A 45,498-nucleotide genomic window follows, 5' to 3' on the forward strand; every position below is an offset into this window, starting at 1 on the left:
CACGTTCTGGTACTCCTCGAGCCCTTCGGCACTGCCCTCACGACCGAGACCGGACTGTTTGATGCCGCCGAAGGGAGCTGCGGCATTCGACGGAACGCCTTGATTGATTCCGACCAGGCCTGTTTCGAGACGGTCGGCGACGTTCAACGCTCGGTCCAGGTTCTCGGTGAACACGTAGCCGGCAAGGCCGAACTCCGTGTCATTGGCGCGGGCGATAGCCTCGTCTTCGGTGTCGAATCGCTGCACTGCGGCGATCGGCCCGAAGATTTCCGAGCGCGCCATGTCGGCTGACGCAGGAACGTGGTCCAGCAGGGTCGGCGCAAAGAAGCTGCCCGGGGCGTCGAATACGCCCCCGCCGGTGCGCAATTGCGCACCCTTGCTGATGGCATCTCGGGTCAGCTCGGCCATTTTCGTGGCGGCGCGATGGTCGATCAGTGGGCCGAGGGTGGTGCTGTCGCCGAGTCCGTGGCCGACCTCGAGTGCGGCAAGACGCTCGGTCAATGCGTCCACGAAGTCATCGGCGATCCCGCTTTGCACATAGATGCGGTTGGCGGCGATGCACGACTGGCCACCGTTGCGTAGCTTGGCGGCGAACACGCCGTCGACTGCGCGCTCGAGGTCGGCGTCGTCGAACACCAGTGCCGGGGCGTTGCCACCGAGCTCCATTGAGCTCCGTAGCACCCCATCGGAGGCAATGGCCATCAGCTGTCGGCCGACGCCGGTCGAGCCGGTGAACGAGACCTTCCGCACACGTTGGTCACGCAGCACCGCAATGCTGAAGTCAGCAGGCTTCTCTGTGGTGATGACCTGAATCAGGCCCTCGGGAACACCGGCCTGGCGAGCCAACTCGACGACGTACAGAGTGGTGAGAGGGGTGAGGTTGGCAGGCTTGATGACAACCGGGCAACCAGCAGCAAGTGCCGGCGCGATCTTGCGGGTCGCCATTGCGAGCGGGAAGTTCCACGGGGTGATCAGTACGGCAAGACCGACCGGGCCGCGGCGCACCAAAATGTTGGCACCGCCGTCTGGTGCCTCGCGGAAATCGCCACCCGGACGGACAGCCTGCTCGGCGTACCAGCGCACGAAGTCGCTGCCGTACTTGACCTCACCACGAGCCTCGGACAGGGGTTTGCCCATCTCGCGGGTGATGAGGTGGGCGATTTCCTCGGCGTGGGCGACGAGGGTGTCGTACCAGGCGTGCAAAACGTTGGCGCGTTCCCGCGGAGTTGTTCGCGCCCACGCGCGTCCGGCATCGTCGGCGACGCCGACCGCTTCGAGAGCACCCGTGACGTCGATTTCAGGGACGTACCCGATGTGCTCGCCTGTAGCGGGATCGTTCACCGACGTGCCACTGGTCGGCAAGCCAATCGAGTCGATGACGTTGTCCGCGTACGTGATTCGGTCCGTCGCGGCGGGGACAAGAGTACGGGTGTCGACGGTGGCGGAGGTCAACGGTTCACCCGATCCGTGATGGCGGTTTCGATGGCGTCGATATAGCCCTTCAGTTCGTCGTCACTGACGATGAAGGGCGGACTGATCTGCAGTGAGTTGCCGCGCAGTGGACGCGAGATGTAGCCGAGGTCGATCAGGTCGTCGGCGATCGATTCGGCGGAAAGGTTCTCGGACAGAGTGATGCCACCGAGTAAGCCGCCTACGCGAACATCGATGACTTCGCCCTGCCGCGCGTTCAGGCCATCCAGTGCGTTTCGAAGTACGACCTCGAGCTCCGTGACGCGCTCGACGAGCCCGTCCCGTTCGAGGATGTCGAGGTTCGCGAGGGCGACCGCCGATGCGGTGGCGTGTCCGGCGTAGGTGGCGCCGTGGCGGAAGATCGGGGTATCCGGGGAATCGACATAGAACGGTTCCCAGATGTGTGGACTGACCAGCACTCCGCCGAGTGGCGCGTAGCCGGACGTGACGCCTTTCGCAAAGGTCAACAAATCCGGTGTGACACCGTACCTTTCAGCGGCAAACATCGTTCCGGTGCGACCGAAACCGGTGATCACCTCGTCGAGAATGAGCAGGATGTCGTTGTCGCGACAAATCTTCTCGACTGCTTCCAGGTATCCGGGGGTGGGCGGGTTCACCCCACCGGTGCCTTGCACAGGTTCGGTGACGATAGCAGCGATGTTGTCGGCCCCGATCTCGGCGACCATCGCCACGATGGCGTCGGCGTCGTGCAGCGGGAAGCGGGCGGTGTCGGGCACCAGGGACTCGGTACCGTAACCGTCGCGGTTGAACTGAAGGCCCGCGATGCTGGTGCCGAAGGCGTGCAAGCCGTGGTAGGCGAACTCGCGAGACAGGATCATCTTCTTGGTGGCTCTACCTTCGCGCTGCCAGTGCCGACGAGCCAACTTGCATGCCACGTCGATGGAGTCTGCACCACCAGAGTTGAGAATGACCTTCGACCGTTGGATGGGCGATAGAGCGGCCAGCCGCTCGCCGAGAGCCAGAGCTTTGTCGTTGGTGAATCGGGCAAAGATGTGGTACGTCTCCAGCCTGCGCATCTGATCGAACGCGACCTGGGCCAACTCGGGGTGGGCGTGGCCGATGTTAGCGTGCCAGAGGCCGGCGGTCCCGTCGAAAAGCTTCTGGCCGTCGGTGGTGAAGACGTACGATCCGACGCCGCGATCGATAACGAGCTGACGTCCGAGCACCGATGGGGTGTGTGCCTGCGCAGGCCAGAGCGCTGGTCCGTCGATGATCGACCGTGCCGAATCGTCCGTGGCAATGTTGTCGGTGAGCGTCATGGGCCCCTCCTTGCAAATGGTCGACGTGGCCGTCGTACGTTCCGGTGCCACGTCGAAGACTGATGTAGCACCCACGCTAAAGCCCATCGACTGTGAGAAAAAGCGACAAGTTCTGACCATTTATTGTCAGTTATCGTTACATGTCCTGCTGGCGACGACGACGCAGCAGTCAGTGCCCGAAGACCCGCAATGCGTTCATGACGGCCACCCGAAACGCGACGGTGGCCGGGTGGCCCTCGGAACCCTCGCGCACGACCAGATGCATGCTGCGATGCTGGTCGGTCGGCAGCCAGTTGCTGGGAACGAGGCCGCTGCTGAATTCACGGACGGCCATGTCGGGCAGGAATGCTGCAGCGAGGCCACGCTCGACCATGCGGACGTGAAACAGCAGGTCCGTGGACTCGTGGGCAATCAGCGGCTCGAACCCTCGTTCGCGACACACGCGCACGGCCCACTGTGCCGAGGCAGCCGAGGACGGTTCCATCGTCCAGCGGACATCACGAACCCTCTCGATATCCCCGTCGGATGACGGGTCCGGCAGGTATCCGCGCACGGGGTCGGTGCCGAGTGTGGTGACGTGCAGACCGCCCGAAGAGAGTTGCTCGACACCCGGATACGTATCGGTGAGTACCGCGTCGACCTGCCGGGATGTGAGCAGTACCGCTGCCGCTTCCGGGGCGGCCAGTCGGAGCCGGATCTCGATGCCGGGGTGAGTCTGTGCCAGCTCGACCATTGCCGTTGGCAGCACGTTGCGACTGATGGTGGCAAATGCGGCCACTCGCAGCACGCCGCGCGGGTGCCGGTGCGAGGTGGCCAGATCGGATTCCGCCCGCTCCACCGCAGCCATGATCGCGTGGGTATTGCGGACCAGCTCCTCGCCCGCGGTGGTGAGCTGAACATTGCGGCCCACCCGCTCGAGCAGCACTACACCGGTCTCGCGCTCCAACTGCGCCAGCTGTTGAGATATTGCCGAGTGGCTGTACGACAGTTCTCGAGCCGCCGCCGTCATACTGCCCCGCAGCTTCACTTCGCGGAGGAGCATCAGACGGTGTAGATCGAGCATCCCCCCATACTATCGGCGAGCACGGACGGAGAAGCACTTGCCATGATGGGAACTCGACACGTGGTCGACAGTCTCTACGTTCGGAAACTTCTGCCGCTCAACGCATTCAAAGATCGATACCGCTCTCAGGCGTCTCGAAGCAGGACCCTGGGCGCTACTTCGATCGGACACGACCGAACGGAGCCACGACGCTGTGGGGCGGAGACCTCACCGCAGCACGCTACAGCGGATGCCCTGCGCTGAGTTGTCTGTTGTCATCGTGATCGATCAATCTACGCATTACGTTCTGCATCCAGTGCAGTCACCGTGATCAGGATGGTGGGCAGCCGTGATCGCAGCAATCACAGCCCGCACGGCGTCCCGTCGAGCGGGCTCCGCTCTGAAATGCTGATGAATGCTCCATCCTTCGATGAGTGCGTCCAGAGCCTCGGAGACTTGTTCACAGAAGTGCGCAGCCAACAGCTCCCGTGTGGTTGCCAGCCACCTCGTGCACACCTCAGCGGCCGCGAGATTGTGATTGGCATACGAGTAAAGCTCGAGAAGCGCACGTTCCTGGTCGGCGGACGGCCTGTGGCCGCCGCAGATTATGTCCGTGACCGCGTCGATAGCCTCCTCCAGGTTGCTCGCGTCGGTCAGGGCTCGCCGCGGCCCGGCCGACACCAACTCGTAAAGCGACACGAAGGCCTGTTCGATCAACTGCGTCAGACCATCGAAGTAGTAAGTGAGCGATCCGAGCGGTACGCCGGCCTGTTCGGCTATCGCTCGGTGCGTAGTTGCGTGGACGCCGCGATCGACGATCACACGCAACGCAGCGCTGATTATCAACTCGCGGCGGTCTATGGCCCGCTGCTGCTCAACCATGACCGGTAACACTTCCATTCGAGTTCCAGGTAGTCGTTTCTGCCGTGTACATTAGTACACGTTCAAGAAGGTGTACAGATGTACAGATGTGGCAACAATTCGAGAGGCTTGTGTCGATGTCCATAGCTAGGCACAAAACGGCTCTGTGCGTCGTATTTCTCATCCCGGGCGTCAGCATTTCTTCGTGGGTCACACGAACGCCCGCCATTCGGGACGGTCTCGGCGCCAGTACCAGTCAGATGGGACTGGTGTTGTTCGGGTTGTCACTCGGCGCGATGGTTGGAATCCTCGCCTCCGGGCCGTTGGTATCTCGGTTCGGGACCAAACCGGTAATCGGCACCGGCGTAGCCTTCGTAGTACTGAGCATGCTCGTAATCGGCCTCGGTTCGGCGCTTTCGGTCTTGCCGCTGGTCATGGGCGGACTGGCTGTATTCGGCTTGGGCATGGGTGCCAGTGAAGTTGCCATGAACATCGAAGGCGCGGAAATCGAGGCACGCACCGGCCGGCCATTCCTGATGGCAATGCACGGAATGTTCAGCCTCGGCACAGTGATTGGAGCGGCAGCGGGGGTTGCGTTCACCTCGGTCGACTTCTCGGTGGCGCTACACCTGTCGATTGTCTCGTCAGTGGGCTTGCTGGCGTTGCTCTCAAATCTCAGAGCCATTCCGGCTGGGACTGGTCTTTCACGAGTCCCGACTAACGAACCATCATCCATCGAAGCCGCACCGTTGTGGAGGGACACGCGTCTTCTGGGTATCGGGTTCGTCGTACTGGCGTTAGCCCTCGCGGAAGGTACTGCTAACGACTGGCTTCCGCTCATCATGGTGGACGAGCACGGATTCGACCAATCTCTGGGGTCTATGGTGTACGCCACCTTCGCGTTGTCGATGGCCATCGGTCGTTTCTGTGGCGGGTTCATAGTCGGCATTCTGGGGCGACTGAAGGTCCTTACCGCGAGTGCGATATTCGCAGCACTCGGATTGGCGCTCGTATCGGTTCTGGAAAATCAGGTTGCGGCCGGCGCGGCGGTAGTCCTTTGGGGCCTGGGCGCCTCCTTGGGGTTTCCACTCGCAATCTCACTTGCCGGCGACTCCGATACGAATTCTGCTGCACGCGTTTCTTTTGCATCCACGCTCGGGTACATCGCATTTCTCGTCGGACCTCCCGCACTCGGCTTTCTCGGGGATGCGTTCAGCCTGCGTGGAGCACTGCTCGTCCCCATGGCCGTCGCAATCGGCGCGGCATTTTTGATCCCCATCACGCAGAACCGCACACGCGAAGCGCGAGTTTCCTCTACCGACCAAGTTTCAGCGCTCATTGAAACGAACGAACACCGTCGTCCTCGCAGGAATTGAGGACGACGAGGTAGTCGTGCACCGCGCGAGCCGATGGGCCAGTCCAATGTCAGGTACATCGTCGAGGTTTTCTGACGGATGCGCCGTTGTCGGTAACTGCGCGCAGATCGATCATGGTCCCGTCACGCCACCGGGCAGTCGAGCGTGCGCAGCAGCCGCGCGCCGATAATGTCCTCGACGTCGTCGACCCTGCCCGGGACGGCATCCAGGGCCGTGCGCGCGGCACGGCGCGTCGATACCAGCGCGGTAGTACCCGGAACCGAGGTCCGGCGATGCCGGCGCTGCATTCGGCCACGACGGTCCAGACCTCATTGGCGGCCTCACTCGATCTGCTGACCGGCACCTGTTGATGAAGTTCCAGGCTCGCGAAATTTAGCTTGGGGCCGTCCGTGGCAGGGGGCTACGGAGCAGGCTCGACACAAGCATTACGCTACCGCGCGGTGCGCGATGCGATATTTCAGCGAATGTTGATGGAGATTCAATACGTAAAATTACCGATGGTGAGCAGCATCGGCCGGTGTAATGTACGAATCCGATGAGATCGGGATACAGGTTTGCCGAGCGAGCACGAAATCAATCTGTGGAAGCCGTGCCAAAACTGCCTCCTTGACTGATAGGGCGTCTTGATTCCACTAGGTACGCAGTTCCGCTTGCTCAAATTTGCCGGCTGGGGACACGTTTGCACATTTACAAGCGAGGGTCACAAGACCAGGAACAGATCTCTGGCATGTAAGCGTATAAGCGCATCTACCCCTCGCTGCTCGAATAGAGTTCACGACTGGATTAGAGACATAAAAGCGATCGCATTTCACGGCAGCGTTAGGGTTGTTCTATTGTTTCATTTTGGTCGCACTGAAGATCCCAAACACGCACCATTCGCCCGAGAAGATCAATACGTTGAAGGAAGTTAATTCTATGGCAAATGCAGGAAGAAGAGCTTTGGCCGTAAACACGTTTCGCCTGCGCGAAGGAAAGTCACCCGAGGACTTCGTCAAGTTCTCTGCGGAGATCGATCAACCCACCTTGGGCGACCAGGAAGAAGTCTTGCGCTTTCGAGCGTTCAGAGTATTGGGAGATGCGGAAGGCGGCGGTGTCGGCTTCGAGTTCATCGAACTACTTGAAATAGGTGACTGGGATGAGTGGATCGCGGTGCGTGACAACAGCCCCGCGCTGTCCGAGGTCCGATCCGGGTTCGACGAGCTGGTTGAACCCGGATCAGTTCGGTGCTCTTTCGCAGAACCCATTGGCAGGTCGAGCGCGGACTAACTCGGAGGTTCGGTAACGGAGTTCTGACTAGATGGTGGTAGACAACCACTACGCCGCGGCTTCACGCGAGACGACCCCGAAGCTTGCTCCGCCTTGCAGTTTTGGGGTCATTTCGCCCATCTCGGACGATTTCGGGTAAGCCCGGCACTCGGCGGTCTGGATACAGACGCACCCGCTCAGCCGTCAAAAAAGTATGTGCGACCGATCCCCCACCTCGTATCGTCGGGTGGATCCTGGTCCGGTTACCGGTCTCGGCATACGAGCACTGGCTGACGACAAGTCGAGCCTGATCGAGCTCCCGCGCGACGGACCCAGCACCCTCTTCTTGGGCCTCGACGATTCGGCATGAAAGCACAAATTGAAAAAGGACTTATGGTCTTGAAGCAGCTCAGGTTGAGCTGGGACATGCCTACACAAGGTCACCGAGGCGCACTACATCCAGCGAGTGACCTTGGCCCCAGACATGAACGACGCGCTGAACAAGTTTGCGCCCAAGACTTAGGCCTCCCAGGCATCAAGGTCCGGCTGAGCCGGTCGCGTGGACAGTTGGCCTTGGCCCCATCATCGGCAATTCTGGCCGGATCTCGGCAGGCGGGACCGATCGCGCTCGCCGCAACCTGGAACCGATCTGTCCTTGAACTTTCGAGACCATAAACGGACCGCAGGCGCGAAGACGACCTCCATGGGGTCGTGCGGAGCTCCTAGCAGCAACGGAGCGAGCAACTCATCACTTTGCCCTTAAAGTGATGAGTAAGTGATGAGTTGGTGCAAAACCCCGCAAAAGCAAAACACCCCGCCTCCAGCTTTACGCTGGTGACGGGGTGTTTTGGTGTGCGCCATCAGGGATTCGAACCCCGGACCCGCTGATTAAGAGTCAGCTGCTCTAACCAACTGAGCTAATGGCGCCGATCCGCACCGCGTGTTCTCTGCGGTGCGGGAGAAACATTAACAGCAGATGCCGCCAGATGTGAAATCGGCTGGTCGGAGCGCCTGTCGCGTCAGTTGAAGATCCTGCGAACCACGAGAACTGCCACCACTGCGCCCACTCCGAGGAGGGTGAACTTCACTGCCGGCTCGTTGAACTTGGCCACCACGGACTGCTTGGTGTTGGCGACGATGTTCTTGGGGCTGGCACGGACGCTCAGCTCGTCCAGGGTGCTGGCGAGCTGATTGCGAGCGGCCTCGATCTCGCGCTCGATTCGGTCGGTGTCCTTGGCCACGTGTCCTCCAACTTGTTGCAAATAGTCTCGGTCGCAGTCGAGCCTAGAGCACGCCGATATTTCGATAGTCTCGTGCGGTGACCGAATACAGCAAGCTCGAGCCGGGCGACACCGCTCCGGCGTTCACCCTGCCCGATGCCGACGGCAACGACGTCTCTCTCGCCGACTTTGCAGGCAAGAAGGTGATCGTGTACTTCTACCCCGCCGCGAGCACCCCGGGCTGCACCAAGCAGGCCTGCGACTTCCGCGACAGTCTCGCCGAGCTCAACGGTGAAGGTCTCGAAGTCGTCGGCATCTCCCCCGACAAGCCCGCCAAGCTCGCGAAGTTCCGCGACAAGGAAGAGCTGACGTTCCCGCTGCTCTCCGACGAGGAGAAGACGACGCTGCAGGCGTGGGGCGCATTCGGGGAGAAGAAGAACTACGGCAAGGTCTACGAGGGCGTCATCCGCTCCACGTTCCTCGTAGACGAGGCCGGCAAGATCGAGGTGGCGCAGTACAACGTGCGCGCCACCGGCCACGTCGCCAAGCTCCGCCGCGACCTAGCTGTCTGACCCGGCCAGCCGCTGCAGAAACAACGCCTCGGCGACGGCCATCTTCTCGATCTCCGTCGGGTCCACGCTCTCGTTGGGAGCGTGGATCCGGCACCGAGGTTCCTCGACGCCCATCAGCACGATCTCGGCGTCCGGCAGCACCTGAGCCAACGCATTGCACAGCGGAATCGACCCGCCCTGACCGGCAGTCCCCATGGGATGCCCGAATGCCTCCTCCAGCGCCTCGGACAGCGCCGCGTAGCCCGGTCCGTCGGTCCTGGCCCGAAAGGGCGATCCGACTGCCTCACGCTCGACGGTGACGCGCGCATTCCACGGCGTTCGCGCCTGAAGATGAGCCACCAGAGCATCCTGAGCCGTTTTGGGATCCATTCCCGGCGGCACGCGCAGATTGAGCCGCGCGGACGCACGCGGTGAGATCGCCGCTGCAGACCCCACGACGGGCGGGCAGTCGATCCCCAGAATGGTCAAGGCGGGGCGCGCCCACACTGCGTCGGCCACAGTGCCCGAGCCCGCCAGCCCGACGCCGTCGAGCACCCCGGCATCGGAGCGGAACTGCTCCGTCTCGTACGCGACTCCGTCCCATGTCTGCACTCCGTCGAGACCATCGACCACGGTGTCGCCTTGCTCGTTGCGCAGGGTGGAGAGCACCTGCACCAGCGCGGCGAGCGCATCGGGAGCCGGACCGCCGTACATGCCGGAATGAACCTCTCCTGCAAGTGTTTCCACGTGCAGCACCACGTTGGCGATACCGCGAAGAGTAGTCGTCACCGTCGGCGATCCCACCTTCGCGTTCCCGGTGTCGCCGATGACGACCACGTCGGCGGCGAACAATTCCGGTCGCTGCTCCACGAGCGCTTCGAGCCCGCCCGTGCCCGTCTCTTCCGAACCCTCACAGACGATCCGAACACCGACGCCGATCGACTCCCCCAGCGCCCGCAGCGCCAACAGGTGCATGATCACGTTGCCCTTGCAATCGGCCGATCCTCGCCCGTACCACCGACCGTCTCGCTCGGTCAGCTCGAAAGGCGCACTGTCCCATAGATTCTGCTCTCCCGGAGGCTGAACGTCGTAGTGCGAGTAGAGCAGAACGGTCGGCGCACCCGCGGGTGCCGGACGCGAGCCGAGAACGGCCAGTGAGCCGTCGACCGTCTCGATCAGCTGGACGTCCGGAACACCCGCATCCAAGAAAGCCTGTCGCACCCAGTGCGCCGCACCGATGCATTCCTCGACCGGAAACTGCCGGGGATCGTGTACCGATGTGAACCGAACCAGCTCTGCCAACTCCGCTTTCGCTCGGGGCATCGCTGCTTCGATGTGAGATCGAACGTCCACGGGTGGTGCGTCGGCAGGCATGGGTCCTCCAAACGAGAAAATGACAGACGGGCTCTCGCCAGTCTGTCATCACTCGTAACGCGGAGCGCCCGCTGTCAGCCCCCGGCCAACTCCTGATGAATCCACTCACCGGTCTGCTGCCAGTGTCGATCCCATGCTTCCTGCTCGAGCTGCTCCTGCGACTTTCCCGGCTCCGGCACAACGGCCGGAACGGTGAACTGCGGGGGGTCGACCTTCGTCGGAGCAGGCTGTGGAGCCACCACAGCCTGCGGCGCATCCTGCGAGGCCCACGCGTCCGTTGTCGGTGTCGGTGTGGCAACTGTTGCCGGATCCACGGTCTGGGGAATCGTCTCGAGTGTCGGTGCGGGGGCTGGGGCCTGGGCGACCAGGGCAGCCGGGTCGGTCGTCGTCATCGGGTCCACATTGCGGGTTGCCCCGACCAGGTCGGCACCGGCGTCACGCTGCTCGACGCTCTGCTCCGCGGTGGACTCCGAGTCACCCGGCAATGTCGCAGCAACCGCAACACCTGCCGACAGCACGCCCGCCAGCAGCACGGCTGCGAACACGAGCTTGCGACCGGAGCTGGCGCGGGATGGCTTCGAGTCGGCAACCGTCGGCACGGCGGGGGCAGAGACAGCGGTCGCGAAAAGTGGCGACGCGACAGTGTCCGGAGCGTCAGCCTGTTCGGGTTCGTCAGCCTGCTCCGGCTCCGATTTTGCGGACAACGGCTCCACCGGCGCGACGGCCGGCGACGCAGCTGCCTCGTCCACTGCCTCGTCCACTGGGGCGGGCCCGTCCGCGAGCGCCAGTAGCGCAGCTCCTCGTGCGGCGATCTGATCGGCATCTCCCACTCGCACCACGGGAACACCGAGTCCGAGAGCCAGGATGTCGATGAGGTCGCGATTGCTCGACGAGTCGCCGAACAGGGCGACGAACTCGGGCTTCTTGCCGGAATGATCCACTACGTCCCACGCCAGCGGGATGGTGCTGCCGATGCGTTCGGGCGACATCGAATCCAGCTCTGCGGTTCTTGTAGGAGTGAACGATGCCTCTGCTGCGTCCGCAAGAGAGATGGAGACGCCTGCCTCACCCATGTAGTACAGGAGCACCGTCTTCGCAGCGGCGAGATCTTTCGATTGGGCCAGCCAGGTCAGGAACGACTCGGACGCCGAACACAACGTCACTGGTTCGTCGCCGAGAGCACCGCTGAATTCGGCGCGTTCGGCCTCGGATCGATACACGACGCCTACTGCGTCGACGTCGGTATCGAGGGTCGCAGCCTCGGCACGCATGATCTCGATCGCTTCGGTCAGTACGGTGGCCGCGTCGGGGTGCAGTGGCGTCGTCCGATCGGCGAGTACCTCGCCTGAGGTCGGCTCGACAAGAATTGTCTGCATCGAGCCAGATTCGATCGCTATACCAATGGTTGCCATGGCAGTCTCCCTGTGCTCAGGGTGGAGGCACCCGACCATGAACGTCATCCAGCGGATCCAGACGACGATCACCCTGCACGGAAATTGATTCTGTTACCTGAACCATACCTGTTGACGGTTAAATTGGTCCAGATCAGTCTTGGAGTTTGTCACAGGAATTAGAACCGGCCGTTGTCTTCTATGCCATGTTCGTTCGAGAGTCTCGGCTGACGACCCGCAGGTAACGGACCAGGTGTGGCTACCGGGCACGTACGCCGGATAGCCTGACCGGGTGGAATCCTCTGCTCGTGCTCAGTCCTCGCGCCGTCTCGACGCCGCGCTCGAGTCGACGGCACAGACGCAGGAACTGATGCCGCGCCGCCGACCCACCCAGGAACGCAGTCAACGCAAATTCGACGCCCTGCTGCAGGCCTCCCGCGAGTTGCTCAGCGACGTGGGATTCGAGTCGTTCACCTGCGAGGAAGTCGCCTCGCGCGCCGAACTGCCGATCGGCACGCTGTACCAGTTCTTCGCCAACAAGTACGTCATCGTCTGCGAGCTCAATCGCCAGGACCTCGTCGGAGTACAGCAGGAGCTCGCCGAATTCGACGGCGAAGTCCCCTCGCTGGACTGGGTACGGTTCCTCAACAACTTCGTCGACCACATGGCGGGCATGTGGATGACCGACCCGTCACGGCGTGAGGTGTGGCTCGCCATGCAGTCGACGCCCTCGACACGTGCGACCGGAGTCATCCACGAGCGAGAATTCGCCGATCAGGTCTCGCGCATGCTCGGCCCCTTGACACCGCGCACACCGCGTCACCGTCGCAACCTCATGGCACAAGTACTGGTGCACATCGTCTACTCGATGCTGAATTTCTCGGTGCAGGACGGCCAGAGCCACGAGGACGCCGTGGCCGAACTCAAGCGCATCATGATGGCGTATCTGCTCGTCGCCGAGAAAGAGAGCAGGCGCTCCGGCGGATCGTCCATCGACAGCGACGCCTGAGACCACACGAAAAAGGCCCGCCCGATCTCGTGGATCGGACGGGCCTTTCGTCGTTCAGCGCGGAGTCACTCCTCCAGGATCGCCACCGCGGCAGCGATATCGCCGTCGTGCGTCAACGACAGGTGAATCTTGACCGTCGGCAGGAACTCCTGCGCGATGCCGTGCAGCTTGATGGACGGACGACCCCATGCATCGTTGACGACCTCGATCAACGGGTACGGGTTGTCGCCGATCTGCGGAGGACGCGCGAATCGTGATGTCGCCCAAGCCTTCAGCACTGCTTCCTTGGCCGCCCACCGTGCTGCGTAATGGCGGGTCGGATCGGAACTCTTCGTCGCGGCATGTCGACGCTCACCCGCTGTGAAGCTGTCGCGAATCATCGTCGTGCCGACCTTCTCCATCTGCTCGGCGAAGTCGGACACCGTCACCAGGTCGAAACCCACTCCCAGAATCGCCATCAGATGGCACCCGGCAGACCGGAGGAGTAGACATCGTCCTCGCCGAGGCGAGCGGACTCGTTGAGCAACACGTTTGCCTCCAGTTCGCGCGACGCCTTGGCCGGCGTCCCGTCATGTCCCAGCCGTCGATCGTCGGGCCGCTCGTACAGGGAGTCGCCTCCCACCATCGCGGAGATCAGCCTGCGCTGACCGGCGATGCGACGCTCGTTCGCCTTGGCTACGTACTCTGCGCGCCGATCCGTCGGAACGGCTTCGATGAACGCCTGCGGGTGCACCAGAGCGATGAGCCCGGACACGTGCCCGAACCCGAGCGAGGTGAGCAGACCCGCCTTGAGCGGAACCGAGTCACCGAAGCGCAGCGGCTCCCGTGCCCACACCAGATGCTCGAAGCCGGTCATCTTGTCGTCGACGCAGTCGAGGCTGCGGTTCGGCGGAATGACGCCGTTGGCCAGCACCTGGCACAGGCCGATCAGCTGCCAGGCAGCCGCTCCACCCTTCGAGTGACCGGTGAGGCTCTTCTGCGAGACGACGAACAGCGGAGCGCCGTCCGAGCGGCCGATGGCCTTGGCGAGGCGGGTGTGCAGTTCTGCCTCGTTGGGATCGTTGGCTGCGGTGGACGTGTCGTGCTTGGAGATCACGGCCACGTCGTCTGCGCTGACGCCGAGTGCGTTGAGCGAGAGCGCAAGTGCCGAATCCTTGCCTCCGCGACCGGCACTGAGCGCGCCGAGTCCCGGAGCCGGGATGGAGGTGTGCACTCCGTCGCCGTACGACTGTGCGTAGGCCACCACTCCGAGTACCGGCAGACCCATCTCGAGTGCCAGATCGCCGCGGGCGAGCAGAATCGTTCCGCCGCCGTGCGATTCGACGAATCCACCGCGCCTACGGTCGTTGGCCCGGGAGAAGCGTCGATCGCTGATTCCCTTGGCGGACATCGCTGCCGAGTCCGCGGTGGCCGACATGTCGCCGAAGCCGATGATGCCTTCGGTGCTCAGGTCGTCGAATCCGCCGGCGACGACCAGCTGAGCCTTGCCCAGTTTGATCTTGTCGACGCCTTCCTCGACGGAAACGGCAGCGGTGGCGCAGGCGGCGACGGGGTGAACCATCGCGCCGTAGCTACCGATGTACGACTGGACCACGTGCGCAGCAACGACGTTCGGCAGAGCCTCCTGCAGGATGTCGTTCGCACGAGCATCACCGAGCAGGGTGTCGATGTACAGCGAGCGCATGGACTCCATGCCGCCCATGCCGGTGCCCTGAGTGTTGGCCACCAGCGTCGGGTGCACCCAGCGCATCAGTTCCGACGGGTTGAAGCCCGAGGAGATGAACGCGTCGACCGTGGTGACGATGTTCCACAGGGCAACACGGTCCACCGAGCTCGCCATGTCTGGCGAGATGCCCCACTTGGTGGGATCGAATCCGGTCGGAATCTGTCCACCCACGGTGCGGGTGAGCTTCATCTTGCGCGGAACGCGAATCTCGGTGCCCGCCTTGCGGGTGACCTGCCAGTCGCTCGAATCGGGAACCGGTGTGATCAGCGTGTGCTCGGGATCCGCTGCTGCGAACGACCGGGCATCGATCTCGGTTCCGACCACGAACGTGAGGTCGTTGTCGAGGAAGATCGAGGTCATCAGCGGAGCGGTGTTGCCGACCATCGCGCCGTCGTCGCCGTAGGTGCGGATACCGCACTTCTCGACCACGATGTCGTGGTACTTGTCGGCGATGTCCTCCTCGGGCACCAGGTCACCGGACTCGATGTCGTACCAACCCGGCTTGGGATCGTTCTCCCAGGCGATCAGGCCGGTGTTCCATGCGAGTTCGAGAACGCCTGCGGCAGAGAGCTGCTCGTCGACCTCCATCTCGAAGCGGGTACGCGCCGAACCGTACGGTCCGAGCTCACCTGCACCGACGATGACGATCAGGTCCTTCGGATCGACATCCAGTGTCGGCCATGCCGGAGCCGTGGTCGACGTCGACAGCCGCGGCGGTGCGGGCAGTGCCGCGATCACCGAGTTGTCCACTGCCTCTTCGATCTTCTCGGCCGCGGCCGCAGCTGCGTCCCGAGCGAGCTCGACGAGGTTGAGCTTGGTGTTGGCCAAGCCGCCCGTGAGATCGGCGACGATGGGCTCCTGAGCGGACTGACGGCGAGCGGCAGGTGTGCACAGTTCGAGCAGCTCGGTCGCCATCTCCTCGGTCGACCAGGTGCGAACGCCTTCGGCTTCGACAGCCTCGACGATGGGATCGTTGCCACCCATCAGGCCGGTGCCGCGCACCCACCCGATGTGGGCGTGGGCGATGGACACCCGCTCGGCCCAGTTCTTCTCCGAGCCCCATTTGGCGACAACAGCATCGAGTGCAGCCTTCGACTCGCCGTAGGCACCGTCGCCGCCGAACATTCCGCGGTTCGGCGATCCCGGAAGCACCACGTGCAGGTGGGTGTCGATGTCGGTGTCGTAGCCGACCTTCGACAGCCCGGTGATCAGACGCTCGACCGACCAGAGCAGCACGCGCATTTCCATCTCGGCGCGAGCTCCGGCGTCGGACATCTCGCCCATGACCCGGGGTGCGGCGAACGGGAACAGCATCGTCGGTGTGGTTGCGGCCTTGACCAGAGTCTTTGCGCCACCGGCAGTGTCGATGAAGTCGCTGCCGATCCACTCGATGAGGGCATCGACGTCGGTGTACGACGCGATGTTGGCCGGAACCACCCACAGCGACGCTCCGTTGCGAGCGTTGTCGCGGTAGAGCGAGCGGTAGAAGCCCAGGCGCTCGTCGTCGAGCCTGGAAGTGGTGACGAAGACCGTCGCTCCCCCGGCCAGCAGCTTGGCGGTCACCGCTGCTGCGATGGATCCCTTGCTGCCACCGGTGACGACCGCGACCTCGTCGGCCCACTGACCCTTGTCCTCGGATGCGACCGCGATGGCCGCGATGCGTCCGAAGGTCTCGGCGAGCACTGTCTTGTTCTCGTAGTCGGCCTTGGCCTTCCACCACTGCGCTTGAGCTGCAACGGCATTGCCTGCGCCGGCAAAGGACTCGACGGCGACATCGCCTGCGGTACCGAGCCACAACCGGGCCAGATCCTCACGGGCAGTTGCCCACCGGTCGTCGATCAGCACGGCGCGCTTGGCGTCGAACGCGGGAGCGACCAGGCGAGGCCAGTCCGATCCGAGTTCGGCCGAGACCAGCTCGACCAGAGCGGCATCCGGATCCTCGGCCAGCAGCGCGTTGGGAGCATCCGCCAGTCCGAGCTGTTCGAGCACCAACCGGGCTGCGGAGGCGAGAACGCCGTCGCGGCCGGTGATGTGCTCGGTGAACTCACCCAGAGCAGCAGCGTCGACGGTTCCGCCGGCTCCACCGCCTGCTTGCGGCATCGACACTGCGACGCCGCGACGTGCGGCCACCGCAGCTACTGCCGCATCGATGACGTTGTCGACAGCATTGCCGTCGGCGAGAGCGCCGTCGGCCAAGCCGCCGAGTGCGCCGCCGCGGACCGAGGCACCGTCACGGGTGCCGAGTGCGACCTCGGCGGTGACGTGGTGCGCCCAGCCGTCGCCCAGTTCCCAGGTCTTCTTGACGCGATCGGCGATCGAGGCCGGGCGTCGACCCGACGGGCCGAAGACCTTGCGGAGGTGATCGTTGATCGAATCGCTGAGTACCGGGCCGAAGGGCTTGTAGGTACGAGCCAGCTTGTTCACCGTGCCCGAGAGCGCGCCCATGTCGGCATCGGCTGCGCCGTCGATGGCACCGAGCGAGAGCTCGGAGCCGAGGTCGACGAGCAGCTGGTTACGACGTGAGGACACGCCGTCGCACAGTGCCTCGATGGTGTCGGCGGGCCCGATCTGGTCGAGCTGCAGTTTGGTCCACAGGCCGATCAGGATCTTGGTCGCATCGGCGGCTACGAACGCGATGTCGTCGGGCCGAGGTCCGCCCGACGGTGCAGCGGCCGGAGCGGGTGCTGCAGCCGGAGCAGCCGCGGCTGCAGGAGCAGCGGTCTCGGGCGCGCGAGTTGCCTCGTCCTCGTCGGCCGGAGCCGGGTCGGTGTCGGTGCCGTAGACGATCGCGGCTTCACGTTCGAGGTTGAGCACCTCGACCGGGTGACCGAAGCGGCCGGGCAGCTTGAGGGTCTGCGACGCGAGGTTGGCCACGGTCGGCGTTGCACCGAGACCGATCTCGACGAAGCGCTCGACGCCCATGCCGCCGTCGGACTCGTCCGCGAACAACAGGTCCTGCGTCTCGATCCATCGAACAGGGCTGGCGAACTGCCATGCCAGCAGCTCGGTCAGAATCACGCGGCACAAATCGCTCGGCCGTGCGGCCCACGAATCGAAGTCCGCGAGAACGGTGTTCAGCGGCTCGGACGGCACCAGATCGGCGATCTCCTGGACGAACTCGCGGTCGAGCGAGAACGGCTTGGGCACCAGGTTCGGGATGTAGCGCCCCACCAGGATCGCCGGATCCAGCTGCTCGGGCAGCAGGGTCTGCAGGCGGTTGCGGAAGTCGTCGACTCCCCCGCGCAGCACGGTCGAGTGGAACGGCACGTCGATGCCCGGAACCATGATGTACGCGGCCTTGCCACCGAATTCTGCCCGGCGAATCGCGATCTTCTTCTCCAGCTCGCCGAGGCCGGCGACCGTTCCTGCAATGGCGTACTGCGAACCGCGCAGGTTGAGGTTGACGATTTCGAGGAACTCACCGGATTCTGCTGCAACACCGGCGACGAAGCCCTGCACGTCCTCGTCGGCCAGGCCGATCTGAGACGGGCGAATGGCTGCCATGCGGTAGTCACTACGGCCGTTCTCGTCACGGGGAACGAGTGCGTGCATGGCCGAGCCACGCTGGAAGACGACCTCGAGGACGGCTTCGAGCGGAAGCACACCGGCGACGGCGGCGAGAGCGTTGTACTCACCCACCGAGTGGCCGGCGAGGATGGAGTTCTCCACGAACGCACCGGATTCACGCAGTTCGGCAACCTGTGCGACGCCGAGAACGGCCATCGCAACCTGGGTGAACTGGGTCAGGTGCAGCACACCGTCGGGGTGCTTGTGCGTGACGCCGCGCGCCTTGAGAGTGGTCGGGTTGTCGCGCACCACAGCGAGAATCGAGAATCCGAGTGCGCTGCGGGTGTGCTTGTCGGCACGCTCCCACACCTCACGAGCGGCCTTCGACCGAGCCCGTGCGTCCAATCCCATACCCGGGCGCTGAATGCCCTGGCCGGGGAATGCGTAGACGGTCTTCGGCGCAGCGGTGCGAGCAGTGGCGACCATGACGAGTTCGCCTGCGACACGGCAGGACACCTCGACGAGCTCTGCACCCTGATCGAACCCGGTGCGGTCGACGCGAACGTCGATCTCGGCTCCGGGACGAACCATGCCGAGGAAGCGTGCAGTCCATGCGGTGAGACGACGCGGCGGAGTCTTGGTGTCCGCGTGATCGACTGCGGTGACCGTCTGCTGTGCAGCTGCGGAGAGCCACATGCCGTGCACGATCGGGCTGCCGAGACCGGCGAGCAGTGCGGCGGCATCCGAGGTGTGAATCGGATTGTGGTCACCCGAGACCTGTGCGAACGCGGCCATGTTGCGCGGGGCCACGATGGTGGCCTGACGGCGTCGACGACGCGGGGTGTCCTTGGCGTCGGCGCTGAGGGATCCGCCTGCGCGAGCCGGATCGGACAGCTCGCCCTTGCCGGTGCGTCCACGAATTGCGAAGCGCTCCACCAGGGTTGCGACGGAAGGGGCATCGAGACCCTCACCGAGCATTGCACCGATCTCGACGGTGACCTCGACGACGCGACCGAGGTCGGTGTCGAGCACCTCTCCGGCTGCGGCCTTGACCACGAGAATGGAGGTATCAGTAGGCAATTCACCGACCAGGTTGACGCTGTGATCGAGGTGCACCAGGTCGAGCATGCCTTCGATGACGTCGATGCCATCGGCGTTGCGGGTGGCACCGAGGACGGCGAAGACGGCGGGCCAGCAGGCACCGACGAGGACGTCGGGAACAGCCTTGCCGCTGACGGTCAGTGTGTCGGGCAGTCCGGATCCGGTGACGCCGGCGTGGTCGGCGATCAGATCGGGGATCCACGCGATGTTCAGCCGCGCGACGCCGCCCTTGACGGCCGGAAGCTCCTGACCGGCAGCAACTCCGAGCAGTGCCGACATGGCCTGCTGGGCATCCTGCGCGGTGACGACGGGAGCGCCGCCGTCGATCGTGGAGGCGGGCACCGTCAGACGGATGCGTACTTCCTTGCCGGGAGCGAGAGGAACCAGCAGCTCCACATGCTCGGCATCGAGCACGGTCAGCGAGGACCCGGTCTGCGGATGCGAGGCGACCGAATCGGAATCGACGGTCCACTCGGCTGGATCACCGAGGCGTGCAACGGGGTTCTGCGTCATCCGCGAAGCCCAGGTGACGTCGGGAGCTGCCAGCACGATGCCCAGCAGTCCGGGCGCGATCTCGGCGTGGCGGCGGCTGGCGATGGCCGCCGGCTCGACACCCTCGGCGAGAAGCTGGTCCGCAGTGGCCTTCTCGAATCGGTTCAGCAGTTCGCCGACCGGCTCGTCGACGCGGGTGATGCCGGCGACGGCAACGGTTCCGGGGATGATGCAGACCTGATCGGCGGAGTAGCGAGCGTCGTGTGCCTGCCACAGCGAGTCACTGCGCCACCAGCGGCGCACGTCACCGTCGACGACGGGGACGAAGTTGACCGGCTTGCCGGGCATCCGGCACAGCGAGGTGAAGAAGGTGATGTCGGCCGGGTGCAGCACCACGTCGGCGGCGTCGGGGAACTGAGCGAGCAGCGACTTCAGTGCTGCGCGCGGGCGCTCGAGAACCTCGGCGTCGGCGTACAGGGTGGGGATGGGTCCGCGATCGACCGGGTGCAGACGGGCCTCGGCGCGCTGCAGCATCTCCAGGAAGCGGGTGCGCCAGGTGATGTCGAGCCATACCGATTCACGTGCCTCGGTCACGGCATCGGTGAACTCACCGCCGCAATCGAAGTCGCTGCGCGAGTCGGTACCGATGGCCAGGTCCAGGTAGCGAGCAAGCCACTGCTGGTAGGTCATCTCGGCGACGTCACCGAAGAACGGCTTTGCGGTGCCGTCGAGTGCGGCGATGATCTCGTCGCGGCGCTCGGCGACGGCGTCGGCGTTGCCGGCGACCTCGTCGAGCAGTCGGCCGCAACGCGATGCCGCGTTGTCGATTTCGTGGATGTCGGCACCGAGCTGGCTACGGCCCGAAGCCATTCCGCCGTTGGCGGTTCCGGCACCGACCCAGTCGGGGGTTCCCGGTGTATCGACGAGAAGCTGCTTGACCTCGGGTGCCGTGGTGGCTTCGAGGGTTGCCATGGCAGCCGTGCCGACGAGGATTCCGTCGAGCGGCATCTTGGGGTAGCCGTAGACGGCCGACCAGGTGCCGGTGAGGTATTCCGCTGCGCGCTCGGGGGTTCCGATGCCGCCGCCGACACAGATGACGAGGTTCGGCCGCGACCGCAGTTCTGCGTAGGTGGTCAACAGCAGGTCGTCGAGGTCCTCCCACGAGTGGTGCCCGCCTGCGCGGCCACCTTCGATGTGGACGTTGACCTGGTAGGACGGCACCTCGTTGGCGATGCGGATGACGGCACGAATCTGCGCGACGGTGCCGGGCTTGAACGAGACGTAACTGATGCCCGCCTCGGACAGCTCTTCGATGAGAGCAACTGCCTCGTCGAGCTCGGGGATTCCTGCCGTGACGACGACGCCGTCGATGGCTGCACCTGCTGCGCGAGCGCGCTGCACGATGCGGCGACCACCGAGCTGCAGCTTCCACAGGTAGGGATCGAGGAACAGCGAGTTGAACTGGATGGCACGGCCGGGCTCCAAGAGAGTGGAGAGCTCGGCGACGCGATCGGTGAAGATGTCCTCGGTGACCTGGCCGCCACCGGCGAGCTCCGCCCAGTGGCCTGCGTTGGCCGCTGCGGCAACGATCTTCGCGTCGACCGTCGTCGGCGTCATGCCGGCGAGCAGGATCGGCGAACGGCCGGTCATCTTGGTGAAGGAGGTCTCGACCACAACGCGGCCGTCGGGCAATGTGACCGGCTTGGGCGCAAAGGCAGACCATGCGGGCTGCACCTCGGGTGCAGCTCCCGGAGTGAGCAGATTGCGGTGGCCCCCGCGTGAGGACGCGGCGATGATGCCGACGCCCTGTCCACGCAGTGCCGGAGTGGTCATGCGGGTGAGCAGGTCGCCCGGACCGAGATCGAGGATCCAATCGGCACCGGCGTCGACAACGCCGTCGATGGCGTCGACCCAGTCCACGGAGTCCACGAGAATTTTCTGGGCGAGGTCGCGAGCGAGCTCGACGTCGAGTCCACAGCGCTGCGCCCAGGCGCTGACGAGTTCGACAGCGTCTGCCAAGGCGGGGTGATGGAAGCCGATCTCGACCGGAAGCTGCTCGAAGACCGGAGCGAACACGGCTCCGCCACGCTTCTTGGCGTCGCGCTCACGCTCTTCCTCGGCAGCGATCTGCTCGCACTTCTCCTGAACGCGGGCCAGCTGGGCCGGCGGTCCCGAGAGTACGACGCGACGGCGACCGTTGCGGATGGCGAGTGCAGCGGATCGCTCCGGCGCTCCGGGAATAGCGAGTTCGGCGATGATGGCCTGCAGGCGTTCGGGCTCGACGTTGGCGACCGACACCATCGGTGCACGGTCACCGGCTCCGATGATGCCGCGGCGGCGGCCGACGAGACCCGCTGCAGCACCTACGAGCTGCGCGATCGCGAGGAAGTTCGCATCCTGCGCGCCGTCTGCGGCGACGGACTCGGCAGCGATGAGCCCCTGCGAGTGTCCGACCACCTTGACGGGAGGGGTCTGGGAGGGATCGAGTCCCTGCAGCTTCAGCGCACGCAAGGCTGCGACCTGGGTCAGGAACACTCCGGGAAGCGAGACTGCGGCCGAGGTCAGTGCAGCCTCGGACGGTCCGTACGAGCCGACGGTGTCGTCGTCGGCGAGATCCTGCTCGAGCATCCAGCCGATGGGGTCGAATCCGACGGAGCGGACGACCAGCAGCTCGTCGGAAACGGGCGCGAGTACGGCTGCAGCCTCGTTGACGAGATCGGTGAGTTCGGGCTCGAGTGCGGAATCGCGGGCCAGTTCCTCGAGGGAGCTGAGCCACGGTGCACCCTGACCACCGAATGCCAGAGCGTAGGGCTCACCCGCGGCGAAACGATCTGCCAGAGTCCGAGAGCCGCCATTGCTTCTAGGGGATTTGCCTGCGTTGCCGTTGCCCCGCGTGCCGCGTCCGTGTGATGGTGTGCTCTCGTTGATCGTCAAGGCTGAAGATTCCTCTCGTGGGCGCCTCGGGGGTCGGGGCGCTCGCTGTGATGGCTGCCCGAGTGCGTCGTGGGCTTTCGCGGCAGAAGCAGTGAGCCGGTCGTCGTCGACAGGTCTCTCCGCGCTGTTCAAGATTGACACAAAATCATGAGGAAATCCTCAGGTTTGCTCGGACGTCCGAGTGCTACCAGCGAGTACGCCGCGTCGAGCGGCATTACTTTTTGTTTACCCAACTCGTCGGTAACCCACATTCACGCTGGCGAGAGGATCGCCTCGGCGCGCAGAACATGAGGAAACCCTCGTATTTTTCGTTATCTTTTCGTGATGTGATCTCGAGCACAGACGAGCTCCGGCCAACTCTGTCGGTGTGGTGCTCTAGCTTCGTCACTCGAACCACTCCTCGAGAGGGTGGTCGACAGAATTCGGGGGGAATTCATGTATTCATCGGTAACAGACATCTGCACGCCGAACGAACTCGACGCAGTATTGCTCCACATCGAATCGGTTGCGTCACAATCACGTTCGCCGCATTGGACACCTGGATGGAGTGGCGAGAGCGAGGTCGCGTTGCTCGATGCACTTTTCTCCGCCCGCGCCCCGTACGGCGGACCGACCAGCGGGGTCCGGGCCGTGCTCGCGCGATGGCGATCGCATCGTGGCGATAACCGACTCGACGACTTGACAACACTCGCAGAACTGACCTCGGATCCGGATGCGCTCGTCGAGATTCTGTCCAATCGTCAGTTCGTTCCGGGCAACAGTCGAACCAAGGCAGCAGCCGCAGCCGTGGCGGCACAGACGTTGATCTCGGTGGGGTTGCGCTGTTCGACCGATTTCGAGCAGCACACGAAGGAACAATTCGATGCGTTCCGCGCGATCCCTGGTCTCGGCGAGACCACCTGGGAGTGCATGCTCATCAATCTCGGGGTGCGTACCGACAAGGCGACCGCCCATCTGAACTCGTTCGTCGCCGACGCACTCGAACCCGTCCACCAGAACCTCGCCGCTGTAATCGCCGAGGACCGCTCCCCCGTGATCCTCACAGCGGCAGCGAACGCACTCGGTACGGATCTCGCCTCGCTCGAGAATGCCGTGTGGCGATACCAGCACAAGTCACACAGGGCGAAGCAGCGTCACTCCGAAGCGGAACTGCGGTCGGCAGGCTGACCGCGAGACATCAGCGCCTCCACACCGTCGAGAATGCACTCCAACCCGAACCGGTAGGCGTGCACCGGGTCGCTGGCGGCGTCGTACGACGCCGCCGCGGCCGTTCCGACCCGAGACGACACCGGAAAACGCTCACGGTCCATCACCCGTTCGATGATCGGAGCAGTAGCCGCCCACCACTGGGCGTCGGTCATTCCCGACTGCTCCTTCACCCGGGCGACGCCGGCGAGGGCACGCGCGGTACCGGAGACGTGCGTGAGTACGAGTGTGAGCACGGAGTCGATCTCGATATCGGTCAGGCCGGTGCCGACCAAAGGGCGTAGTTCGGCCTCGTACTTGTCGTTGGTGTGCGGACCCAGCACCGGCCGCGCCCCCTCCGCCTCCAGTAGCCACGAATGCCGTTGATACAGAGACCAATTGCGCTCGGCGACGAACCGGAGAGCTGGACGCCACCCGCCAGGAACAGAGGACGGCTCGTCGACATGCGAGTAGAGGCCGGCGAGAGATCGGTCGATCATCAGATCCGCCAACTCCTCTCGACCCGGAACGTGGGTGTAGAGCGACATTGCGCCGACCCCGAGATGCTCGGCCACGTTGCGCATCGACACGGACTCGAGGCCGTGCGCGTCGGCCAGCTCGATGGCGGCGTCGACGATCGCGTCCACGCTCAGCCCCGTTCGGCTCGGCTTCGCCCCCACTCGCCACAGCAACTCGAGTATGCGCGCCGGGTCGAACGAGTTCTCCTTCTTCACCACCCGGCGAGCCTAATCGGAGGTCGACCCGGCTCGAAGAACCGCGTCGCACGCGCAGGAGCATCGGTTGTAGACTTCATCGGCACGCGCGAGTGGCGGAATTGGCAGACGCGCTGGATTTAGGTTCCAGTGTCTCAGGACGTGGGGGTTCAAGTCCCCCCTCGCGCACAACGGTCGTTCGGCCCGGCTTTTCTCGAGACTCCCAGGTTTGCAGGTTCCGACGTGTGAAGGTGGCTCGTATGTCCAGCGATTCCGACGACAACGCGATCTTCGCCGAAATTTCCGACGAACGACGGTCCATCGCACGCACTCTCGAGACGTTGAGCCCCGAACAATGGGCCACCCCGTCGCTGTGCGACGCCTGGACGGTGCGCGACGTCGCCGCCCATCTGGTGGCCCCACTGATCGTCCCGCTCTGGCATTTCGGCCTCGCCATGGCGCGTACCCGAGGCAACTTCGACCGGGCCAATCAGCTGATGACCCAGCGTGTGAGGCGCAAGCACGGCGACGAACTACCCGCGCTCCTCACAGCTCATGCGGACAAGAAGTTCACCCCGCCGGGACACGGGCCGATGGCACCTTTGTCCGACGTACTCGTGCACGGACTGGATATGTGTCGGCCGCTGGGCATCGAGCACCACGTTCCCGACCACCGCATGATCACGATGCTCGATTTCCTGGTGCCCGCGACGGGCGCAGCACCGTTCAAGGGACCGGAGCTCCGACTGCAGTGGCGCGCAACCGATCTCGACTGGACCCGCGGCGACGGCCCGATCATCGAAGGGTCGGCGGGCACGATGGCGCTGGTTCTGACCGGACGCAGCAGCGCACTCGCCGACGTCACCGGCCCAGGTGCAGATCGACTCGCGGCGGCGCGGGCGAGTCGGCCACGATCGTAGGAAGACCAGGGCCGGTCATGGCGAGAATCACCGCGGACGTGTACCACGCGACTACCTCCGGTAGTAGTACCTCCGGTACCGTCGAAGCGTGACCACCTCCCGCCCGAACCGTCGACCTGCGCTGATCGCGCTGGTCGTGGTGGCAGCGGCGGTCTGTCTCGGCCTCGGCTGGTGGCAGTGGGAACGCTTCGAGTCGGTCGGTGGCAACGGCCAGAACCTGGGTTACGCGTTCCAGTGGCCCTTGTTCGCCGCGTTCGTGGTGTACGCCTACCGCAAGTTCGTCCGTCTCGAGGACGAGGATCCGGACGAAGCGGCGGTCGCGCGACCCGCCGGTCCCACCGAGGTTCCCCTGGACCTGCTTCCCCAGCGTCATGCCCCGGCGGCAGATTCGAGCGACCTCGACGACCCAGAGGCCCGGCAACTACTCGAATACAACAGCTACCTCGCGGAGCTGAACGAATCCCGCGGGACCGACAGGAGCACCACGTGAGTTCGGCACCGGAGAAGGCGCAGGCATCTGCGAACAAGACCCAGAAGATCGCATCCGCGTTGCTGCGTTATCGCGTTCTGGCGTATGCCACCGGTATCTGGTTGCTGGTCCTCGTGGCCGAGATGGTCGCGAAGTACATCTTCAAGGCCGAGAACGTGCCCAATTGGATTGCCGTCGTACACGGTTGGGTCTACCTCGTGTACCTGATCCTGACGATCGACCTCGCGATCAAGGTGCGGTGGCCCGCCGGCCGCACCATCGGCACGCTACTGGCCGGCACCATCCCGTTCCTGTCGTTCTACATCGAGCACAAGCGCACCAAGCAGATCAAAGCCGACTTCGCCGTCTGACGTCAGCAGCTGATCGGCTGCGCGCTCGCAGGATCGAGTGCGTTCTGCACCAACTGCTGGGCGAGCGGATCGTAGGAAATTCCTGTGTGCTCGACGACGTTGGCCGGGCAGACGTCCTGCAACACCACGTTGGTGTTTCCTGCACCGGTCAGTAGCGACGCGGTGTACGGAACGACGATCTGGTCGTAGCGGGTGACGATCGTCGTGTGCTCGATTCCCGAGACGGTGTCGCTCCCCTCGTTCAGCCTCTCCAGCACGTCGTCCTGCACCGGCGGACCTGCAGTCGGATAGTTGGGCGGCGACAGCGCGACTATCCGGGACACCGCGGCATCCCCGCCGAGGAAGCGTGCGTAGTAGCGGGGCACCGTGCCACCCTTCGAGTGGCCGACGATCGACACCTTCTCGGCTCCCGTCGCCGCGAGGACTGAATCGACGAAACTCGACAGTTCTGCAGCGCTCTCGGGGATGGACTCGAGTGCTCCGAGCGCGGGCACCGGCCCGGTGTTGCCGTAGTCGATCGCGAACACGCAGTACCCGGCATCGGCCAACTTAGGCGACAAGGACGCCCAGTTGTCGTACGAGTTCTCCAGGAAGCCGTGTACCAGCACCACCGGTTCCGGGTGCTGCGCACTCGGGACGCACGAGTAATCGTTGGAGCCGGCAGGCGTCACTCCCGGGTGCGCGATCGAATAGGCGAACGCCTCGGCGAACGAGCCTGCTGCGGGTGCGGCCGAGGCCGGGATACCCGTCAGGAACAACGCGCCGGCTGCGAGTGCAACCGACGTACGCCCCAGCATTGCGCGCGCCCGCACGAGCTACCGCCCCGTCAGTTCTTCGAGCGCCGGAAGGAGCTTGCGTAGCGCGCGGCCACGGTGCGAAGCCGCGTCCTTCTCGTCCGCGCTCAGCTGCGCCGCACTGCGGCCGTCGCCTTCGGGAACGAAGATCGGGTCGTAGCCGAAACCGTTCTCGCCCAACGACTCTCGCCCTACCGCGCCCCGCCATTCCCCACGGACCACGGTCTCGGCTGCACCCGGCACCACCAACGCGCAGGCCGATACGAATGCGGCCCCGCGGCGCTCGTCGGGCGTGTCCGTCAACTGCGCCAGCACCAGCGCGGTATTGGCCTCGTCCTGCCCGTGAGTACCCGACCAGCGAGCCGACAGCACCCCGGGCATCGCGTTGAGTGCATCGATCTCGATTCCGGAATCGTCTGCAACACAAGCCAATCCGGTGGCCGCGGCTCCGTCGCGGGCCTTCGCGAGCGCATTCTCCTCGAAGGTCGCTCCGGTCTCGGGTGCCTCAGGGAAAGGGGGCACCTCGTCGAGACCGATCAAGTCGATACCGACGAGGCCGGCGGCGTCGAGAACCCGCCGTAGTTCACGCAGCTTCTTCGCGTTACGGCTTGCTACCAGGAGCTTGGTATCAGGCACCGAATTTCTTCTTCGATCCCGCGGCGGCCGGCTCGGGCAGATCGCCCGGGTACGGCAGCGCCAGAGCTTCCTTCTGAACCTCGAACAACTTCTCGATGCCGACGAACGCGGAGTCGAGCAACTTGTCGAGTGTGGTGCGCGGGAAGGTCGCGCCTTCTCCGGTGCCTTGAATTTCCACCAGGGTGCCGGTGTCGGTGGCGACCACGTTCATGTCGACCTCGGCGCGTGAATCCTCTTCGTACGGCAGGTCGAGACGCACCCGTCCGTCGACGACGCCGACGCTGACCGCGGCGATCATGCACGAGATCGGCTGCGGATCGGCGAGGCGTCCCGCTGCCCGCAGGTAGGTGACGGCGTCGTTGAGCGCTACGAACGCTCCGGTGACGGCAGCAGTTCGGGTGCCGCCGTCTGCCTGGAGTACATCGCAGTCGAGTGCGATGGTGTTCTCACCGATGGCGGCCAGATCGATGCAGGCACGCAGTGAACGTCCGACCAAGCGAGAGATCTCCTGGGTGCGTCCGCCGACCTTGCCCTTGACGGACTCGCGGCCGTTGCGGGTATGCGTCGCGGCGGGAAGCATCGCGTATTCGGCGGTGAGCCAACCGAGGCCGGATCCCTTTCGCCAACGCGGCACGCCCTCCTCGACGCTGGCCGTGCACATCACCCTGGTGTTGCCGAACTCGACCAGCACCGACCCTGCTGGATGGCTGGTGAATCCACGGGTGATCTTGATGTTGCGGAGTTCGTCGTCCGCCCTGCCGTCTTCTCGTCTGGACACGACTCGAAGCCTAGCGCGTCCTCAGACGGTGAATACGTCCCCCGGAAGAACGGCATGCACCGGTCCACTGAACTCCGCTTTGGCCTCGGCGATGACGTCCTCGCGAGACGTCCACGGCGGAATGTGAGTGAGCAGCAATTCGCCGACCCCGGCCTCGCGAGCGATTCGGCCGGCCTCGGTTCCGGACAGATGCACGCCCTCGGGTCGCTCGGGACTGTCGGTCCACGATGCCTCGCACAGGAACACATCGGCTCCATGCGCCAGATCCCGCACCGCCTGACACATTCCCGTGTCGCCGCTGTATGTGAAGGTGCGGCCCTCACCGGTGGTGATCCGCATGCCGTACGACTCCGGCGGATGGAACACTTGCCGCGTCAGAATCGACAACTTGCCGAACTCCACGGTGCGGCCGTCCACCCAGCGTCGCAGGTCGATCGTGTCGGACATATCGTCGATCTGCCCGCCGCACTCGGCCGAGGCGACTCCGAGCCGGAACGCCGTGTCCTTCGGCCCGTAGACGATCGCTCGACCCTCCGGCGGGTTCGGATGGTAGCGACGCCACACCAGCAGACCTGGAACGTCGAGGCAGTGATCGGCGTGCAGATGCGAGAGCAGAACACTCACATCCCCCGGGTCGGCGTAACGCTGCAACGCCCCGAGCACGCCGGGACCGAAGTCGAGAACGACCGGAGCGGTCTCCTCTTCTTCCAGCAAGTAGCCCGACGCGGGTGAATCGGGTCCGGACACGCTGCCCGAACATCCCAGGACGGTAATTCGCATGAAAGCCATGCTGCCACGCCGAGCGCATCACCAGAAACGTTCGGGCAGTATTCACAGCGCGAGTCGGCGAAATTCACCAGCGACGACAGGTGTGTCTGCAGTTACCTCGCACCTACGGAGTGAGCCGATCGAGCGATTTCGCGCGCGCCCTCTCGGCGCGTGCATCGGCCGACAACAGTCGAGCCGCGATCACTCCGCCCACCGCACCGAACAGGTGTCCCTGCCACGAGATGTTCGGATCACTCGGGAGCACGCCCCACAGGGCGCTGCCGTACAGCACGAACACCACCACGCCGATCGCAAGTTGCCCGAGCTTGCGCGTGAAGAAGCCCCGCACCAACAGGTATGCGATGAACCCGAAGATCAGGATCGACGCGCCGATCGTGTCCCCTGGCCCGGCCGTCAACCACGTACCGAAGCCGCCGACGACCCAGATGATCCCGGTGGCAGCCAGACCACGCGCCATACCGGACAGCAACACCAGAAACCCCAGCACCAGGATCGGGAGGGTGTTCGCGATCAAATGCTGCCAGTCGTCGTGCAGCACGGGTGCGAACAGAATGCCCCACAATCCTTCGACCGAACGCGGCTCGATGCCGTTGCGTTCGAGCCTCGACCCGCTGGCCACATCGATGACCTCGATGACCCACAGCAATGCGGTGAATGCTCCGACGACAATGGCGGCCTGCATCCAGATCGGCCGTTCACGTTCGCTCGGAAGATTGCCGATATCACTCATGATCGCCTCCAACCTCGGTTCCTCCACGGTACCGGTCAGGGACGGGTCGAGACCGGCCCTCAGGTGCGCGACGCAGCGAACGCCGACGGGAAGATCTGGCGGTACGTAGGGATGCCGGCCACCGAGGTGGCGTCGAGCAGCGCACGCACGATGGCCCGCTCGACGACGATCGCCGCGGCTTCTGTGACCGCCGACAGCACCGGCAGCTCCGCCGAGAACGCGGCGGGAACCGAGGACTCGGGGGTGACAGCTCTGGTGCCCGTGGACACGGCAAAGATCGTGTCGCCGTCGAGGGGCGAGTGCGCAGGCCTGATGGCCCGAGCAAGACCGTCGTGACCCGCGACGGCAATCCTCTTGCACGACGCCGACGACAGTGTCGCGTCGGTGGCAACCACACCGATCGTGGTGTTCAGGGCAGTGCCCTTGGGTTCGAGCGCCAGCGCGGTCCACACCTCGTTGACGTCGGGCTTGCGCATACCGAACGCTGCCGGTCCGAGTGTGCCGGTGCCCCACAACAGTCCGGTGCGGGGGTCGAACACCGCACCCACCGGATTGGCGACCATCAACGCCGCGACCGTGACCCCGTCGGCCGGTCCGCCCTCGATCACCGTGCTCGCGGTGCCCACGCCGCCCTTGAGCACTCCGGCACGAGCACCGACTCCTGCCCCGACCGATCCCGTCGCGAATTCGGTCGCCGCTGCTGCTGCCGCGAGATAGCCGAACTCCGCCGTCGGCCGGGAAGTCCACTCACCGACCGGAAGATCGAAGATCACCGCGGCCGGCACGATCGGAACGACGTGATCGGGGCTGCCCATCGGAATGCCCTGACCGTGCTCTTCCAGCCATCGCATGACGCCGTCTGCGGCCGCGAGCCCGTACGCACTGCCCGCGGTCAGCAGGATCGCATTGACATGCTGCACGGAATGGCTCGGATCGAGCAGATCGGTCTCACGCGTTCCCGGCCCGCCGCCGCGGACGTCGACTGCGGCCGTCGCTCCACCGAGCGCGCGCACCACGGTGGCACCGGTGGCCGAACCGGATCCCATCGTGGCGTCGTCGTCGAGTTCATGATGGTGACCGACCAGAAGACCTGCCACGTCGGTCAGGGAGTCCCGCGGTCCGGGGTTGAAGAAGGCTGCGGTCACGCGCGCGTCCTAGGGAATGAGGACCTGTACGAGTGAATCCTGCATCCAGGTCAGCCAGTGGTACACATCGAGATGCGGAGCGCGAGGATCACCCTCGTCGAGGACGTCCGGTGTGTCCGCACTGATCCCCAGCGTCGTGCCGAGCGCCAGCCTCACGTCGTTGAGGCCGGTCAACCATGCATCCGCTTGCTCCTGGGTCAGCACGATCTTGCCACCGGACTCGGGAAGCGTGGCCAGGATCATCGATCCGGCCGCCAACTTCTCGTCGATGATCTCGGGCTCGTGGAGGCCACGCAGAGCACCGTTGAGGTCGGTCGGATCCTCCTCGTCGCGGCTGGGATCGGCGCGGTGGAAGTCCGGAAGCAGCCGTGCCAGCGCGGCATCGTCGGGCGGAGTGTTGTGGCCGGTACGCAGACCGGTCAGTGCGGCCAGCTCGTCGGTGGGTGCGCCGGCGGATCGATCGCGCAGCAGTCCCAGTACCGAGCCGACGAGAGACCGGAGCACTGCTGCCTCACGCGCGTCGATCTCGGATTTGATCTTGACCCCGGACAGCGAATTCCGTCTCGTCCACGTGCGCACTGTTGCTGATGTCCTGTCTGACGGAGAGGTGGTGAGCTACTACTTGTCCTGCTGCATCGTGGCCCACAGACCAGCCGCGTGCAGGCGTCGAACATCGTTCTCCATTGCGTCGCGCTCACCGCTCGACACGACGGCTTTGCCCTCGGAGTGCACCTGCATCATCAGCTCGGTGGCCTTGGCCTTGCTGTAACCGAAGAGCTTCTGGAACACGTATGTCACGTAGTGCATCAGGTTGACCGGGTCGTCCCACACGATCGTCACCCACGGAGTGTCGTGTGACTCGTCGGCAGCAACGGCCTCGGTCTGGGCCGGAACCGCTTGCGGTGACGCTGCGACAACCTCACCTGCCGAGACGCTGTCCACGGGCAGAAGCGTTCCATCCACCGTCAACCAAGGCATGTCCACAGGGTACGGCGTGTCGGGCCAGCGTCACACGCTCGCCCCTGCGCTCGTAGTGTGGGCGAGGTGAGCAACGACGCGACCACAGATCACGCGATTTTCACCGACGACGTCAGTACCGCGCTGCTGACCGATCAGTACGAGTACACGATGCTCTCGGCCGCTCTGGCCAGCGGCAACGCAGATCGTGTCTGCAGCTTCGAGGTATTCGCACGAAGACTGCCCGCGGGCCGCCGGTACGGAGTTCTCGCGGGCACCGGCCGCGTACTCGACGCCATCGCGCGCTTTCGTTTCGGCCCGGACGAGCTGCGTATCGTGGCCGAATTTCTCGACGCCGACACTGTCGAATGGCTGCGCAACTACCGATTCACCGGCGACATCGACGGCTATCGCGAAGGGGAGCTGTACTTTCCCGGCTCCCCCGTGCTGACCGTCCGCGGAACCTTCGCCGAGTGCGTCGTCCTCGAAACCCTGGTGCTGTCCATCCTCAATCACGACAGTGCGATCGCATCGGCGGCAGCACGGATGGTGGCGTCCGCGAAGTCCAGGCCGATCATCGAGATGGGATCGCGTCGAACCCACGAGGAAGCGGCCGTCGCCGCATCGCGAGCGGCGTACCTCGCCGGGTTCACCGCGACCTCCAACCTCGAAGCCGTACGCCGGCACGGCGTCCCCGGAGCAGGCACGTCGGCTCATGCGTTCACCCTGCTGCACACCACCGCCGACGGTCCGGACGAACGGTCCGCGTTCGCGGCGCAGGTGCGAGCACTCGGCGTGAGCACCACACTGCTCGTCGACACCTACGACATCACCCAGGGCGTCGCCAACGCCATCGAGGTGGCCGGACCCGAACTCGGCGGGGTGCGCATCGACTCCGGCGACCTCGGAGTGCTCGCGCGACAGGTTCGCGACCAGCTGGACGCTCTGGGTGCGCCGAAGACCAGGATCGTCGTTTCGGGCGACCTCGACGAGTACGCCATCGCCGCACTGCGGGCCGAACCAGTGGACTCCTACGGCGTCGGTACGTCGCTGGTCACCGGTTCCGGTGCCCCGACGGCAGGCATGGTCTACAAGCTGGTCACTGTCGACGGCATCCCCGTCGCCAAGCGCAGCAGTCACAAGGAATCGCGCGGGGGCACCAAGGCCGCCGTACGAACTGCGCGCAGTACCGGCACCGCCGTCGAGGAGGTCGTGCACCCGTTCGGCTCTCCCCCGACCGTCGGCGACGATGTGACGGTGGAGACGTTGACCACGCCGTTGGTCCGCGCCGGCGAGCGCGTCCCCGGCCTGCCGACCCTGGCCGATGGCCGTGAACTACTGGCCGGGCGCCTGGTCAGCCTTCCCTGGGAGGGCCTGAAATTGTCCCAGGGCGAACCAGCGATACCCACCCGCTTCGTGGAAGGCTAGGGGCGGTGTCGATGCCGAACCCGGTGGGCAATCGGCAGTAGTCTTCTTCGGTGCCGTCGAAGACCGAGTTGCCAACCGTTCCCGCTCTACTGCAGGTCGCGGTGCACTCACTGGGCGGCAAGGAACGTAGCAATCAGCTGACGATGGCCTCGGCGGTAGCGCACTCGATCGATACCGGTGAGCATCTCGCGGTGCAGGCAGGCACCGGTACCGGAAAGTCCCTCGCCTATCTGGTCCCGAGCATCAGGCACGCGGTCGAATCCGGTAAGACCGTCATCGTCTCCACGGCCACCATCGCATTGCAGCGGCAGTTGGTCGACCGGGACCTGCCCCGCCTGTCCGACGCGCTGACCGAGGCTCTCGGTCGGCGACCGAAGTTCGCGATCCTCAAGGGCCGCAACAACTACTTGTGCATGAACAAGATCCACACCGGTGCCGCGCAGGAAGCACCGGATGCGGAGCTGTTCGACCCGTTCGCGGTCTCGCGCATGGGCCGCGAGGTGGTACGGCTGACCAAGTGGTCGTCCGAGACCGAGACGGGCGACCGCGACGACGTGGTGCCCGGAGTCAGCGATCAGGCCTGGCGTCAGGTCAGCGTCACTGCGCGCGAATGCCTGGGCAAGTCCCGTTGCCCCGTCGGCGAGGACTGCTTCGCCGAACGCGCTCGTACCGAGGCCGCCCAGGTCGACGTTGTGGTGACCAACCACGCCCTGCTCGCGATCGACGCGATCACGGGCATCCAGATCCTGCCCGAGCACGACGTCGTGGTCGTCGACGAAGCTCACGAACTGGTCGATCGAGTGACGGGCGTTGCAACAGAGGAGCTGTCGGCGGCAACCGTCACCGCGGCCGCTCGCCGAAGTGCGAAGTTGATCGAAGAAGAGACGGTGGATCAACTCGAAGGTGCAGCCGAGAACTGGGCCGCGATTCTCGACGAGCTACCCCCGAGTCGCTGGCAATCTCTGCCCGACGGCGTCGGGCCGGCCCTCGCCTCCATCCGCGACGCCGCCTGGGCGGTACGCACCGCGATCGGCCCCAACAAGCAGGGCATGGCGGCCAGCGACCCCGAGGCTGCCGCGGCTCGCAGCGCCGCACTCGTCGCGATAGACGAGGTGCACGACAGCGCCGTTCGAGTTCTCACGGCCTTCGACGAACCCGATCCAGCCAAACGCAGGGACGTCGTCTGGCACGCCGTCGACGATTTCCGCGGCAACGTCAAACGCACGGTACGTATCGCCCCGCTCTCGGTCGGTGGGCTGCTGCGTGCGCGACTCTTCGCCGAATCCACCGTGGTCCTGACATCGGCAACCCTGACCGTCGGTGGGTCGTTCGACGGGTTGGCCGTCAACTGGGGCCTGCCTGCGGAGACGCCGTCTCGCAGCGACACCGCAATGGCCTCGGGCGTGGAACCACCGTCCGATACCGGGTCGATCCGCTGGAATTCGCTCGACGTCGGGTCGCCGTTCGATCACGCCCGCGCCGGCATCATGTACATCGCCAAGCATCTCTCACCGCCCGGACGCGACGGCCTCTCCAAGTCCTACCTCGACGAAATCGAGTCTCTGGTCAGCGCAGCGGGAGGACGCACACTCGGACTCTTCTCGTCGATGCGTGCCGCCAAGGCTGCCGCGGAGGAAATGCGTGAGCGTCTCGACACGCCGATCCTGTGCCAGGGCGACGATTCCACCGGTGCACTGGTGCAGAAGTTCGCCGACGACGAGGCCACCTCGTTGTTCGGGACGTTGTCACTGTGGCAGGGCGTGGACGTGCCGGGCCCCTCGCTCAGTCTGGTGATTCTGGATCGGATTCCGTTTCCCCGGCCCGACGATCCGCTACTCGTAGCCCGCCAGCAGGCCGTGGAATCCCGCGGCGGCAACGGGTTTCTCGCCGTCGCCGCCAACCATGCCGCCCTGCTGCTCGCGCAGGGCGTCGGCCGCCTGCTCCGCAGCGTGGACGACAAAGGCGTTGTCGCCGTTCTCGATTCACGTCTGGCCACTGCTCGCTACGGCGGTTACCTCCGGGCCTCGTTGCCTCCGTTCTGGGAGACCTCGGACCCGGAGGTGGTGCGCAAGGCGCTCACCCGTCTGGCAGGAAAGTAGCGCTACTACCGCTACGGAGTCGACACCAAACCGAGCTCGGCATCCGAGGCCAGGCCGTCGTGATGCGGCAGCACCCGCACGGTGTATCCCACTGCGCCGCTGTGCGGCAGCGTGCTCTCGCCTGCATAAACGTGCTCGCCGCCCTCCGTACCCACGTGCGTCATGGGCGTCGCCGCGATGTCGGTGAGGTTCTCCTCGTCGTCGGCGCGACCGACCACCGCCTGCACCACGACGTCCGCCGCGTCCAAGCCGCCGAGGTCGACGTTCGCGCGCAGCGAGAGCTCCGCACCGATCACCGGAGTATCCGGTAGCCCTTCGCTGTCGACGCGGGTGACTTTCACGCCGTCCCAGGCCTGTTCGACGCGGCGACGGTACGCCGCCACGTCCGTGGCACCGCGGTGACCGTCGGCCGCCACCGCGCGAGCGGACTCGGCAGCCGGCGCGTAGTAGCCGAGCGTGTAGTCCTGAACCATTCTGGACGCCAGCACCTTCGGGCCCAGCTGTTCGAGGGTGTGCCGCACCATTTCGATCCATCGACCGGGCACGCCGTCCTCGCCGCGGTCGTAGAACTTGGGCAGTACAGCCTGTTCGAGCAGCTCGTACAGAGCAGCTGCTTCGAGATCGTCCCGTCGGTTGTCGTCGGTGACACCATCGGCCGTCGGGATGGCCCAGCCGTTCTCGCCGTCGTACATCTCGTCCCACCAGCCGTCGCGGATCGAGAGGTTGAGGCCGCCGTTGAGTGCCGATTTCATGCCCGAGGTGCCGCACGCTTCGAGCGGTCGCAGCGGATTGTTCAGCCATACATCGCATCCCCAGTACAGGAAGCGCGCCATGGACATGTCGTAGTCGGGCAGGAACACGATGCGGTGCCGCACGTCGGCTTGATCAGCGAACTTGACGATCTGCTGAATGAGCGCCTTTCCGCCGTCGTCGGCGGGATGCGACTTGCCTGCGACCACAAGTTGGACCGGTCGTTCCGGGTCCAGCAACATCGCCCGCAGTCGCTCGGGTTCGCGCAGCATCAGAGTCAGGCGCTTGTACGTCGGCACGCGTCGAGCGAACCCGACGGTCAGCACGTTTGGATCGAAAACACCTGCAGTCCAACTGATCTCAGCTTGCGTGGAACCGCGTTCGAGTGCCGACCGCCGCACGCGGCGCCGCACCTCGTCCACCAACTGCGCACGCAGAGCATTACGTGTGGACCACACGCGCCCCGAGGACATCTCCCCCTCCTGTGCCCATTCCCGTGCAGACCACGTCGGGGCATGGACGCCGTTGGTGACCGATCCGATCGGCACCTCGGACGCATCGAATCCCGGCCACAGACCGTTGAACATCTCGCGGCTGACGATGCCGTGGAGTTTCGATACACCGTTGGCTCGTTGACCGAGCCGCAATCCCATGTGCGCCATGTTGAACACCGAGGCATCGCTCTCGCCGCCGAGGGCAAGAATTCGGTCCATCGGCAGTCCCGGCAGCAACGCGGAATCCGGGCCGCCATCTTCGCTGCCGAAGTAGTGCCGAACGAGATCGGCGGGGAATCGGTCGATTCCTGCCGGGACCGGGGTGTGGGTGGTGAAGACGGTACCTGCCCGCACGGCGGCGAGAGCCGAGTCGAAGTCGAGTGCGCCCGTGGTGACCAGCTCCCGGATGCGTTCGACGCCGAGGAAGCCTGCGTGCCCCTCGTTCATGTGGAACACCTCGGGGTCGGGCAGTCCGTATGCGCGGGTGTAGGCCCGGATCGCACGAACACCCCCGATACCGGCGAGGATCTCTTGCTTGATGCGGTGATCCTGGTCGCCGCCGTACAACCGGTCGGTCACCCCGCGCAGCTCGGGATCGTTGTCGGCAATGTCGGAGTCGAGCAACAACAGTGGGACGCGCCCCACCTGGGCGATCCACACACGCGCCCGCAGAACGCGGGACCCGGGCATCGATACGTGGATCAGCACCGGAGAATCGCCGTCGTCGGTGAGCAACCGAAGCGGCAGACCATGCGGGTCGAGGGACGGATAGCGCTCGGCCTGCCAGCCGTCGGCTGTCAGCGACTGCCGGAAGTACCCCGAGCGATAGAGCAACCCGACGCCTATCAACGGCAGGCCCAGGTCGGAGGCCTCCTTGAGGTGGTCCCCGGCCAAGATGCCGAGCCCACCGGAATAGTTAGGCAGCACTTCGGTGACGCCGAACTCCATCGAGAAGTACCCGATGCCCGACGGCAGAGCCCGCCCTTTCGACAGCTCGTTCTGGTACCAGAGCGGACGGGCGAGGTAGTCGTGCAGATCCGCCTCGGCGGCGTCCAGTTCGGTCAGGAACCGCTCGTCGGCCGCCAACTCCTCCAGGCGAGCCGGCGCAACCGCTCCGAGCACGGCCACCGGGTCACGTTCGAGTTCGGTCCACAGCAACGGATCGACGTGCTCGAACAGATCCTGCGTCGCCGAGTGCCACGACCACCTGAGGTTTGTCGAGAGCTCGGCGAGGGCATTCAAGCGGGCGGGAAGATGGGCTCGGACGGTGAATCGGCGCAAAGCTTTCACAGGATCGAACCCTACCCACGGACACCTGTGTCGATGGGCGGCTCGGCAAAATCCGAGCTGCCGCGCTCTCCGCGGGCAGTATGCGTCGGCGCACGCGCCATCTGCGCTGCTGCATTACGGTTGACGAGTAGAAGCACACCAATATCGGTTCGATCAGAGGTTGCGCCCGCGCAGCCATACCTCTAGCGAAGAATGGAGTGTGAAGTGACAGGTCGACTTGGTATCGACAATGTCCTTCCAGATACGACGACCGGAAAGTACCCCGCGAAAGCCGTGGTGGGCGAGACCTTTCCAGTCTCCGCCGACGTGTGGCGCGAGGGTCACGACGCGGTCGCCGCGACGTTGTCGGTGCGCGGACCAGGAGGCAAACTCGAACGCATCCCGATGACGCCGGGCCGCGAACCCGACACGTTCGACGCGGTCTTCGTCCCCTCCCGGCCGGGTTACTGGATCTGCCGCATCGAAGCGTGGAGTGATCCGATCAGCACCTGGCGGCATGCCGTGGAAGCCAAACTCGGAGTGGGCCAGAGCGCGCACGAACTCGCGAACGATCTGGAGATCGGGGCGCGGCTGTTCCTGCGCGCCGCCACCGGAGTCCCCGCCGAGAGCAGGCAACTGCTGGCCGACGTCGCCGCCGCGCTGCGCGACACCGACCGCCCACTGCCGGCCCGAGTGTCCTCGGCGTTCGCGTCGTCGGTCGCCGAACTGCTGTTCGCGCACCCGCTGCGCGAACTGGTGACCCGGTCGCGCGCGGTCAACATCTGGGTCGATCGCAACCTTGCTCTCAACGGTGCCTGGTACGAGTTCTTTCCTCGATCGACCGGCGGATGGAACGAGGACGGTTCGCCGCGGCACGGCACGTTCGCGACATCGATCGAGCAGTTGCCCCGCATACAGCGGATGGGATTCGACATCGTCTACCTTCCGCCCATCCATCCGATCGGCACCATCAATCGCAAGGGCCCGAACAACACGCTGACGCCCGGCCCCGAAGACGTCGGGTCGCCGTGGGCCATCGGCTCGAAGGACGGCGGGCACGACGCCATCCATCCCGAACTGGGCACCGAGGACGACTTCCGCGCCTTCGTTGCCGCCGCACAGGAGCACAACCTGGAAGTGGCACTCGATCTCGCCCTGCAGGCCGCTCCCGATCACCCTTGGGCAGCAACGCATTCCGAGTGGTTCACCGTGTTGCCGGACGGCACGATCGCGTACGCCGAGAACCCTCCGAAGAAGTATCAGGACATCTACCCGGTCAACTTCGACAACGACCGGCGCGGCATCTACGAAGAGGTGCTACGCGTGGTCCGATATTGGATCTCGCTGGGGGTCAAGGTCTTTCGAGTCGACAACCCGCACACCAAGCCACCGGACTTCTGGGAGTGGCTCATCGCCGAGGTCAAGAAGACCGACCCGGACGTACTGTTCCTCGCGGAGGCCTTCACCCGTCCGGTGCGCATGTACGGATTGGCGCAGCGCGGTTTCACTCAGTCGTACACGTACTTCACCTGGCGTACCGCCAAGTGGGAACTGACCGAGTTCGCCGAGGAACATGCGCGGCGCGCCGACGACGCGCGGCCGAACCTGTTCGTCAACACCCCGGACATCCTGCACGAGAGCCTGCAGCACGGTGGGCCCGGAATGTTCGCTCTCCGGGCAGCTCTCGCTGCGACGATGGCTCCCACCTGGGGCGTCTACTCCGGATACGAGCTGTTCGAGCACCAAGCCGTGCGTGAGGGCAGCGAGGAGTACCTGGACTCGGAGAAGTACCAGCTGCGTCCGCGCGATTTCGAGGGCGCGCTCGCCCGAGGCGAGTCTCTCGAGCCCTGGATCACGACGCTGAACGCGATTCGGCGTGCGCATCCGGCGCTGCAGCAGCTTCGCAACATCCACTTCCACACCATCGACAACGAAGCGCTGATCGGGTACTCGAAGTTCGACCCGCAGACCGGTGACTCGGTTCTGGTGGTGATCAACCTCAACCCGTTCGGAGCCGAAGAAGGCACCATCCACCTGGACATGCCTGCCCTCGGCCACGACTGGCAGGACACCCTCACGATCAAGGACGAGGTGAGCGGCGTTCACTACGACTGGGGACACACCAATTTCGTCCGACTCGAGCCCTGGACGTCGGTGGCGCACATCTTCACGCTCCCCCACATTCCCTACCCGGCACGAATCGAACTGGCCTACCGCGGCAACCGAAAGTGAGTGGATTCAACGTGACCAAGAATCCGACGACGCCCGAAGACACCGTCGCAGCCCCGTCCGACAACGATCTCGATCTCATCGCTGCGGGTCGGCACTACAACCCCCATTCCGTGCTCGGTGCCCATCCGGTACCCGGCGGCACGGCCATCCGAGCGCTCAAGCCCGACGCCGAGAAGGTCGTCGCCCGAGTCGGCGGTGTCGATCACGAGCTGACACACGTCGCGCACGGGGTCTTCTCGGCGCTGCTGCCGTTCGAGGACCTGATCGACTATCGGCTCGTCGTTACATGGCCCGGCGGGCACGTCTCCGAATCCGCCGACGGGTACCGGTTCCTCCCCACTCTCGGTGAGCTCGATCTGCACCTGTTCGGTGAGGGTCGGCACGAGCGGCTGTGGGACATCCTCGGCGCGCATCAGCAGTCGTACGCGACACCGGACGGTCCAGTGGTCGGTACCTCGTTCGCAGTGTGGGCCCCCGCAGCGCAGGGCGTCACCCTCGTAGGCGACTTCGACGGCTGGACCGGCCGCAGCTGGCCCATGCGTGTTCTGGGGTCGACCGGTGTGTGGGAGCTGTTCGTGCCCGACATCGCGCCGGGTGCGCTGTACAAGTTCCGCGTGAACGGTGCCGACGGTTCGGTCAAGGACAAGGCCGACCCGATGGCCTTCGCCACCGAGGTTCCGCCGTCGACCGCATCGGTCGTCACCGCGTCGTCGTACACCTGGAACGACGAGAAGTGGCTCGACACCAGGGCCGGCATCGAGCCGACTCAGGCCCCGATGAGTGTCTACGAGATCCACCTGGCGTCCTGGCGACCGGGCCTGGGTTACCGCGAACTGGCCGAGCAACTGGCCGAGTACATCACCGAAACCGGCTTCACCCACGTCGAGCTTCTCCCGGTCGCCGAGCACCCCTTCGGCGGGTCCTGGGGCTACCAGGTGACGTCGTACTACGCGCCGACCTCACGCTTCGGCAGTCCCGACGATTTCCGTTACTTCGTCGACCACCTGCACAGCGCTGGAATCGGCGTCATCGTCGACTGGGTACCTGCCCACTTCCCGAAAGACGAGTGGGCGCTGGCTCGATTCGACGGCGGCCCGCTCTACGAACACGGCGACCCGCAGCGAGGTGAACAACTCGACTGGGGCACATTGGTTTTCGACTTCGGCCGCCGGGAGGTGCGCAACTTCCTCGTCGCGAACGCGCTGTACTGGATCGACGAGTTCCACATCGACGGCCTCCGCGTCGACGCCGTGGCATCGATGCTCTACCTGGATTACTCCCGCCCCGAGGGCGGTTGGTCTCCGAACATCTACGGCGGTCGGGAAAACCTCGAGGCCGTCACGTTCCTGCAGGAGATGAACGCGACGGTGCACAAGAAGCACCGCGGCGTCGTCACCGTGGCGGAGGAGTCGACGGCGTGGCCCGGTGTCACCCGCCCGACGAACGTCGGCGGACTCGGCTTCAACATGAAGTGGAACATGGGCTGGATGCACGACACCCTGGGCTTCCTCGGGCGTGATCCGATCCATCGCAGTTACCACCACCACGAGATCACCTTCTCCCTCGTCTATGCGTGGAGCGAGAACTACCTGCTCCCGATCAGCCACGACGAGGTGGTGCACGGCAAGGGGACGCTGTGGACTCGGATGCCCGGTGACGACTACACCAAGGCAGCTGGGCTGCGCGGAATGCTCGCCTACATGTGGGCGCACCCGGGCAAGCAACTGCTGTTCATGGGCCAGGAGTTCGGCCAGACCCGTGAGTGGTCCGAGGAACGCGGTCTCGACTGGTACCAGATCGACGAAGAGCCCCTGCACAACGGCGTCAAATCGCTTGTCTCCGATCTGAACTCGACGTACAAGTCGCATCCGGCTCTGTGGACACTCGATACATCGCCGAGCGGGTACTCGTGGATCGACGCCAACGACACCGAGAACAACGTGCTGAGCTTTCTGCGGTACGGGTCCGACGGTTCGGTCATCGCGTGTATTTTCAACTTCTCCGGTTCCGAGCACGGCAGCTATCGTGTGGGACTACCGGAACCCGGCCGTTGGATCGAGATCCTGAACACCGATGCAACGGAATACGGCGGCTCCGGAATGGGCAACCTGGGTGAAGTGACGGCAACATCGCACTCGTGGCACGGTCGACCGGCGTCAGGCCAGGTTGCACTTCCCGCCAACGGGGCGATCTGGATAAAACTGGAGCGATAGATGAGTGGCGGCCGCACACCCCGACTACTGGCCGCGGCCGCCACTGCAGGACTCCTTCTCCTCGCCTCGTGCGCGCAGACCGTCGGCGGTAACGCCGTGTCCATCTACGAGAACCCGTTCACCGTCGCCGGACTGCCGGTCACGAGCGGACCGAGCGGGCCGCGTCCGGGAGTGCCCGATTCGACGATCGAGGTCGAGAACGCCGAGGGCACCGACTCCGATATCCTCGCCACCAACGCGATCGACGACATTCAACAATTCTGGGCCGAGCAATACCCGGCCCTGTTCAAGGGCTCGTTCACGCCCATCTCGAACGTGGTCTCGTGGGACGCGTCCGAGGACGAGGGATCCGGCGTCAGGTTCTGCGGGGACCGAACCGGTGGTGTCCCCAACGCCGCGTATTGCACGCGCGACGATTCGATCGGGTGGGACCGCACCATTCTGCTTCCGGCTCTGGTCGACGCATTCGGACCGATGTCGGTGGTGATGGTGATCGCCCACGAATACGGTCACGCCATCCAGCATCAATCGGGACTCGTCGGTGACGACACTCCGACGATTGTCGCCGAGCAACAGGCAGACTGCTTTGCCGGCGCATTCATTCGCCATGTCGCAGAGGGTGATTCGCCACACTTCACGATCAATACGTCCGACGGACTCAACGGTGTTCTCGCCGCGACCGTCGCCGTGCGCGACGTAGACCCCAACGATCCGGAATCGGTGCACGGCTCCGCCTTCGAGCGTGTCACCGCTGTGCAGATCGGCTTCAGGGACGGCGCGGCAACCTGCACAGGCATCGACGAGGCCGAAATCGATTCGCGTCGAGCATCATTGCCGCAGAAGTTCGATGATCCCGACGACTCGGGTGAACTACCGGTCACCGAGGACTCGCTCGACGCGTTCACGCGTTCCTTCGAAAAGGTTCTGCCGGTGGCCGTTCCGCCGACAGTCGACTATTCCGGTTCGGACACCGGGTGCTCCGACGCCGAGGCCACCGTGCCGGTGTCGTACTGCCCCTCGACCAATACCATCGGCGTCGACGTCGAGGACCTGGCCGAGCGGGGACAGCCCGAGACCCCGCAGCGTGGAGACATCTTGCCGCTCAACGTGTCCGGTGATTACGGCGCCTACGTGCTGTTCGCCTCGCGCTACACGCTCGCGGTGCAGAAGGAAGCCGGCCAGACCCTCGACGACCCGCAGACCGCTCTGCGTTCGGCGTGCCTGTCCGGGGTCATCACCTCGGCGATGAGCGCCGAGAACGGTTCGACGGGTCTCGAAGTCTTTCTTTCCCCCGGAGATCTCGACGAGGCGGTGTCGGGCCTACTCAGCGACGGACTCGCAGCCAGCGACGTCAACGGAACGACGCTGCCCTCCGGATTCTCCCGAGTCGACGCCTTCCGCTCGGGAGTTCTCGGCGGCAAGCAGCTGTGCGATTCGCGCTACAGCTGAGCGGTTCAGTACAGAGCGGACGCGAGCTTGCGCCGCGCGGACACCACCAGCGGATCGGCTGCGTCGAACAACTCGAACAGCTCGAGAAGTCGAGTGCGCAGTGCGGTCCGGTCGTCGCCCGCACTGATCTTGATGCCATCGATCAACCGAGCGAAAGCCTGCTCCGGCTGCTGAGCAGCCATCTCGGCGTCCGCGGCCTCGATCCGGGCCTGCACGTTCGCGGGATCGGCGTCGGCCGTCTCGATGGCGTCCGGTGCAATATTCTGCACCCGAGCCAGAAACCTGACCTGACGCAGCGCCGCGACGGCGTCGGTGTTCTTCGGTTCGGCATCGATGATCGCCTGGTATGCGGCCGCCGCCTTGTCGAAGTCGCCCTCGTCGATGGCTTCCTCCGCAGCGACGATTCTGGGATCTTCGATCTCGGGTTCCGGTTCTGCAGCAGCCGCTCCGGGAGGCCCGGTGAGCTTTCCCGCAGTCGCCTGCTCGACGGCCTGTAGCCACTGACGCAACTGCTCGTCCGACTGCGTTCCTTGGAAGTCGGCCAGCGGCTGACCAGCAGCAACGGCGACCACCGTCGGAATAGCCTGCACACCGAACGCCTGTGCGATCTGCGGATTGGAATCGACGTCGACGCGGGCCAGCACCCACGCGCCGCCGGCCTCGACGGCCAATTGACCGAGCTGTCGCGTCAACGCCTGCGATTGCGGGGAGCGGGCCGAACCGAGGTCGACGATCACGGGAACCTGAGTGGACCGTTGCAGTACCTCGGCCTCGAACGTCGCCGCGGTCACGTCCACGATCGGTGCCAGTCCCCCGCCTTCACCGGCGGGCTCGGCCGCGGGAGCAGGTGCCGGACGGTCCTTGAGAACGGACAGGTCGACAGCACCGGCAATCGAGGCGGGGACGGCAGCTGACGGGCGGACGGGAGGACGGGAACCGGGTCGAGTCACGTCCTACAGTTTGTCACTAACCCGATGCGTCATCCACTGGCGGGCAGTCAGGACAGAACCTTCGCGTCGGCTACGGGCCGGCCCGTGCTCAGCTCCGCGAGGCGTCCGGTGCGCGCGGCCCACATCTCGAAGATCACCGTGCCGAACGGCGGGAACGCTGCGACGAGCGCCAACAGCGTCGCCTTGACGTCCCACTTCAACTTCACTGCCGTCAACACCGCGATGCCCAGGTACACGACGAACACGCCGCCATGGATCGGCCCGAATATCTTCACGCCGATTTCGTTGCCATCGGCGGGGATGTACTTGAACGCCATTCCGATCAGCAGTCCCAGCCAGGTGAAGGCTTCGAGTACAGCGATGAAACGGAAACGTGTGGCCGTGCTGCTCAGGTTGAAGAAGTTGGTCATGCCAGCCATTGTGCCCGGTTTGCTACGACAGAACGTAGTGGCTCTGGTCTCACTCCCGACCAGAGCCACCGCGGTCTTACTTCTTCGGTACTCGAACGATGAGAGCGTCGCCCTGTCCACCGCCGCCGCACAGTGCGG

The 45,498-nt window shown here is 64.9% G+C and carries 35 protein-coding genes and 2 tRNA genes; 15 read left to right on the forward strand and 22 right to left on the reverse strand.

Annotated elements, in window-relative coordinates; all coding sequences use genetic code 11:
* The 4 genes from O4220_RS27110 to O4220_RS27125 form a co-directional block, all read right to left on the reverse strand.
* A partial coding sequence (locus O4220_RS27110; RefSeq protein ID WP_269608646.1) for an NAD-dependent succinate-semialdehyde dehydrogenase occupies nucleotides 1–1,452 on the reverse strand: 1,452 nt, incomplete at its 3' end.
* The gene (locus O4220_RS27115; RefSeq protein WP_135048069.1) at nucleotides 1,449–2,750 is read right to left on the reverse strand and encodes an aspartate aminotransferase family protein; all 1,302 of its coding nucleotides are present in this window, start codon (nucleotides 2,748–2,750) and stop codon (nucleotides 1,449–1,451) included. The genes O4220_RS27115 and O4220_RS27110, both read right to left, overlap by 4 nt.
* Nucleotides 2,751–2,919: 169 nt before the next feature.
* A complete protein-coding gene (locus tag O4220_RS27120; RefSeq protein ID WP_269608648.1) occupies nucleotides 2,920–3,813 on the reverse strand; it encodes a LysR family transcriptional regulator in 894 nt (297 codons plus the stop codon).
* Between the two features lie 279 nt (nucleotides 3,814–4,092).
* Entirely contained in the window at nucleotides 4,093–4,674 is a 582-nt protein-coding gene (locus O4220_RS27125; protein WP_167735622.1) for a TetR/AcrR family transcriptional regulator, read from the reverse strand.
* A 116-nt stretch (nucleotides 4,675–4,790) separates the two neighbouring features.
* On the opposite strand from O4220_RS27125, the gene O4220_RS27130 reads away from it, so the two are divergent.
* The 3 genes from O4220_RS27130 to O4220_RS27140 all read left to right on the forward strand — a co-directional run bounded on the left by O4220_RS27130 (nucleotide 4,791) and on the right by O4220_RS27140 (nucleotide 7,295).
* Nucleotides 4,791–6,029 (forward strand): MFS transporter, encoded by a 1,239-nt coding sequence (locus O4220_RS27130; RefSeq protein WP_269608649.1) that lies wholly within the window; start codon nucleotides 4,791–4,793, stop codon nucleotides 6,027–6,029.
* 86 nt (nucleotides 6,030–6,115) lie between these two features.
* A complete protein-coding gene (locus tag O4220_RS27135; protein ID WP_269608650.1) occupies nucleotides 6,116–6,379 on the forward strand; it encodes a hypothetical protein in 264 nt (87 codons plus the stop codon).
* Between the two features lie 493 nt (nucleotides 6,380–6,872).
* Nucleotides 6,873–7,295 carry a hypothetical protein gene (locus tag O4220_RS27140; protein ID WP_269608651.1) on the forward strand — a complete coding sequence of 141 codons (423 nt, stop codon included), beginning with the start codon at nucleotides 6,873–6,875 and terminating at the stop codon, nucleotides 7,293–7,295.
* Nucleotides 7,296–8,127: 832 nt separating this feature from the next.
* On the opposite strand, the gene O4220_RS27145 is transcribed toward O4220_RS27140, so the two are convergent.
* Nucleotides 8,128–8,201 (reverse strand) — tRNA-Lys (locus tag O4220_RS27145).
* A gap of 92 nt (nucleotides 8,202–8,293) precedes the next feature.
* A complete protein-coding gene (locus tag O4220_RS27150; RefSeq protein ID WP_269608652.1) occupies nucleotides 8,294–8,515 on the reverse strand; it encodes a DUF3618 domain-containing protein in 222 nt (73 codons plus the stop codon).
* Nucleotides 8,516–8,592: 77 nt separating this feature from the next.
* On the opposite strand from O4220_RS27150, the gene bcp reads away from it, so the two are divergent.
* Nucleotides 8,593–9,066, forward strand: coding sequence for a thioredoxin-dependent thiol peroxidase (bcp, locus tag O4220_RS27155; protein ID WP_269608653.1), 474 nt, complete (start codon nucleotides 8,593–8,595; stop codon nucleotides 9,064–9,066).
* Here bcp and O4220_RS27160 read toward each other — a convergent pair.
* The gene (locus tag O4220_RS27160; RefSeq protein ID WP_269608654.1) at nucleotides 9,055–10,419 is read right to left on the reverse strand and encodes a dipeptidase; all 1,365 of its coding nucleotides are present in this window, start codon (nucleotides 10,417–10,419) and stop codon (nucleotides 9,055–9,057) included. The two genes, bcp and O4220_RS27160, sit on opposite strands and share 12 nt — an antisense overlap.
* Nucleotides 10,420–10,493: 74 nt before the next feature.
* Nucleotides 10,494–11,831, reverse strand: coding sequence for a hypothetical protein (locus tag O4220_RS27165; protein WP_269608655.1), 1,338 nt, complete (start codon nucleotides 11,829–11,831; stop codon nucleotides 10,494–10,496).
* Nucleotides 11,832–12,180: 349 nt separating this feature from the next.
* On the opposite strand from O4220_RS27165, the gene O4220_RS27170 reads away from it, so the two are divergent.
* Nucleotides 12,181–12,819 carry a TetR/AcrR family transcriptional regulator gene (locus O4220_RS27170; protein WP_420030475.1) on the forward strand — a complete coding sequence of 213 codons (639 nt, stop codon included), beginning with the start codon at nucleotides 12,181–12,183 and terminating at the stop codon, nucleotides 12,817–12,819.
* Between the two features lie 65 nt (nucleotides 12,820–12,884).
* On the opposite strand, the gene O4220_RS27175 is transcribed toward O4220_RS27170, so the two are convergent.
* The gene (locus O4220_RS27175; protein WP_032375969.1) at nucleotides 12,885–13,277 is read right to left on the reverse strand and encodes a holo-ACP synthase; all 393 of its coding nucleotides are present in this window, start codon (nucleotides 13,275–13,277) and stop codon (nucleotides 12,885–12,887) included.
* A complete protein-coding gene (locus O4220_RS27180; protein WP_269608657.1) occupies nucleotides 13,277–22,579 on the reverse strand; it encodes a type I polyketide synthase in 9,303 nt (3,100 codons plus the stop codon). The genes O4220_RS27175 and O4220_RS27180 overlap by 1 nt, the downstream gene beginning before the upstream one ends.
* 435 nt (nucleotides 22,580–23,014) lie before the next feature.
* On the opposite strand from O4220_RS27180, the gene O4220_RS27185 reads away from it, so the two are divergent.
* On the forward strand, nucleotides 23,015–23,746 hold the full coding sequence (locus O4220_RS27185; RefSeq protein ID WP_269608658.1) for a hypothetical protein: 732 nt from the start codon (nucleotides 23,015–23,017) through the stop codon (nucleotides 23,744–23,746).
* Here the strand turns inward: O4220_RS27185 and O4220_RS27190 are convergent.
* A complete protein-coding gene (locus tag O4220_RS27190; protein WP_269608659.1) occupies nucleotides 23,713–24,501 on the reverse strand; it encodes a TetR/AcrR family transcriptional regulator in 789 nt (262 codons plus the stop codon). The genes O4220_RS27185 and O4220_RS27190 overlap by 34 nt on opposite strands.
* An 83-nt stretch (nucleotides 24,502–24,584) precedes the next feature.
* On the opposite strand from O4220_RS27190, the gene O4220_RS27195 reads away from it, so the two are divergent.
* The 4 genes from O4220_RS27195 (at nucleotide 24,585) to O4220_RS27210 (ending at nucleotide 26,237) form a co-directional block, all read left to right on the forward strand.
* Nucleotides 24,585–24,666, forward strand: a tRNA-Leu gene (locus O4220_RS27195).
* Between the two features lie 71 nt (nucleotides 24,667–24,737).
* Nucleotides 24,738–25,397, forward strand: a complete 660-nt coding sequence (locus tag O4220_RS27200) for a maleylpyruvate isomerase family mycothiol-dependent enzyme (protein WP_269608660.1) — start codon at nucleotides 24,738–24,740, stop codon at nucleotides 25,395–25,397.
* Between the two features lie 88 nt (nucleotides 25,398–25,485).
* Nucleotides 25,486–25,887 (forward strand): transcriptional regulator, encoded by a 402-nt coding sequence (locus O4220_RS27205; RefSeq protein WP_269608661.1) that lies wholly within the window; start codon nucleotides 25,486–25,488, stop codon nucleotides 25,885–25,887.
* Entirely contained in the window at nucleotides 25,884–26,237 is a 354-nt protein-coding gene (locus tag O4220_RS27210; protein WP_269608662.1) for a DUF3817 domain-containing protein, read from the forward strand. The genes O4220_RS27205 and O4220_RS27210 overlap by 4 nt, the downstream gene beginning before the upstream one ends.
* A 2-nt stretch (nucleotides 26,238–26,239) precedes the next feature.
* On the opposite strand, the gene O4220_RS27215 is transcribed toward O4220_RS27210, so the two are convergent.
* The 8 genes from O4220_RS27215 to clpS form a co-directional block, all read right to left on the reverse strand.
* On the reverse strand, nucleotides 26,240–27,034 hold the full coding sequence (locus O4220_RS27215; protein WP_269608663.1) for an esterase/lipase family protein: 795 nt from the start codon (nucleotides 27,032–27,034) through the stop codon (nucleotides 26,240–26,242).
* A gap of 18 nt (nucleotides 27,035–27,052) precedes the next feature.
* Nucleotides 27,053–27,667: an RdgB/HAM1 family non-canonical purine NTP pyrophosphatase gene (gene rdgB / locus O4220_RS27220; protein WP_269608664.1), complete on the reverse strand. Its 615-nt coding sequence runs from the start codon at nucleotides 27,665–27,667 to the stop codon at nucleotides 27,053–27,055.
* Nucleotides 27,660–28,445 (reverse strand): ribonuclease PH, encoded by a 786-nt coding sequence (gene rph, locus O4220_RS27225; protein WP_032375961.1) that lies wholly within the window; start codon nucleotides 28,443–28,445, stop codon nucleotides 27,660–27,662. The genes rdgB and rph overlap by 8 nt, the downstream gene beginning before the upstream one ends.
* A 21-nt stretch (nucleotides 28,446–28,466) precedes the next feature.
* Nucleotides 28,467–29,225 carry a cyclic nucleotide-degrading phosphodiesterase gene (locus tag O4220_RS27230; protein WP_176457261.1) on the reverse strand — a complete coding sequence of 253 codons (759 nt, stop codon included), beginning with the start codon at nucleotides 29,223–29,225 and terminating at the stop codon, nucleotides 28,467–28,469.
* Between the two features lie 112 nt (nucleotides 29,226–29,337).
* Nucleotides 29,338–29,964: a rhomboid family intramembrane serine protease gene (locus tag O4220_RS27235; RefSeq protein ID WP_269608665.1), complete on the reverse strand. Its 627-nt coding sequence runs from the start codon at nucleotides 29,962–29,964 to the stop codon at nucleotides 29,338–29,340.
* 59 nt (nucleotides 29,965–30,023) lie between these two features.
* On the reverse strand, nucleotides 30,024–31,109 hold the full coding sequence (locus tag O4220_RS27240) for a P1 family peptidase (RefSeq protein WP_269608666.1): 1,086 nt from the start codon (nucleotides 31,107–31,109) through the stop codon (nucleotides 30,024–30,026).
* A 9-nt stretch (nucleotides 31,110–31,118) separates the two neighbouring features.
* Nucleotides 31,119–31,688, reverse strand: coding sequence for a DUF2017 domain-containing protein (locus tag O4220_RS27245; RefSeq protein ID WP_269608668.1), 570 nt, complete (start codon nucleotides 31,686–31,688; stop codon nucleotides 31,119–31,121).
* Between the two features lie 39 nt (nucleotides 31,689–31,727).
* The gene (gene clpS, locus O4220_RS27250) at nucleotides 31,728–32,087 is read right to left on the reverse strand and encodes an ATP-dependent Clp protease adapter ClpS (RefSeq protein WP_269608670.1); all 360 of its coding nucleotides are present in this window, start codon (nucleotides 32,085–32,087) and stop codon (nucleotides 31,728–31,730) included.
* A 150-nt stretch (nucleotides 32,088–32,237) separates the two neighbouring features.
* On the opposite strand from clpS, the gene O4220_RS27255 reads away from it, so the two are divergent.
* Nucleotides 32,238–33,494 carry a nicotinate phosphoribosyltransferase gene (locus tag O4220_RS27255; protein WP_269608677.1) on the forward strand — a complete coding sequence of 419 codons (1,257 nt, stop codon included), beginning with the start codon at nucleotides 32,238–32,240 and terminating at the stop codon, nucleotides 33,492–33,494.
* 50 nt (nucleotides 33,495–33,544) lie between these two features.
* On the forward strand, nucleotides 33,545–35,593 hold the full coding sequence (locus O4220_RS27260) for an ATP-dependent DNA helicase (RefSeq protein ID WP_269608671.1): 2,049 nt from the start codon (nucleotides 33,545–33,547) through the stop codon (nucleotides 35,591–35,593).
* A gap of 11 nt (nucleotides 35,594–35,604) precedes the next feature.
* Here the strand turns inward: O4220_RS27260 and glgP are convergent, their stop codons facing one another.
* Nucleotides 35,605–38,127, reverse strand: a complete 2,523-nt coding sequence (glgP, locus tag O4220_RS27265; protein ID WP_269608672.1) for an alpha-glucan family phosphorylase — start codon at nucleotides 38,125–38,127, stop codon at nucleotides 35,605–35,607.
* 204 nt (nucleotides 38,128–38,331) lie between these two features.
* Between glgP and O4220_RS27270 the strand changes: the two genes are divergently transcribed.
* Genes O4220_RS27270 through O4220_RS27280 form a run of 3 tightly spaced genes read left to right on the forward strand, consistent with a single transcriptional unit; the run spans nucleotide 38,332 to nucleotide 44,000 of the window.
* A complete protein-coding gene (locus O4220_RS27270) occupies nucleotides 38,332–40,338 on the forward strand; it encodes an alpha-1,4-glucan--maltose-1-phosphate maltosyltransferase (RefSeq protein WP_037177145.1) in 2,007 nt (668 codons plus the stop codon).
* Nucleotides 40,339–40,349: 11 nt separating this feature from the next.
* Nucleotides 40,350–42,551, forward strand: coding sequence for a 1,4-alpha-glucan branching protein GlgB (gene glgB / locus O4220_RS27275; protein WP_269608673.1), 2,202 nt, complete (start codon nucleotides 40,350–40,352; stop codon nucleotides 42,549–42,551).
* Nucleotides 42,552–44,000: a metallopeptidase gene (locus O4220_RS27280; protein WP_269608674.1), complete on the forward strand. Its 1,449-nt coding sequence runs from the start codon at nucleotides 42,552–42,554 to the stop codon at nucleotides 43,998–44,000.
* Between the two features lie 5 nt (nucleotides 44,001–44,005).
* On the opposite strand, the gene O4220_RS27285 is transcribed toward O4220_RS27280, so the two are convergent.
* Together O4220_RS27285 and O4220_RS27290 are read right to left on the reverse strand one after the other, a co-directional pair.
* Complete coding sequence (locus O4220_RS27285; RefSeq protein WP_269608679.1) at nucleotides 44,006–44,893, reverse strand: tetratricopeptide repeat protein; 888 nt, start codon at nucleotides 44,891–44,893, stop codon at nucleotides 44,006–44,008.
* 104 nt (nucleotides 44,894–44,997) lie between these two features.
* Nucleotides 44,998–45,369, reverse strand: coding sequence for a DUF3817 domain-containing protein (locus O4220_RS27290; RefSeq protein WP_269608675.1), 372 nt, complete (start codon nucleotides 45,367–45,369; stop codon nucleotides 44,998–45,000).
* Nucleotides 45,370–45,498 lie beyond the last annotated feature (129 nt).

It is taken from the genome of Rhodococcus ruber, assembly GCF_027270735.1.
GTDB classification, from domain to species: domain Bacteria; phylum Actinomycetota; class Actinomycetes; order Mycobacteriales; family Mycobacteriaceae; genus Rhodococcoides; species Rhodococcoides rubrum_A.

Excerpts from the sequence above, each read along its gene's own strand:
- O4220_RS27115 (WP_135048069.1), bottom strand. The coding sequence starts at position 2,750 with ATGACGCTCACCGACAACATTGCCACGGACGATTCGGCACGGTCGATC.
- O4220_RS27120 (WP_269608648.1), bottom strand. The coding sequence starts at position 3,813 with ATGCTCGATCTACACCGTCTGATGCTCCTCCGCGAAGTGAAGCTGCGG.
- O4220_RS27125 (WP_167735622.1), bottom strand. The coding sequence starts at position 4,674 with ATGGTTGAGCAGCAGCGGGCCATAGACCGCCGCGAGTTGATAATCAGC.
- O4220_RS27130 (WP_269608649.1), top strand. The coding sequence starts at position 4,791 with ATGTCCATAGCTAGGCACAAAACGGCTCTGTGCGTCGTATTTCTCATC.
- O4220_RS27160 (WP_269608654.1), bottom strand. The coding sequence starts at position 10,419 with ATGCCTGCCGACGCACCACCCGTGGACGTTCGATCTCACATCGAAGCA.
- O4220_RS27165 (WP_269608655.1), bottom strand. The coding sequence starts at position 11,831 with ATGGCAACCATTGGTATAGCGATCGAATCTGGCTCGATGCAGACAATT.
- O4220_RS27170 (WP_420030475.1), top strand. The coding sequence starts at position 12,181 with ATGCCGCGCCGCCGACCCACCCAGGAACGCAGTCAACGCAAATTCGAC.
- O4220_RS27175 (WP_032375969.1), bottom strand. The coding sequence starts at position 13,277 with ATGGCGATTCTGGGAGTGGGTTTCGACCTGGTGACGGTGTCCGACTTC.
- O4220_RS27185 (WP_269608658.1), top strand. The coding sequence starts at position 23,015 with ATGTATTCATCGGTAACAGACATCTGCACGCCGAACGAACTCGACGCA.
- O4220_RS27200 (WP_269608660.1), top strand. The coding sequence starts at position 24,738 with ATGTCCAGCGATTCCGACGACAACGCGATCTTCGCCGAAATTTCCGAC.
- O4220_RS27215 (WP_269608663.1), bottom strand. The coding sequence starts at position 27,034 with ATGCTGGGGCGTACGTCGGTTGCACTCGCAGCCGGCGCGTTGTTCCTG.
- O4220_RS27230 (WP_176457261.1), bottom strand. The coding sequence starts at position 29,225 with ATGCGAATTACCGTCCTGGGATGTTCGGGCAGCGTGTCCGGACCCGAT.
- O4220_RS27235 (WP_269608665.1), bottom strand. The coding sequence starts at position 29,964 with ATGAGTGATATCGGCAATCTTCCGAGCGAACGTGAACGGCCGATCTGG.
- clpS (WP_269608670.1), bottom strand. The coding sequence starts at position 32,087 with ATGCCTTGGTTGACGGTGGATGGAACGCTTCTGCCCGTGGACAGCGTC.
- O4220_RS27255 (WP_269608677.1), top strand. The coding sequence starts at position 32,238 with ATGCTCTCGGCCGCTCTGGCCAGCGGCAACGCAGATCGTGTCTGCAGC.
- O4220_RS27280 (WP_269608674.1), top strand. The coding sequence starts at position 42,552 with ATGAGTGGCGGCCGCACACCCCGACTACTGGCCGCGGCCGCCACTGCA.
- O4220_RS27290 (WP_269608675.1), bottom strand. The coding sequence starts at position 45,369 with ATGGCTGGCATGACCAACTTCTTCAACCTGAGCAGCACGGCCACACGT.